The 56,312-nt window shown below is 67.8% G+C and carries 52 protein-coding genes and 1 tRNA gene (2 of these 53 running past the window's edge); 28 read left to right on the top strand and 25 right to left on the bottom strand.

The features are described 5' to 3' along the window. The 3 genes from ACIP5Y_RS02490 to ACIP5Y_RS02480 form a co-directional block, all read left to right on the top strand. On the top strand, positions 1-1,140 hold the 3' portion of the coding sequence (locus ACIP5Y_RS02490; RefSeq protein ID WP_400346904.1) for an MFS transporter. 69 nt of this gene lie to the left of the window's left edge; only the last 1,140 of its 1,209 coding nucleotides appear in the window; its start codon lies off the left edge, out of view; its stop codon occupies positions 1,138-1,140. Between the two features lie 279 nt (positions 1,141-1,419). Continuing rightward, entirely contained in the window at positions 1,420-2,847 is a 1,428-nt protein-coding gene (locus tag ACIP5Y_RS02485; protein ID WP_400346902.1) for a pentapeptide repeat-containing protein, read from the top strand. 121 nt (positions 2,848-2,968) lie between these two features. Beyond that, the gene (locus ACIP5Y_RS02480) at positions 2,969-3,607 is read left to right on the top strand and encodes a DUF1707 domain-containing protein (protein WP_400346900.1); all 639 of its coding nucleotides are present in this window, start codon (positions 2,969-2,971) and stop codon (positions 3,605-3,607) included. A gap of 42 nt (positions 3,608-3,649) precedes the next feature. Here the strand turns inward: ACIP5Y_RS02480 and ACIP5Y_RS02475 are convergent, their stop codons facing one another. From ACIP5Y_RS02475 to ACIP5Y_RS02460, 4 genes are all read right to left on the bottom strand, one after another. Beyond that, positions 3,650-4,429 (bottom strand): VOC family protein, encoded by a 780-nt coding sequence (locus ACIP5Y_RS02475; protein WP_400346898.1) that lies wholly within the window; start codon positions 4,427-4,429, stop codon positions 3,650-3,652. A 100-nt stretch (positions 4,430-4,529) separates the two neighbouring features. Further along, positions 4,530-5,054, bottom strand: a complete 525-nt coding sequence (locus ACIP5Y_RS02470; protein ID WP_400346896.1) for an SRPBCC family protein — start codon at positions 5,052-5,054, stop codon at positions 4,530-4,532. Positions 5,055-5,059: 5 nt separating this feature from the next. Next, positions 5,060-5,398: an ArsR/SmtB family transcription factor gene (locus ACIP5Y_RS02465; protein ID WP_400346894.1), complete on the bottom strand. Its 339-nt coding sequence runs from the start codon at positions 5,396-5,398 to the stop codon at positions 5,060-5,062. A 43-nt stretch (positions 5,399-5,441) separates the two neighbouring features. Further along, positions 5,442-5,831 (bottom strand): ArsR/SmtB family transcription factor, encoded by a 390-nt coding sequence (locus ACIP5Y_RS02460; RefSeq protein ID WP_400346892.1) that lies wholly within the window; start codon positions 5,829-5,831, stop codon positions 5,442-5,444. Positions 5,832-5,944: 113 nt separating this feature from the next. Here ACIP5Y_RS02460 and ACIP5Y_RS02455 point away from each other — a divergent pair, with 113 nt between their 5' ends. After that, on the top strand, positions 5,945-7,186 hold the full coding sequence (locus tag ACIP5Y_RS02455) for an MFS transporter (RefSeq protein WP_400346889.1): 1,242 nt from the start codon (positions 5,945-5,947) through the stop codon (positions 7,184-7,186). 28 nt (positions 7,187-7,214) lie between these two features. Further along, complete coding sequence (locus tag ACIP5Y_RS02450) at positions 7,215-8,009, top strand: hypothetical protein (RefSeq protein WP_400346887.1); 795 nt, start codon at positions 7,215-7,217, stop codon at positions 8,007-8,009. A gap of 47 nt (positions 8,010-8,056) precedes the next feature. Here ACIP5Y_RS02450 and ACIP5Y_RS02445 read toward each other — a convergent pair whose 3' ends face one another. Then, positions 8,057-8,710 carry a class I SAM-dependent methyltransferase gene (locus tag ACIP5Y_RS02445; protein ID WP_397010642.1) on the bottom strand — a complete coding sequence of 218 codons (654 nt, stop codon included), beginning with the start codon at positions 8,708-8,710 and terminating at the stop codon, positions 8,057-8,059. A gap of 100 nt (positions 8,711-8,810) precedes the next feature. Between ACIP5Y_RS02445 and ACIP5Y_RS02440 the strand changes: the two genes are divergently transcribed. The 4 genes from ACIP5Y_RS02440 (at position 8,811) to ACIP5Y_RS02425 (ending at position 12,005) form a co-directional block, all read left to right on the top strand. After that, positions 8,811-9,926 (top strand): alcohol dehydrogenase catalytic domain-containing protein, encoded by a 1,116-nt coding sequence (locus ACIP5Y_RS02440; RefSeq protein ID WP_400346885.1) that lies wholly within the window; start codon positions 8,811-8,813, stop codon positions 9,924-9,926. 149 nt (positions 9,927-10,075) lie between these two features. After that, positions 10,076-10,831, top strand: coding sequence for a 4-hydroxy-tetrahydrodipicolinate reductase (gene dapB, locus ACIP5Y_RS02435; protein ID WP_400346883.1), 756 nt, complete (start codon positions 10,076-10,078; stop codon positions 10,829-10,831). Positions 10,832-10,872: 41 nt separating this feature from the next. Beyond that, complete coding sequence (locus ACIP5Y_RS02430) at positions 10,873-11,319, top strand: hypothetical protein (protein WP_400349072.1); 447 nt, start codon at positions 10,873-10,875, stop codon at positions 11,317-11,319. 50 nt (positions 11,320-11,369) lie between these two features. Further along, positions 11,370-12,005 (top strand): hypothetical protein, encoded by a 636-nt coding sequence (locus ACIP5Y_RS02425; protein ID WP_400346881.1) that lies wholly within the window; start codon positions 11,370-11,372, stop codon positions 12,003-12,005. 195 nt (positions 12,006-12,200) lie between these two features. On the opposite strand, the gene puuE is transcribed toward ACIP5Y_RS02425, so the two are convergent. The 6 genes from puuE to ACIP5Y_RS02395 form a co-directional block, all read right to left on the bottom strand. Continuing rightward, complete coding sequence (gene puuE / locus ACIP5Y_RS02420) at positions 12,201-13,085, bottom strand: allantoinase PuuE (protein ID WP_400349070.1); 885 nt, start codon at positions 13,083-13,085, stop codon at positions 12,201-12,203. A 29-nt stretch (positions 13,086-13,114) separates the two neighbouring features. Further along, on the bottom strand, positions 13,115-14,143 hold the full coding sequence (gene alc / locus ACIP5Y_RS02415) for an allantoicase (protein ID WP_400346879.1): 1,029 nt from the start codon (positions 14,141-14,143) through the stop codon (positions 13,115-13,117). Next, positions 14,140-15,354, bottom strand: coding sequence for a DUF6986 family protein (locus tag ACIP5Y_RS02410; protein ID WP_400346877.1), 1,215 nt, complete (start codon positions 15,352-15,354; stop codon positions 14,140-14,142). Before ACIP5Y_RS02410 ends, alc begins: the two co-directional genes overlap by 4 nt. Further along, positions 15,351-16,094, bottom strand: coding sequence for an aspartate/glutamate racemase family protein (locus tag ACIP5Y_RS02405; protein WP_400346875.1), 744 nt, complete (start codon positions 16,092-16,094; stop codon positions 15,351-15,353). Before ACIP5Y_RS02405 ends, ACIP5Y_RS02410 begins: the two co-directional genes overlap by 4 nt. A 177-nt stretch (positions 16,095-16,271) precedes the next feature. Next, positions 16,272-17,006 (bottom strand): GntR family transcriptional regulator, encoded by a 735-nt coding sequence (locus ACIP5Y_RS02400; protein ID WP_400346873.1) that lies wholly within the window; start codon positions 17,004-17,006, stop codon positions 16,272-16,274. Between the two features lie 54 nt (positions 17,007-17,060). After that, a complete protein-coding gene (locus ACIP5Y_RS02395; RefSeq protein WP_400346871.1) occupies positions 17,061-17,495 on the bottom strand; it encodes a MarR family winged helix-turn-helix transcriptional regulator in 435 nt (144 codons plus the stop codon). 86 nt (positions 17,496-17,581) lie between these two features. Here ACIP5Y_RS02395 and ACIP5Y_RS02390 point away from each other — a divergent pair, with 86 nt between their 5' ends. Continuing rightward, a complete protein-coding gene (locus ACIP5Y_RS02390; RefSeq protein ID WP_400346869.1) occupies positions 17,582-19,078 on the top strand; it encodes a DHA2 family efflux MFS transporter permease subunit in 1,497 nt (498 codons plus the stop codon). Between the two features lie 180 nt (positions 19,079-19,258). Here the strand turns inward: ACIP5Y_RS02390 and ACIP5Y_RS02385 are convergent, their stop codons facing one another. Then, on the bottom strand, positions 19,259-19,735 hold the full coding sequence (locus ACIP5Y_RS02385; protein WP_400346867.1) for a hypothetical protein: 477 nt from the start codon (positions 19,733-19,735) through the stop codon (positions 19,259-19,261). 81 nt (positions 19,736-19,816) lie between these two features. Between ACIP5Y_RS02385 and ACIP5Y_RS02380 the strand changes: the two genes are divergently transcribed. Then, the gene (locus ACIP5Y_RS02380) at positions 19,817-20,521 is read left to right on the top strand and encodes a helix-turn-helix transcriptional regulator (protein ID WP_400346865.1); all 705 of its coding nucleotides are present in this window, start codon (positions 19,817-19,819) and stop codon (positions 20,519-20,521) included. Positions 20,522-20,621: 100 nt separating this feature from the next. Continuing rightward, positions 20,622-21,005, top strand: a complete 384-nt coding sequence (locus ACIP5Y_RS02375; protein WP_400346862.1) for a VOC family protein — start codon at positions 20,622-20,624, stop codon at positions 21,003-21,005. A 1-nt stretch (position 21,006) separates the two neighbouring features. Here ACIP5Y_RS02375 and ACIP5Y_RS02370 read toward each other — a convergent pair whose 3' ends face one another. From ACIP5Y_RS02370 to ACIP5Y_RS02360, 3 genes are all read right to left on the bottom strand, one after another. Further along, complete coding sequence (locus ACIP5Y_RS02370) at positions 21,007-22,449, bottom strand: CoA transferase (protein WP_400346860.1); 1,443 nt, start codon at positions 22,447-22,449, stop codon at positions 21,007-21,009. After that, the gene (locus ACIP5Y_RS02365) at positions 22,439-23,065 is read right to left on the bottom strand and encodes a TetR/AcrR family transcriptional regulator (RefSeq protein WP_400346858.1); all 627 of its coding nucleotides are present in this window, start codon (positions 23,063-23,065) and stop codon (positions 22,439-22,441) included. The genes ACIP5Y_RS02370 and ACIP5Y_RS02365 overlap by 11 nt, the downstream gene beginning before the upstream one ends. 79 nt (positions 23,066-23,144) lie before the next feature. Beyond that, positions 23,145-24,257 (bottom strand): alpha/beta hydrolase, encoded by a 1,113-nt coding sequence (locus tag ACIP5Y_RS02360; protein WP_400346856.1) that lies wholly within the window; start codon positions 24,255-24,257, stop codon positions 23,145-23,147. Positions 24,258-24,347: 90 nt separating this feature from the next. Here ACIP5Y_RS02360 and ACIP5Y_RS02355 point away from each other — a divergent pair, with 90 nt between their 5' ends. From ACIP5Y_RS02355 to ACIP5Y_RS02345, 3 genes are read left to right on the top strand one after another with little or no spacing between them, the layout of a single operon-like run. Beyond that, positions 24,348-25,532, top strand: a complete 1,185-nt coding sequence (locus ACIP5Y_RS02355; RefSeq protein ID WP_400346854.1) for a PucR family transcriptional regulator — start codon at positions 24,348-24,350, stop codon at positions 25,530-25,532. A gap of 32 nt (positions 25,533-25,564) precedes the next feature. Then, positions 25,565-27,112: a serine hydrolase domain-containing protein gene (locus tag ACIP5Y_RS02350; RefSeq protein ID WP_400346852.1), complete on the top strand. Its 1,548-nt coding sequence runs from the start codon at positions 25,565-25,567 to the stop codon at positions 27,110-27,112. 31 nt (positions 27,113-27,143) lie between these two features. Beyond that, positions 27,144-28,136 carry a squalene cyclase gene (locus ACIP5Y_RS02345; protein WP_400346850.1) on the top strand — a complete coding sequence of 331 codons (993 nt, stop codon included), beginning with the start codon at positions 27,144-27,146 and terminating at the stop codon, positions 28,134-28,136. Positions 28,137-28,143: 7 nt separating this feature from the next. Here the strand turns inward: ACIP5Y_RS02345 and ACIP5Y_RS02340 are convergent, their stop codons facing one another. Continuing rightward, positions 28,144-28,491: a hypothetical protein gene (locus ACIP5Y_RS02340; RefSeq protein WP_400346848.1), complete on the bottom strand. Its 348-nt coding sequence runs from the start codon at positions 28,489-28,491 to the stop codon at positions 28,144-28,146. A gap of 270 nt (positions 28,492-28,761) precedes the next feature. Between ACIP5Y_RS02340 and ACIP5Y_RS02335 the strand changes: the two genes are divergently transcribed. From ACIP5Y_RS02335 to ACIP5Y_RS02320, 4 genes are all read left to right on the top strand, one after another. Further along, a complete protein-coding gene (locus tag ACIP5Y_RS02335; RefSeq protein ID WP_400346846.1) occupies positions 28,762-29,214 on the top strand; it encodes a flavodoxin family protein in 453 nt (150 codons plus the stop codon). 97 nt (positions 29,215-29,311) lie between these two features. Further along, entirely contained in the window at positions 29,312-30,004 is a 693-nt protein-coding gene (locus ACIP5Y_RS02330; RefSeq protein ID WP_400346844.1) for a LuxR C-terminal-related transcriptional regulator, read from the top strand. Then, a complete protein-coding gene (locus tag ACIP5Y_RS02325; protein WP_400346842.1) occupies positions 30,001-31,293 on the top strand; it encodes a sensor histidine kinase in 1,293 nt (430 codons plus the stop codon). Before ACIP5Y_RS02330 ends, ACIP5Y_RS02325 begins: the two co-directional genes overlap by 4 nt. Further along, positions 31,280-32,323: a hypothetical protein gene (locus ACIP5Y_RS02320; protein WP_400346840.1), complete on the top strand. Its 1,044-nt coding sequence runs from the start codon at positions 31,280-31,282 to the stop codon at positions 32,321-32,323. Before ACIP5Y_RS02325 ends, ACIP5Y_RS02320 begins: the two co-directional genes overlap by 14 nt. A 119-nt stretch (positions 32,324-32,442) precedes the next feature. On the opposite strand, the gene ACIP5Y_RS02315 is transcribed toward ACIP5Y_RS02320, so the two are convergent. Next, a complete protein-coding gene (locus ACIP5Y_RS02315; protein ID WP_400346838.1) occupies positions 32,443-32,895 on the bottom strand; it encodes a hypothetical protein in 453 nt (150 codons plus the stop codon). 147 nt (positions 32,896-33,042) lie between these two features. On the opposite strand from ACIP5Y_RS02315, the gene dapA reads away from it, so the two are divergent. Together dapA and ACIP5Y_RS02305 are read left to right on the top strand one after the other, a co-directional pair. Further along, a complete protein-coding gene (gene dapA, locus ACIP5Y_RS02310; protein ID WP_400346836.1) occupies positions 33,043-33,951 on the top strand; it encodes a 4-hydroxy-tetrahydrodipicolinate synthase in 909 nt (302 codons plus the stop codon). Then, entirely contained in the window at positions 33,948-36,089 is a 2,142-nt protein-coding gene (locus tag ACIP5Y_RS02305) for a ribonuclease J (protein ID WP_400346834.1), read from the top strand. Before dapA ends, ACIP5Y_RS02305 begins: the two co-directional genes overlap by 4 nt. Positions 36,090-36,365: 276 nt before the next feature. On the opposite strand, the gene ACIP5Y_RS02300 is transcribed toward ACIP5Y_RS02305, so the two are convergent. Together ACIP5Y_RS02300 and ACIP5Y_RS02295 are read right to left on the bottom strand one after the other, a co-directional pair. Continuing rightward, positions 36,366-36,926 carry a hypothetical protein gene (locus ACIP5Y_RS02300; RefSeq protein ID WP_400346832.1) on the bottom strand — a complete coding sequence of 187 codons (561 nt, stop codon included), beginning with the start codon at positions 36,924-36,926 and terminating at the stop codon, positions 36,366-36,368. A 30-nt stretch (positions 36,927-36,956) separates the two neighbouring features. After that, positions 36,957-37,343 (bottom strand): DUF4189 domain-containing protein, encoded by a 387-nt coding sequence (locus tag ACIP5Y_RS02295; RefSeq protein WP_400346830.1) that lies wholly within the window; start codon positions 37,341-37,343, stop codon positions 36,957-36,959. A 282-nt stretch (positions 37,344-37,625) separates the two neighbouring features. Here ACIP5Y_RS02295 and ACIP5Y_RS02290 point away from each other — a divergent pair, with 282 nt between their 5' ends. From ACIP5Y_RS02290 to ACIP5Y_RS02270, 5 genes are all read left to right on the top strand, one after another. Beyond that, positions 37,626-38,243 carry a TIGR03085 family metal-binding protein gene (locus ACIP5Y_RS02290; RefSeq protein ID WP_400346828.1) on the top strand — a complete coding sequence of 206 codons (618 nt, stop codon included), beginning with the start codon at positions 37,626-37,628 and terminating at the stop codon, positions 38,241-38,243. Between the two features lie 117 nt (positions 38,244-38,360). Next, on the top strand, positions 38,361-41,438 hold the full coding sequence (locus ACIP5Y_RS02285; protein WP_400346827.1) for an AfsR/SARP family transcriptional regulator: 3,078 nt from the start codon (positions 38,361-38,363) through the stop codon (positions 41,436-41,438). 141 nt (positions 41,439-41,579) lie between these two features. Next, a complete protein-coding gene (locus ACIP5Y_RS02280) occupies positions 41,580-44,174 on the top strand; it encodes a DNA translocase FtsK (protein ID WP_400346825.1) in 2,595 nt (864 codons plus the stop codon). 57 nt (positions 44,175-44,231) lie between these two features. Beyond that, positions 44,232-45,452 carry an acyl-CoA dehydrogenase family protein gene (locus ACIP5Y_RS02275; RefSeq protein WP_400346823.1) on the top strand — a complete coding sequence of 407 codons (1,221 nt, stop codon included), beginning with the start codon at positions 44,232-44,234 and terminating at the stop codon, positions 45,450-45,452. A 61-nt stretch (positions 45,453-45,513) separates the two neighbouring features. After that, positions 45,514-45,999: a peptidylprolyl isomerase gene (locus ACIP5Y_RS02270; protein ID WP_400346821.1), complete on the top strand. Its 486-nt coding sequence runs from the start codon at positions 45,514-45,516 to the stop codon at positions 45,997-45,999. A gap of 83 nt (positions 46,000-46,082) precedes the next feature. Here ACIP5Y_RS02270 and ACIP5Y_RS02265 read toward each other — a convergent pair. Then, positions 46,083-46,159 (bottom strand) — tRNA-Arg (locus tag ACIP5Y_RS02265). A 404-nt stretch (positions 46,160-46,563) separates the two neighbouring features. Between ACIP5Y_RS02265 and ACIP5Y_RS02260 the strand changes: the two genes are divergently transcribed. Further along, on the top strand, positions 46,564-48,162 hold the full coding sequence (locus ACIP5Y_RS02260; RefSeq protein ID WP_400346819.1) for a GMC family oxidoreductase: 1,599 nt from the start codon (positions 46,564-46,566) through the stop codon (positions 48,160-48,162). On the opposite strand, the gene ACIP5Y_RS02255 is transcribed toward ACIP5Y_RS02260, so the two are convergent. From ACIP5Y_RS02255 to ACIP5Y_RS02235, 5 genes are read right to left on the bottom strand one after another with little or no spacing between them, the layout of a single operon-like run. Continuing rightward, positions 48,149-51,613 carry a thioester reductase domain-containing protein gene (locus tag ACIP5Y_RS02255; RefSeq protein WP_400346817.1) on the bottom strand — a complete coding sequence of 1,155 codons (3,465 nt, stop codon included), beginning with the start codon at positions 51,611-51,613 and terminating at the stop codon, positions 48,149-48,151. The genes ACIP5Y_RS02260 and ACIP5Y_RS02255 overlap by 14 nt on opposite strands. 11 nt (positions 51,614-51,624) lie before the next feature. After that, positions 51,625-52,773 carry an N-methyl-L-tryptophan oxidase gene (gene solA / locus ACIP5Y_RS02250; RefSeq protein ID WP_400346815.1) on the bottom strand — a complete coding sequence of 383 codons (1,149 nt, stop codon included), beginning with the start codon at positions 52,771-52,773 and terminating at the stop codon, positions 51,625-51,627. Beyond that, positions 52,770-53,831 (bottom strand): LLM class flavin-dependent oxidoreductase, encoded by a 1,062-nt coding sequence (locus ACIP5Y_RS02245; RefSeq protein WP_400346813.1) that lies wholly within the window; start codon positions 53,829-53,831, stop codon positions 52,770-52,772. Before ACIP5Y_RS02245 ends, solA begins: the two co-directional genes overlap by 4 nt. Positions 53,832-53,864: 33 nt before the next feature. Continuing rightward, positions 53,865-54,050, bottom strand: coding sequence for a 4-oxalocrotonate tautomerase family protein (locus tag ACIP5Y_RS02240; protein WP_397010583.1), 186 nt, complete (start codon positions 54,048-54,050; stop codon positions 53,865-53,867). Between the two features lie 12 nt (positions 54,051-54,062). Beyond that, positions 54,063-55,304 carry a DegT/DnrJ/EryC1/StrS family aminotransferase gene (locus ACIP5Y_RS02235; RefSeq protein WP_400346812.1) on the bottom strand — a complete coding sequence of 414 codons (1,242 nt, stop codon included), beginning with the start codon at positions 55,302-55,304 and terminating at the stop codon, positions 54,063-54,065. A gap of 146 nt (positions 55,305-55,450) precedes the next feature. On the opposite strand from ACIP5Y_RS02235, the gene ACIP5Y_RS02230 reads away from it, so the two are divergent. Then, positions 55,451-56,312, top strand: the 5' portion of a protein-coding gene (locus ACIP5Y_RS02230) for a ketoacyl-ACP synthase III family protein (RefSeq protein WP_400346810.1). The gene runs 209 nt beyond the window's last position; 862 of the gene's 1,071 nt are visible here — the first part of the coding sequence; the start codon lies at positions 55,451-55,453; its stop codon lies off the right edge, out of view.

Below are 56,312 nucleotides of genomic sequence, written 5' to 3'. Positions count from 1 at the left end.
CTGATCGCGAGTGGCGTGGCCCTCGGCGTGTCGGGAGCCCCGGCGCCGCTGTACGGGCTCTATCAGCAGAGCTGGCACTTCTCGTCCTTGACCACCACCTTCGTCTTCGCCACCTACGCGGTGGCCGCGCTGGGCGCGGTGCTGGTCTCGGGCCGCATCTCGGATGTGGTCGGGCGGAAGCCGGTGCTGCTGGGGGCCTTCGGGCTCATGATCGTCGGACTGGTGGTCTTCCTGTTCGCCGACAATGTCGCGATGCTGCTGCTCGCGCGGGCGCTGCACGGCGCCGCGGTCGGCGCGACCGTGGTGGCCGGCTCGGCGGCGCTGCTGGATCTGCGGCCCAAGGACGGCGCCCGCACGGGTCAGCTGTCCGGGGTGGCCTTCAATGTCGGTATGGCGGTGGCCATTCTGGGTTCGGCCGTGCTCGCGCAGTACGCACCGCACCCGCTGCGCACCCCGTACCTGGTGATCACGGTGCTGTGCGTGCTGATCGCGGTCGGCATGCTGGTGCTGGAGGAGCCGCACACGGCGCGCAAGGCCGGGCGCATCACCATTGCCAAGCCCGCTGTACCGCAGGAGATTCGCGCCGACTTCTGGTTCTCGGCGCTGGGCGTGATGGCGGCCTGGTCGGTGCTGGGCGTGCTGCTCTCGCTGTATCCGTCGCTGGCGCAGTCCAAGACCGGTATCCACAATCTGGTCTTCGGCGGCGCGGTGGTGGCCTCGACCGCGACGGCGGGCGCGCTGGCGCAGGCCATGGCGGGTGGCGTGACCGCCCGGCGTGCGGCCATCATCGGCGATATCGGTATGGCGGTGGCGCTGCTGGTGACCATTCCGGCGCTGAACACCCACAACTGGGTGCTGGTGCTGCTCGCCGGGGTCGCGCTCGGCGGCACCTTCGGTCTCGGCTTCGGTGGGTCGCTGCGGCACCTGTCCAATGTTGTGCCGCAGCACAAGCGGGGCGAGACCATGTCGGCCTACTACCTGCTGGCCTACTCGGCCATGGCGGTGCCGACCGTGATCGCCGGCTGGGCCGCCACCACCTGGAGCCTGAGCACCGTGTTCCCGTGGTTCGTCATCGTGGTGGCGCTGGCCTGCCTCGGTGCGGCGGGCATCGGCTTGCGCCGCAACGCCGAAGCGGCCTGACGCGGCGGGGCCTCGGTCTGACGGTGTAGGAATCGCAAGTCGGCATCCGCCCGGTGGGAGATCTCCCGCCGGGCGGATGCCGTATTTCGGGCGGGCCGCGATATTCCGGACAAATGCCTTGTGCCACTGGGTATCCGGCGCCGCATCGCGAATGAAATCCGTCCGCACGGTATGGCCTGGGGCTGTCCCGTGACGGCCGGTCGGCATCGAAAACGCGTGGCGTGGACCGGAATCCTCACATCCGGTGCGCCGTGCGGCCGCTGTCGCTAATCTTCTGCTATGCGACGGTGGAGGTTCGGGGGCACGCTGAACCGGACGATACATCGGTCGGCGCTCTTGTTGTCGGTACTGGCGGCGGTCGTGGGTGGGCTGGCCGTCGCGGCCCTCACCTGGTGGCTGCTCTGGTACCTGCTGGGCGCCAAGACCGAGACCCCGAATCAACTGGACCTCACCAAGATTGCGCTATCGGTCACCGCCGGCGTGGGTGGCGCGGTGGCGCTGGTGGTGGCGTACCGGCGGCAGCGGGACCTGGAACGCGGCCGCTTCTCCGAAGTGTTCGGCGCCGCCGCCCGCCAGCTCGGTGACGCCGATGTGGCGGTGCGTATCGCCGGCGTCTACGCCATGGCGGGCGTGGCCGACGAATTCTCGGCGCGCGGCCGCCGCCAGCAGTGCGTGGACGTGCTGTGCGGCTACCTGCGGCTGCCCTACATGCCGGATGAGGGCAACAGTCACCTGGTGTCCAAATCCCAGCGCATCGAGGACACCGGCACCGCGGTCGAGCGCATCTACAACTTCCGCCAGAACGACCGCCAGGTCCGCGACACCATCGTCCGGGTGATCGGTGAGCACCTCCGCGACTCCGCCGAAGTCTCCTGGTCCGCCTATGATTTCGACTTCACCGACGCGGTCTTCGAGGACGCCGACTTCCGCTACGCCATCTTCGCCGGGCGCAATACCCGCTTCACCGACGCCATGTTCATCGGCTCGCACGGCACCAGCTTCGAGAAGGCCCGGTTCCTGGGGAAGCGGATCACCTTCCGCGGCGCCATGTTCCGCAATACCACCACCTTCGATCACGCGGTGTTCGCGCCCACCGAGGTCACCAAACCGGATCGGGACGGCAGCGGAACCACCTTCGTCGACACCACCTTCGGCGGCACGGTGACCTTCGAGGGCACGGAATTCGCGGGCGCGCAGACCGACTTCACCCGGTCCACCTTCGCCGGTGATCGCACCAGCTTCGCCAACGCCACCTTCACCGGTGATCTGGTCACCTTCGAGCGCGCCATCTTCGACGGCGACCGCGTCACCTTCACCGGCAGCGAATTCACCGGCGCCCGAGCGCTTTTCACCGGCGTCCGCTTCTACGCCGAGTCGTGCGCCTTCGACTGCGCGCACCTGGGTGCGGGCAATCGCTGGCGGCGCAGCCAGGAAATCTCCTTCCTGCGCGCCGAACTGCACGGCAAGGTGTCCTTCGCCGATGCGGTGTTCGCGGGACGCAGCGTGTCCTTCACCGGCGCGGATTTCTTCGGCGCGATCTCCTTCCGCCGCGTGTCCTTCGACGCGCGCGAAGTCCTCTTCGAACGTCCGAAGGCCTGGGTCGGCGTTCATTTCGACTGGGACGGCACACCCTCCACCAAACCCGCGAACGTCAGCCCCGAGCCGTGGCCGCCCACCCCGGCCGAGAATCCGGAACTCACCGCCTGAACCCTGCCGGCAGCCGCCTACGCCGCCGGTCACCCGCGCGACTTACCGCGACCGGCAAGCATTCGGACGTGCACTGATCCACTATGTGATACAGCACTGCGGCGTGAGATCGGAGCGAACGGTGACCAATCCAGACGAGAGGGCCAAGCGCGCGAGCGATATCGATCGCTCGACGGTGTGCGCACGGCTGGACACCGCCTACGCGGACGGTGAACTCGACTTCGCCGAACACGACGAACGGACGCACGCGGCAATGTCGGCCAAGACCCGCGGCGAATTGTCGGCGCTCACCGCCGATCTGCAAGGCCCGCCACTCGATTTCGGGCCACCGCCCGCCGCGGCGACCCCTGTCCCGGCACCGAATCGGACCCGGCTCTGGATCCTCCTCGGCGCCGGCGCGATCGCGCTGATCGTGCTCGGCGCTGTCCTCGCCTGGGCTTCGAGCAGTACCGGCAAGCCCGGCGGCCGGACTTCGGTGCCCGCGCCGACGGCCTCGTCCGCGCCGACGACCAGCGTGTCGGACCAGGGCGATGTGGTGACGCGGAACGAGCTGGTCAACGCCATCGGCTCGGACTTCCGGAACGACGAGGGGCACAACGCGGATCGGATCACCTGCCCGAGCGACCTTCCCGCGCAGAACGGCGCGATCGTCGTGTGCACGATCACCGACCGCGGCAACCAGTACCCCGCGACGATCTCGGTCGTCTCGCTGCAAGGCAACAACATCACCTACAACGTGCGCATCGACGGGCTGCCGTGACCGGCGTGCCGGGAACCGCGTGGGTACCCGGCACGATGGCGATCAGGCCGACGGGGTCCCCTTCAGCAGGGCGAACTGCGCGGCCGCCGGATCGGCGAGAATGGCGAACCGGCCGACGCCCGGAATATCCATGGGCGGCACCAGCACCGAGCCGCCCGCCTCGGTGGCGGCCGCGACCCGGCCGTCGACGTCTTCGGCGCCGAAATACACCAGCCAGCGCGGGGTTTCGCTCTCCTCCATGAACGGCGCGATACCACCGAACGAGGACGCCTCCTGCTCGCCCTCGCCGGTGGACAGAATGGTGTACGGCATCCCCGGCATATCGTCCGTGGCCGTGCGCCAGTTGAAGAGCGTGCCGTAGAAGGTCGCCGCCGCGGCGGTGTCGGCGACGTGCAGTTCCACCCACACCAGCGTGTCCGCCTCATTGGCCAGGTCGACGCCCTTGATATCGCCCGGCTGCCAGATCGCGAACTCGGCGCCCTGCGGATCGGCGAGATCGGCCATCCGCCCGGCGGTCATGACGTCCATCGGCTGGCTCGCGATCGCGCCCCCGCCCTGCTCGACCGCCTTGGCGGTGGCGTCCGCGTCCGGGGTCGAGAAGTACACCTTCCACGCGGGGCTCGCCTCGGGGTTCATCACCGGTCCGAGGCCGGCGACGGTCTTGCCGTCCTTCTGCAGGAACCCGTACCCGCCGGCTTCCGGCGGACCCGCCATGAAACTCCATCCGAACACCGCCGCGTAGAAGGCGGCCGACGCCTGCGTGTCATTGCTGCCGAGGTCGAGCCAATTCGGAGATCCGGTTACGAATTCTGTTGTAAGCACTGTGAACTATCCAATCGTCAAGGTATGAAATCGCCGGGATTCCCGGTGGTTTCAAGAATGTCACCGTGCTCGGTACGACGATCGCGTGTCGGGCAAGAATTCACCTGCCGGGAATGACCGCGCCCGATGGCGTGCCGGCCGCGATATAGGCGGCATAGAGGTCCTCCCAGGCAGGCGTGTGACCGGCGTGCGGACCGCCGAAATCCCGGTCCGCGACATACGCGTCGAGGGCGCCGAGGCAGACGTCCCAGCCCGCGCCGTTACGGGCGGCGGTATCGGGAGCGGACAGGATATTGGTGAGGGTGAACCGGGTTCGATTGTCCCCCAATGACTCCAGGTCGAACCGGAGTTCGTCGGTGCTCCAGCTGAAGGCGAGATGGTGCGGTGGATTCACCGACAGCACCTGACCTTTCGTATCCTCCAGGTTGGGGTCGCCGCTGAAGCGGATGCTGCCGCCGGGGCGGAGGTCGATCTCCGCGCGGGACGGGAACCAGTGCGCCAGTTCGTCGGCATCGGTGACGAGGTGCCAGACACGGTCGATCGGATGGTCGTACTCGCGGCTGAGACGGACGGCGGGGCGGCCGTCGTCGAGGATGAGGTAGGCGCCGGTCGGGGTGGCGGTCATGGCGATCAGTCCTTTCGGGGTGTGGCTTCGCGTGCTGCGGTGGCATCGAGACGGCGGCCCAGCGCGTCCAGGCGTTCGCTCCAGAGCTGCCGGTAGGGCGCCAGCCAGGCATCGAGGGCTGCCATCGGGGCCGGGTCGAGGGCGTAGACGCGGCGCTGCGCGTCCACGCGCACCACCACCAGTCCCGCCTCGCGCAGCACCCGCAGATGTTTGGAAGTGCCGGGTTGGCTCAGCCCGCATGCCTCGGCGATCTCGGTGACGGGTCGCGGGCTCTCCAGCAGCAGCGCGAGTATCGCGCGGCGCTGCGGGTCGGCCAGTGCGGCCCAGAATGCGGCATCGGGCATGCGCTTAATATTCCCCAAAGGTTATATTACTGTCAAGGAATATTCACTGATCAACGAGTGGGACACCGTGCGGCGACCAGTCGGCGATGAGGTTCAGCAGGCCGGGAAAACGTTCCTCGAGATCCTCGACGCGGACGTGACTGCGGCGTTCCAGGCCGTATTGCCGCTGACGGATCAGGCCGGCCTCGCGCAGCGCCTTGAAGTGGTGGGTGAGCGAGGACTTCGGGCGGTCGATGCCGAACCAGCCGCAGGTGTGGTCGAAGGCCTCCCGGTCGAGCAGCAGTCGCTGGACGATGAACAAGCGCAGGGGGTCGCCGAGCACGCCGAGGACGGCTTCCAGGCGGAGTTCCTGAATCTCGGGTTCCGGCAGGGCATTCGGAAGGTTGGCGGGTTCGGGGTGCGCCTTGAACCGGTGGGTGGCGGTCGCTGACATGCCTGTTTCCTTCGGTCGAAACTTCTTGTACGACTTTTCTCGTACTGGTGCTAAGTTCGAATCCAGTCGAACTAGTTCGACTCGAATCGTACTACGGAGTTGGAGGCAGGGTCATGACGGTGACCGAGGCAAGGCCCGCGACTGTCGTTCGGGCGGAACAGGAAACGGCGGCACACCACCATGCGCCGAACCGGTGGGTGTGGCTGGCGGCCTGGCCGGTGACCGCGGTCTTCGTACTGTCGAACGCCGCGACCCCGCTGTACACGGTGTGGCAGCATGCCATCGGCTTCTCCAAGGGCACGCTGACGGTGATCTTCGCCTGCTACATCGCCGGTCTGCTCGGGTCGCTGCTGGTCTCGGGCCTCGCCTCGGATCGGCTGGGACGCAAGGCGGTACTGCTGCCCGCGCTGCTGCTCGCCGTCGTGGCCTGCGTGGTCTTCGCGACCGCGACCAGTGTCGCGGCGCTGATGATCGCGCGGCTGCTCACCGGGATCGCGGTGGGCGCGGCCGTCTCCGCCGGAATGGCGGCGGTGACCGATGTCGCGGGTGCGCACCGCAAGCCACTGGCCGCGCTGCTCGCCTCGTGCGCAATGGTTTTCGGCGCCGGCCTGGGCCCGCTCGCCTCGGGCGTACTGTCGGAAACCCTGCCAGGCCCGACGGTCACGGTGTTCGTCGTGGAGGCATTGCTGCTGGTGACGGCGATCGTCACGGTGCTGCGCATGCCGATCGCCCGCCCGGCCACCCGGGGCAGCGGGTCGTGGGTGCGGATTCCGGGCGTTCCGAAGGGCTACGGCCGCCACCCGATGCTCGGGATCGCCGTGTTCGCGCCCGGGATCACCGCGACCTCCTTCGTGCTGTCACTGGGCCCGGCCCTGCTGTCCGGCCTGCTCGGCTCCAGTAGCCGAATCATCGCGGGCGCCATGGCATTCGGGATGTTCCTCACCGCCACCGCGGTGCAGTTCGCGGTGCGTTCGATGAACCGGCGCACGATCATGCTCATGTCCGCGGCGGGCACGGTGCTCAGCATGATCGCGCTGGTGAGTGCGGTGCACCTGGCGTCGATTTCGCTGCTGATCGCCTCGGCCCTGCTGGCGGGCGCGGGTCAGGGGCTGGGTCAGCTGGGTGGCTTGTCGCTGTTGAACGCGCATATCCCGGCCGCTCGCCTGGCCGAGGCCAATGCGGCACTGAATGTCGGCGGTTACCTGCTCGCCGGTGTGCTGCCCGTCACCGCCGGGTACCTCAGCGATGCGGTCGGACTGCCGACCGGCACAACCCTGTTCGGTGTGGCGCTGATGGTTCTCGCCCTGCTGGGCGGCGTGATTGTCGGATTGCCCGCTTATCGTGCGGTGCGATAGCTTGCAAGCTTCGTCGAGGTAAGGGTCTGTGGTGGGGACGCACGGGGTGTGGGTGGCGGTCGGGATCGCGATGGCACTACTGATTCCGGCCGCCATGCTGGGCGGGTCGGCGATCGTGCAGCAGCGGCGCACCTCTCGCGCCGCACGCGGGGGTACGCCCTTGGTCGTCGGCGGGATGCTCAGGGCGACCACGGTACTGGCGGTCTTCGGGTGGGTGGTGCTGGTGTCCGCTTTGGTGTCGGGCTACGCCCCCGTCACCGCGGATACCCTCGCGGGCACTGCGATTCCCGCACCGCCGGAGCTGGTGCAGGCCGGCATACCCGCGACCTTCCCTACATCGGACGTGCCTCCCATGCCCGATCCGATAGCCCAGCTGAAGGTCGGCGACTGCGTCGAGGTTCCCATGGAACCTTCCACCGACAAGTCCGGCGCACCGACCTGGCAGCCCGGTGCTCCCGCTCCCGCCGACTGCACCACTCTCGACGCGAATTACCGTGTGGTGCAAACGGACCCGGGTCCCTGCACCGACCCGCTGTACCGGCTGGAGACCAGCCACCACGATCGCGCCGGCAAGCTCGCCTACCACCTGTGCCTGGCCTTCGATTGGCGGACCGGCGTCTGCTACGACACCACCCACCTGGACGAACCCAGCAAGGTCGACTGCGGCACCCGCGGCGACCACATAGTCCAGGCCACCGCCGTATTGGAGAACACTACCGACGGCAATGGTTGCCCCCGGGACGGCCGCGGCGCGGTCTGGGTCGTGTGGGACAAGATGCGGCTGACGGTCTGCTTCCGCGGCGCGGACACACCGGGCCGCTGAGCACCCTGCACCGGTGCGAGGTGCGCTTCGCACCGGTGCACAGTCCGCTACTTGCGGCGTCCCACCGTGATCACATCCGGGATCAGCCAGGACGGGAGCGGCCGGCTGATCTTGCGCTGATCCACCACTTCGAAACCGGCGTCCTGCAACAGCTTCCGGGTTTCCCGCGGCGACGGCGCGTGCGCCGGCCAGATCGGATTGCGGGTGAGCCGCTGGATGGGCCGGGCCGTAGGCGCCGACGGATGCATGGTGGCAATGGCCGCCAAGCCGCCGGGCACCAGCACGCGCTGGAATTCGCGCAGCGCCGCCGGATGGTCGAAGAAATGGAAAGCGCTGGTGGACACCACCGCATCGATCTCACCGTCGCCCAGCGGCAGATGCTCGGCCGCCGCGTGCCGCCACTCCACCTGTGCGGAGCGGGTGCGCGCCTGCGCCAGCATGCCGGTGGAGGCGTCGATGCCGTACACGATGTCGGGGTGCAGTTCGCGCTGGATGCGCGAGGTGAGAATGCCGGTGCCGCAGCCGATATCGGCGATGCGGCGGGAACCGGCCGCGCGCAGTTCGGCGATGACCTGATCCTGCGGCGGGCGATAGACGACGTGTTGCAGGGCGGCGGTGTCGTAGGCACGGGCGACATTGCCGAAGAACTGTGTCACCACGTGATTGAGGGCCCGGTTGCCCGTGGCGAGAGGTGTGCTCATGCGTGCTCCTATCCGCTGTCCATCGAAGCAGAGAACCGACTGTCTGGGAAGGTTCCGAACCGAACCGATGCCGTACTTGCGATGGAGTAGCGTCGGGCCCATGAGGATTCGTGGTGCTGTCCTGGAACGAATCGGAGCCGACGCCCCGTTCGCCAAGTCCGAACCGATCACCGTCAGCGAACTGGACCTGGGCGAACCCGGTACCGGTGAACTGCTGGTCCGCATCGAGGCGGCCGGACTCTGCCATTCGGATCTGTCCGTGGTGGACGGCAATCGGGTGCGCCCGGTCCCCATGCTGCTCGGCCACGAGGCCGCGGGCCGCATCGAAGCCGTCGGACCGGGGGAGAGCGATCTGCGGGTCGGACAGCGCGTGGTCATGACCTTCCTGCCGCGGTGCGGCGAATGCGCGGGCTGCGCCACCGACGGCCGCACCCCCTGCCTGCCCGGCAGCATGGCCAACAATGCGGGCGAACTGCTCAGCGGCGGGCGGCGACTGCTGCGCGACGGCGCGGAAGTGCATCACCACCTGGGCGTCTCGGCCTTCGCCACGCATGCCGTGGTGGACCGCCGCTCGGTGGTGCCGGTCGACGACGATGTCCCCGCCGACGTGGCGGCCGTGCTCGGCTGCGCGGTGCTGACCGGCGGTGGGGCCCTGCTGAATTCGGCGAAACCGGCCCCGGCCGACCGGATCATGGTGGTCGGTCTCGGCGGGGTCGGCATGGCCGCGGTGCTGGTCGCCGCCGCCCTGCGCGCGGGCACCGGGCGCGAGATCATCGCCGTCGACACCGTCGCGGAGAAGCTCAAGAGCGCCATGGAGCTGGGCGCCACCTCCTCCTATACGCCCGCCGAGATCGCCGAGCAGAACATTCAGGCCGAGGTCGTGATCGAGGCCGCGGGCAATGTCCGCGCCTTCGAAACCGCCGTCGGCGCCACCGCGCCCGGTGGTACCACCGTTACCGTCGGCCTGCCCGCCCCCGACGCCCGCGCCAGCATTTCCCCGCTCGGCCTGGTCGCCCAGGGGCGTTCCATCATCGGCAGTTACCTCGGCTCGGCCGTCCCCGCCCGCGATATTCCGGAGTACGTCCGCATGTGGCGCGAGGGCACCCTCCCGGTGGAGCGCCTGATCTCCTCGCGAATCCGCTTGGAGGACATCAACAAGGGCATGGACGAGCTGGCCGCGGGCCACGCGCTGCGTCAGGTGATCGTTTTCGACTGAGGTCAGAGGGGGTTTCGCGGGTCGATTCGGCCACCCGATAGGCTCGACGACAGACAACCCGTCCCATCGGGGTTTCAGGGGCCTGCCCCTGAGAGTTCCGGGAGTAGGGCTGTCGGTTGGGTGTCGACGAGAGTGAAGAGGGTGACCAGGTGACCACGAACCGGATCCGTGTGGGTGTGCTCGGGGCGCGCGGCAAGGTCGGGCAGGCGATCTGTGCGGGCGTCGAGGCCGCACCGGATCTCGAGCTGGTCGCCCAGGTCGACAAGGATGACGCGCTCGAGGCCTTCACCGCGGCCGGCACCGAGGTGGTCGTCGACTTCACTCACCCCGATGTGGTGATGCCGAACCTGAAGTGGCTGGTGGAGAACGGCATTCACGCCGTCGTCGGCACCACCGGCTTCGACGCGGACCGCCTCGACCAGGTGCGCGGCTGGCTGGCCGCGAAGCCCGAGGTCGGCGTGCTCATCGCCCCCAACTTCGCCATCGGCGCCGTGCTGTCCATGCGCTTCGCCGAGCAGGCCGCCCGCTGGTTCGACTCGGTCGAGGTCATCGAACTGCACCACCCGAACAAGGCCGACGCCCCCTCCGGCACCGCCTTCCGCACCGCGGGCATCATCGCCGCGGCCCGGGAGAAGGCCGGGGTCGGCCGCAGCCCCGACGCCACCAGCCAGGAGCTGGAGGGCGCGCGCGGCGCGGATGTGGAGGGCGTGCGCGTGCACTCGGTGCGCCTGGCCGGTCTGGTCGCGCATCAGGAAGTGCTGTTCGGCACCCAGGGCGAGACCCTCACCATCCGCCACGACTCCATGGACCGCACCTCCTTCGTCCCCGGCGTCCTGCTCGGTGTCCGCAAGACCCCGCTGCGCCCGGGTCTGACCGTGGGCATCGACCCGCTGCTCGAACTGTGAACGCGGCGGCCGAGAACAATAATCGCGAGGTCCTCAAGCGGATGGCGTTCCTCGCCGTCCTGGTGCTGATCCTGGCCTTCTACTTCATCCTGCTTGGCCGCATCGCGATCAGCCTGATGACCTCGCATTCGGTGCCGGGCGTGATCATCGGCGTCGGCGTGCTGATCCTCCCGCTGGTCGGCGTGTGGGTCGTGTACTCCAGTGTCCGTGCGGCTTTCGCGCATCAGCACCTGGCCCGCCGCGCCCATGACGAGGACTGCGAACTCGACGTCTCGGACCTCCCGCGCCGCGCCTCCGGCCGCATCGAACGCGCGGCCGCCGACCAGCTCTTCGAGCAGGTGAAGACCGAATGGGAAGCCGACCCGGACAACTGGCGCACCAGTTACCGCGTCGCCCGCGCCTACGATTACGCGGGTGACCGCAGCCGCGCCCGCGAAATCATGCGCCGCGCAGTCGATCTGGAGAAGGCGGAGCGCGCCAGTAAGTAAGCGCTCGCATTCCCCGAGCGGGCCGTGCGAGAACGGGTTACAGTTCGCCCGTGAAATTTGTAGTGGGGGGCTGCTTATCGGCCCTGGCCCTGGCCGCGATGGGTGCGCCGGTGTCGCATGCGGATACCGCGCCGGTCTGTACCGAAACCGGCAACTCGTACACGGCAGGCTGGCAGTCCGACTGGGCCGCATACGAAGCCGCCGAACAGAACCCGTCGGACACGCGATCCCGGCAGACCGTGGATCTCCCGATCACCATCGCCGCCCCCTTCGACAAGGTGTGGACGGTCTACTCGAACCTGCGCAACGACCTGGGCCGGCACCCCTTCATGAAGGATATGATCACCCACCGCACCTGCACCGACGCCGACTCCGAGACAATCGATTTCACGGCGCTCGACAACATCCCGGTAGGCCCCTTCAGCTACCCGGCCCTCACCCAGGCCGAACAGCGCATCTACCCCGCCGAGCACTACTACCTCTCCGACAGCTGGGACCAACCCGGCGTCACCACCCACCAGAAGATCACCTTCACCGACAACGGCGACGGCACCACCACGGTCAACGAACACATCACCTTCGTAGCCAACCCCCTCCTGATCGCCTTCACCGTCGACAACGGCTCCTCCTCCCACCGCGAATACCAAGCAGCCCTCAAACGCGACATCGAGAACGGCACCCTCTGAAACGGCGAATGCGGCCCGGAACCGGGAGGTTTCGGGCCGCATTCTGGTGCGTCCGGCCGAGGCGGATCCCGCGCACCTCGACGGGTAATCGGCCCTCACGCAGGGGAAGCCGGTGAGAGCTCGGGGCGCGGGCGTGGGCGGGCGCATCCGATCCGCCGGGACCGGATGACGGAACAGTCCCGGCGGCAATCGGTTTCAGGACGCCGGGTGCACCTTCAACCAGTGCTCGGCGATATCGATGCGGCGGGTGAGCCAGACCTTGTCGTGGGACTGCACGTAGTCGAGGAAGCGCTCCAGCGACTTGGCTCGCGAGGGGCGGCCGACCAGGCGGTTGTGCAGGCCGATCGACATCATCTTCGGCGCACCGGCCGCGCCCTCGGCGTAGAGCACGTCGAAGGCGTCCTTCAGGTGCGCGAAGAACTCGTCGCCATTGGCGAAGCCGGCGGGGGAGGAGAAGCGCATGTCATTGGTCTCGAGGGTGTACGGCAGCACCAGCTGGTCATGCTCGCCCACCTTCACGTAGAACGGCAGATCATCCGCGTACGAATCGGAGTCGTAGACGAAACCGCCGTGCTCGACCACCAATTGGCGGGTCAGCGGCGAATCCTTGCCCGTGTACCAGCCCTTCGGGGCCGCACCGAAGAGCTTGGTGAGGATCTGCACGGCCTCGGCCATGTGCGCGCGCTCGGTCTCGACATCGATCTCCTGGTAGGAGATCCAGCGCAGACCGTGGCAGGCGATCTCGTAGCCGAGGCGCTGGAAGGCCGCCACGACTTCGGGATTGCGTTCCAGCGCCCGCGCCACACCGAAGATGGTGAGCGGAATCGCGCGCTCCTCGAACAGCCGCAGGATGCGCCAGACACCGGCCCGCGAGCCGTACTCGTACATGGTCTCCATGCTCAGGTGCCGGTTCGGGAAGGCCGTCGCCGGAGTGATCTCCGAGAGCAGCACCTCCGATTCCCCGTCACCGTCGAGGACGCTCTTCTCGCCGCCCTCTTCGTAATTGAGCACGAAGCTGACCGCGATATTCGCCTCACCCGGCCAGTGCGGGTGCGGCGGGTTCGGCCCGTAGCCGACCATATCGCGGGGGTAATCCAGATCGAAGTCGCTCACGCGAGTTCCTCCTGCTCCTTGCGCAGCCGATCGCGCGCCGCCTCGGTCAGCGTGCCGAAGAGCCGCAGCCGGGCCATACCTCCGTCCGGGTAGGCGTCCAGCCGGGCCTGCACCACCGGCTCGTCCGAGTCGATGAAGAACCGGTGCCGGGTATCGGGCTGCAGCACCGTGCGGCCGAGCAGCTCGACCTCGGTGCCGTCGGCGCGAATTCCGGTGAGCGACACCGCACCCGGGCTGTTGAACAGGAAGTACGAGGTGTCGATCTCGACGGCGTTCAGCACGCCCTCCTCGACCAGCTGCACCTGCACCCAGTCATTGGCATTGCGGTCGCGGCCGCGCGCGGTCTCCCAGCCGTCACCCATGAGGCGGGCGCGGCCCGGCATCAGGATGTTCAGCGGGTGCGAGAAGAAGACATTGGAGCAGTCGGCGATCCGGCCGCCGTTCTCCAGCGCCGCCAGATCGAACGGGCCCGCCTCCAGCCAGCGCAGATCCGGCTTGGCCAGACCGTGCACGCGCAGCCGGGCGATGCCGCCGTCCGGGAACATGCGCAGGCGCACGTGGGTCCAGCGCTTGGCGGAGTCGACCGCGAACGGGTTGGGCGAATCGCCCTGCACCTTGGCGCGCTCGACGATGGTGGTCCAGCCCTCGGCCGCGACCAGTTCGTCGACGGACGGATAGCCTTCCAGCGCAATGGCTTCCACCGATACCTCCGGCGGGTAGTTGCCCTTGAACCAGGCGGTGTCCACCACCACGCCCTTGATCACACCGGGCACGCCGAGCCGCACGATGGCGGTATCGGCATCATCGCCCGCGGGATGCGCGCCCACGTCACCGCGCCGGCGGCGGGTTTCCCAGCCGTCGTAGACCTGGCCCTTGTGGCCGAAGGTCGCGGGGGAGTAGGTAGCCGCTTCCGGGCGGATCAAATTCTCCTTCTCCGCGAAGGATTCGTCGTTCGCCCACAGGACAGCGCCGCCCAGGGTACGGACGGCCAGATCCGGAAGTCGCGTGAAATCGTTGTCGCTCATAGAGCCGGGATCTTCCTTTCTCGCAATTGCTGCAGCACCTCGACGGTGGCAGCCGGAACCAGCGCGGTCACATCACCGGGACCAAAAGCGCCGCAAGACAATCCGCGCAGTACCACGGTCGCCAGCGCCTGCGCGGTGGCGGGCTCGTCGACGACCGAGCCGCCCTGGCGATCCAGGTAGCGGCCGATACGGGGCGCGGCCACGCTCAAGGCGTGGCGATAGAAGGCGAAAGTGGCCGCCCAGCGCGTCACCAGATGGCCCGGACCCATGTCCCAGCCCTGGTAGTAGCCGCGCTCCAGCGAACGCGTGACCAGGCGGTAGTGCCGGGCCACGGCCGCGGCGATCTCGTCGGGGGAGCCGAGCGGCAGTACCTGGGTGGAACCGTCGCACACCCACACGCCGGTCTGGGCGGCGGCGGCCTGCATGACCGCCTTGGCATGGTCGGCCACCGGATGCTCCAGCGACTGGAACTGCGGTGCGATACCGCAGGCCGCACTGTAATCGTAAGTGCCGTAATGCAATCCGGTACAGCGACCGGCGGAACGATGGATCGCCTCCGCCACGGGCGCGGTGCCGTCGGCGGCGATCACGGCCTGCGGTGACTCGATCTGCAGCTCGAACTTCAGTGCGCCGGAAGGCAATCCGTTCGACGACTCGAGCGACTCACACAGTTCCACGGTGATATCGACCTGCCGCAGCGAACGGATCTTCGGCACGGTGAACACGAACCCGTCCGGTACGCCGCCCGCGCCGTCCAGGACCTTCTCCAGGGTGCGCACGGCACGCGCCCACTCCAGCGAGGTCAGACCCTTCATCCGGATGCCGCGCGAGCTGATCTCCGGCGGCAGCTTGGCCAGCACCTGGCCCGCTCGCACCGCGTCCGCGTCCTCGACCGCATCCGGCCGGGTGCCGTAGCCGTCCTCGAAATCCAGGCGCAGATCCTGGATCGGCCGCCGCCGCAAGGTGATCAGGACCTGGTTGACCACGTCTTCGCCCGCGAGGTCGATCAGCAGCTCCCGCTGCCGCTCCGCGAGGTCGATCGCCACCGCGCCCCATTCGGCGGGCAGTGTCTCCGAGGCATCCGCCCCCGAGACATACGCGGTGTGGATCGGCTGCCCCGGGCGGTCACCCGGATACAGCCGCGCCAACTCCGCATCGACTGTGTGCAAACGCGATTCGATACCAGCCAGCACTTCGCGCGGCAGGCTCACGAACGGACCTCCTCGGTGATCGAGAAATCAGACAACAATCCGGTGTATTGCTTGGGCAGGGGGCGGGCGAACTCGCCGCGGCCGGACTTGCGGAGGCCCATGGTGATCAGCGACTGCACCTGCAGGGTGGCGGCGGCGACACCGTCGATCACCGGCACGCCGACCTCGGCGGTCAGGTACTCGCACAGGTCCGCCATGCCGGCGCAGCCGAGCACGATGGCATCGGAGTTGTCGCTGTGCACGGCATCGCGGCAGGCGTCGGCGATGACCCGGCGCGCCTTGGGGTCCTCCAGTTCCAGCACCGGGATCTCGCAGCCGTGAATGCCGAGGCAGAAGCGCTGCATGCCATAGCGTTCGGCGAGATCCGCGGCGCGTCCCGCGGTGCGCGAAAGCGTGGTCACCACACTGAATCCGCGGCCCAGATGACTCGCGAACTGCATGGCCGCCTCGGCGATGCCGATGACCGGCCCGCGCGCCAGCTCCCGCGCCGCGTCCAGGCCCGGATCGCCGAAGCAGGCGATCACGTAACCGTCGACGCCCTCGGCCTCGCCCTGTGCGATCTCGGCCAGTAGCCCCGGCACGGAAAGCGCCTCGTCATAGTGGCTTTCGATGGAAACCGGGCCCATGGCCGGGGTGATGCCCTCTACGATCGTCCCCGGTGCGGCGACGGCCTTCGCGGATTCCTCGATGACGGCCGTCATGGCCGCCGTGGTGTTCGGATTGATGACTCGAATGCGCATGACGCTCACCGCTTCTCGAAGCGGGAGGTGCCCCTCGTCTGCCGGTGCAGGGGGGCGCGGTCGTCGTCATCGACGGTTTCAGTCATGTCGCACATCCGATCTCTCAGGGTCCCCGCCATTGGGGAGCAGAGGTGTGCGAGACGCTACCGGGCGGCTATTTCCCGGTTGTTGCTGAAACTATATATCTTCCTGACCAGCGGGTTCGGCGAAAAGTCCGATGTCCGTAGGCAAATTCTCCAGCACCCCGTTCAGGCGCTGATGGTGCAGGTCGGTGGCTGCCAGCAACGCGTCCGCATCGCGGGCCAGGAACGCCGCGAGCTGCTTGCTGTGGTCCGCGTGCAGGACCACCCGGTCCATGGTGCTCACGTGCACCATGGGCTGCACCGGCTCGGTGATGTTCCAGGCGTACTCCAGCATGTGTACCACGCGCGGCATGCCCGAGGGGCGGACCAGGGCCAGATGGAAGTTCCTGGTTTCCCGGTGATAGGCCACCGCGTTCTCGGTGAGCACCGCGTGCTCCAGCCGGGCGTGGATCTCCTTGGCCAGTTCGTGGTCGGCGCGGGTGGCGCGGGCGGCGGCCGCGGCCAGCGCCGCCGACTCCAGCCGCTCCCGCACGACATACAGTTCGCGCAGCTCGGCCGAGGTCAGCATGGTCACCTGATAGCCGAAGTTGGGCCGGTGCTCGACCAGCCCCTCACCGATCAGCGTCTGCAGCGATTCGCGCACCGGGATGGCGCTCACGGTGAACTGCCGGGCCAGATCCCCGAGCGGGAGACCGGTGCCCGGCGGCAGGTTTCCCTCCAGCACGAGCCGGCGTAATTCCGCCAGGATCTCGTGTTGCGCGTAGCCGCGCCGGGCGTCCAGCGGCGGCGTGAGCTGGGGTAAACGGGGTAGCCGCGGTCGAGAAGGCACGGGACCACCGTATATGTTCCGCCACCGGCCTCGAGACGCAGGCCACAACGGGGATCAGAGTTCGCCCAGGTCCCAGCCGATCGCCTTGAGTGAAAGCCGATGCAGCTCAGTGCGTTCCGCCGGAGTGAGCCGGGACAGCTGGTACGCGGTCGCCTCGTGGATGAGGGCGTCGGTCTCCGCCCACCGGCGGCGGCCGGCGTCGGTGATGGTGACGGAGTTCTTGCGCCGGTCCTCGGCGCTGCGGGTCCGGGTGACCAGGCCCGCCTTCTCCATGGTGTCGATGAGCCGGACCACCTCGCTGCGGTCGATGGCCAGCGCGTGCGCCATTTCCTGCTGGGAGATGTCGCCGCCCTCGGCGAGGTAGGTCAGCACCCAGTGCTCACGCAGCGGGGTGCGCAGCTCGGTGTGCACGGCTTTGTGCAGCTTGCCGAACACGTAGGTCGGATAGCGCAGCAGGCCTCGGGGGTGGTACTCGCGGTCTTCGGGCACTCGCTGATTCTACCTATTGTTGAGTAACTCAATCATTGATAATCTCCACTATTGAGAAGCTCATCTACAACTGAAGGAGAGGTCCGATGACGCCGACGCGCACGGACGCCCCCGCCGGTCGACTCCGCGGCACGCCCGCCGCGGGCGCCGGCCTCGCCGCCCCGGATTCCGGGGCCACGACCGCCGGGCCCGCCGGCGCTGCCGCCGAACGTCCCGACAAGATCCCCGCCCATGTCTGGCGCACTGCCGGCGTCGTCGTCTTCGGCGCGGTCATGGGCATGCTCGACACCTCGCTGGTCAATATCGGCCTGCACACCATCGGCGCCGACCTGGGCGCGTCACTGTCCACGATTCAATGGGTCGCCAGCGCATACCTGCTGGCCCTGGGCGTCTCGCTCACCGTCTGCGGCTGGCTGGCCCGCCGCGTCGGCGTCGGCCGGCTCTGGCTGGGCGCGCTCGTCGCCTTCACCCTCACCTCGGCCCTGTGCGCGTTCGCGCCCACCGCGGGCTGGCTCATCGCGGCGCGCGTCCTGCAAGGCCTGGCCGCGGGCGTCATGATCCCCGCCGGGCAGACCATCCTCGGCCAGGCGGCCGGACCCGAGCGCATGGGCCGCGTCATGGGCGTGGTCGGCATCGCCGTGGTCGGCGCACCCGCCATCGGCCCGACCATCGGCGGTCTCATGCTCGCGCACTGGAGCTGGGAGTGGTTGTTCCTCATCAACATTCCACTCGGCCTCATCGGCCTGGCCCTGGGCCTGCGCTACCTCCCGCGCACCGCCGGAACGCCGGTGCACGGCCTCGATGTGATCGGCCTGGTACTCGCCGGCGGCGGCGTCTCGGCCGTCGTCTACGGCCTGTCCGAAATCGGCGCGAACGGTTCTCTCACAGCGGTTTCCGTCTGGCTGCCGTTCGTCGCAGGCGTCCTCGCCCTTACCGGTTTCCTCGCCCGCACCCTGCGCAGCGCTCGTCCCCTCATGGACATCCGCCTCTACGCCAACCGCACCTTCGCCGCCGCGAACGCCGCCCTCTGGTGCTCCGGCGCCGCCATGTTCGGCGTCATGGTCCTGCTACCCCTGTACTTCCAGGTCCTGCACCACGACGGCCTCATCCGCACCGGCCTCCTCCTCATCGCCTACGGCGCCGGTGGCATCCTCATGCTCCCCCTCGGCGGCCGCCTCACCGACCGCTTCGGCGGCGGCGCGGTCGCGGTAATCGGCAACCTCCTGGTAGCCGCCGCCTTCCTCCCCTTCGCCTTCCTCCCAACCCAGACGAACGCCGTCCTCACCGAATTCCTGCTCTTCGCAGCAGGTTCCGCCACCGCGGTAGCCTCCATGCCCCTCGTCTCAGCGGCCTACGCGTCGGTCCGCCGCGACCAACTCCCCGACGCCACCGCCTTCGTCAACATCGTCCAACGCATAGGCGGCGCCATAGGCGTAGCCATAATCGCCGTAATCCTCTCCCGCGCAACAACTTCCTCCGGCCACCCCGCCGCCGGCTACCACCTCGCCTTCGCCGCCATCACCACCCTCTCCCTCATGGCGGCAGCCACCGCCACCATCCTCCGCCGCCACCAACGCCGCTGACCCAACCAGCAACGACCCGCCGGGTACCCAGCCCAGCGGGTCGTTCGAAGGCGCGTCGGAGGTTGGCTGGTGCCTGTTCGGCAAGCTGCTCCATTCCGGTGGCGGCTTCCGTTGTGGCGAAACGGAGTTCGAACTCGGTATCGGTGGCGGGCGGCGCTGCTCGGTCGCCGCGCTTGGGGCTCACTCCTCGCCCCCTGATGGTTCGGGGACCGGACCTAGGTCTCCTTCCGGTTCGCGGGCGACCAGATTGAGCAGTGCGGGGTCTGCGTGGATCTCCGCGGTGTGCCGCCATTGGGTGAGCAGTGTGGCGAGTGGGGCGAGGTTTTCCAGGGCAGCTGCGCCTTGGGCGACGTCCACGAGTTCGCCGATGAACAGTTCGACATCATCGTCCGGAAGAAATGTGACCCAGGGGACTGCGTCCGGCAGCACTTCGCTCAATGCGGTTGTGCCGAAACGGCGGACCACGCTCGCGAGCAGCCGGGCCGTGAAGTCCACGACCGCGCCCTCGGCGTCGAGTTGCTCAACCCGCATCAGAGCCAGGTCCCCGGCATCCCGGCGGCGCAGCCGCAGAGCACGCACCTGGTCGAGGCGGCCCGCGGTGACGGCCGGTTTGTGTAGTAAATCGCTGAAAGGGACCACGTCATAGGCGGCGCTCATGACATCCACACTACCTCGGATGTCTGGCTGACACCCTGTTCGGCGGGCGATTCTGTCGGTACCCGCGCCTAAGGTGGGGCCGTGAATCGGACTGATCGGCTTTATGCCATCGTCGAGGAGTTGCGGGCGGTGGCGCCGCGGGTGCGGTCGGCGCGGGAGCTGGCTGGGCGGTATGAGGTCAGTGTGCGCACTATCGAGCGGGATATCAGTGCGTTGCAGCAGTCCGGGGTGCCGATTTATGCGGATGTGGGGCGGCGTGGGGGGTATGCGCTGGATAAGAGCATGTCGTTGCCGCCGTTGAATTTCACGGCGGCGGAGTCGGTGGCTCTGGCTGTCGCGTTGGAGCGGAGTTTGGATCAGCCGTTCGCGCATGCGGGGCGCAGTGCTCTGCGGAAGATACTTGCCGCCATGTCGGAGGCGGATGCGGTGGCGGCTCGGGAGCTGGCCAATCGGGTGGGGTTGATCGAGTCTGCTGAAACCGCGGTGTCGCACGGGATTCCGCCGCTCGTGGAGCAGGCCGTGCAGGCGCATCGGGTGCTGGAATTCGAGTATCGGGATCGGTTCGGGGCGGGGACGCGGCGGCGGGTCGAGCCGATGCTGTTGTTGAACGGGCCGAACGGGTGGTACCTGGTGAGCTGGTGCCGATTGCGGGATGCCGCACGGTGTTTCCGGCTGGACCGGATGGTGGATGTCATCCTCACCGATGAGCCGACCCTGCCGCGGCGGCTCGAGAGTTGTGATCTGGATATTCCGGATCGGAAGTTGCGGATCGTCGCGTTCGCTTGAACCGGCCGGGAAGCTCCGGAAACACCGACAGGGGGTTGTCGCCGGCGCGGGAGATCGTGAAGGAGCGAACACGCACCGACGAAATCTCGGGAGGACCCTCATGACCGCACCCGCCATCAATACCGTCGCCTGGTTCCAGATCGGCAGTGACACCCCGGAGGAGGCGAAGAGCTTCTACAACAACCTCTTCGGCTGGACCTTCGCCTCGGATCCGGACCTCGGCGGCACCTACGACCTCGCCACCTACGCCGGCGGTGACCATGCCGTCGGCGGTATCACGCACACCGATGACGCGGCCGCCAACCACGCCATCTTCTTCGTCCTGGTCGCCGATGTCGCCGCCACGGTGGCCGAAGCCGAACGCCTCGGCGCGAAGATCGACGTCCCCGTCGTCACCACGCCTTCGGGCCTGGTCTTCGCGCACCTGCTCGACACCTCCGGCAACCGCTTCGGCGTCTTCAATCCCGGCGCGCCGCAGCAATAACTCAGCGCCACACCGGATGGCTCGAACCCCGCGGCACCAGCGGCGGGTCGGGCCAGGCCGGCGGCGTGTGCGAGAACCGGACCGGCGGGGCGAGCATGTGGATATCGCCGAGCGGGCTGGGGGCGTCGTAGGCGTCCGGGTCTCGCAGTGAATGCTCGTCATCCGTGCCCGCGCCGGCCGGGTCGACCAGGCCCAGCGTCTGGTACCACATGGCGGTGCGCGTGAGATTCACTGTGACGTGCCAGGATCCGCCCTCGGTGGCGCGCTTGCCGAGCGCGGCGACCGCGCCGACCGCACCCATATAACCGGTGATGAAGTCGTTGATCATGCCCGTGACAGGCAGTTTCGGATCTTCCGGGCTGCCTTCGAGGGTCATCAGCCCGGAGGCGGCCGAACCGTTCATGTCGAAACCGCCGCGGGTGCGCCAAGGCCCTTCGGAGCCATAGCAAGTCACCGAAACGACGATGATGCCCGGGAACCGGGCCGCGAGCTCATCCGGGTCGAGACCCAACTGCTCGAGCTTGTCACTGCGATGGTTGTTGACCACGATATGCGTATCGGCCAGCAGTTGTTCGGCGCGTGCCCGACCGGCCTCGGTGGTGAGATCCAAATAGGCGCTGCGCGAACCGACATTCGCCTCGGCATAGATGAAGTCGTGCTCGTAATCATTGGGACGGGTCGCGCACAGCACATCCGCGCCCTGCTCGGCGAGCGTCCGACCGACGGTCGGCCCGGCAATGGCATGCGTGAACGACAGCACCCGTACACCGTCCAAAGGCCGTGCGGCCGTACCGAATTCGTGCACGGGAGCATCGCCGATCCGGCGCAGCCCGATCACCGGCTGCCCTGCCAGCAAGGCGCCCTGCGGATGCGCGAGCCATTCCTCGGGCGTGCGCGCGACACACAGCGGCAGCCCGGCCTCGTTCGCGGCCTCCTCCAGCTCGAACGCCTCCCGCTTCGCGAACGCGGCCGCCACCTTCGCGTAATCCGGTGGCACATCCAGGAATCGGCACCACTTCGCCGCCAGATGCGGATAAACCCCCGACGCCATGACGGTCCGCCCATCGCCGGTGCGATAGGGCGCGAGCAGGAAAGGATTGTCCGCGACCAGCGGGAACGGCGGCAGTTCACCGGCCAGGGTCGGATGCCAGAACGCATGCGGCGTAATCCCGTGCACGGCCTGCCGCAGATCCAGCCGCAGCTCCTGATCCGGCCCGCCACGCCGCCGATGGAATGCGACCGCCCCGACCGCCGCGCCCATGATCGGAATCCCGATGCAGGCCCCGAGCCGATGTTTGGCCGCCACGATCGGATCCTGCCCGGCGAAACTCACCCCGCCCCCGGCGTCAGCGGCCGACAGGTCCAGATTCGCCAGCAGCGCGTCCAAGGCCGCGACCGGGTCGAGATCGCCGGTGGCCGAACGGTATTGCGGTTCAATGGTCATGATCGTCTCCTGCGGTTTCGCGCGGTGCGGTCAGCCGGTGCAGCAAGGCGGCGACCGTCTCCCAGCGCGGCGTGGATTCGGTGGCCCGGCCGGCGGCCTGTTCGGTCAGTACGCGCAGGTTCTCGCCTTCGACGACGGTGACCACCAGTCGCGTCAGCTCCTCGATGGGCAGCAAGGGAACTCGTCCCGCCGCATCCAGCGATTCGGTGAGCAGCGCGGCCATGGCCGACCGCCCCCGCGCCTCGTGTTCGAGCAGTCGTACCGCCAGCGCCGGACGCCGAATCGCGTGCAGCGCGAACTCCGCCGACACCAGCAGCCAGCGCCGATCGGTGTCGGTCACCACCACCGGCAGCAGCGCGGCGGCCACATCGCGACCGGGCGGGAAGGTCTCCCGGAGCCGTTCCAGCCGGGTCGTCCACTCACGATCGAACAAGGCCAGGAAGAGCTCGTCCTTGTCGCCGTAGTTGGAGTAGAAAGCGCCTTTGGTCAGTCCGGCTCGCGCGCAGATCTCCGGGATGGACGTGGCGCCGAACCCCTGCTCGGCAAACAGTTCGAGCGCCGCATCCAGGAGGGCGGTCACCGTGATCGGCCTTCGTTTGGTCACACCTTTGGGCACGGCCACAGCATAACCGATACCGATCAGAATCCGATACTGTTAGGTATCCGATAGCACTCCGCGAGCCCTCGAGCGCAGGTCAGCCGAGGACCCGCTGTAGATAGGCAATGCGGGCAGCCGCCGCGAGCTGGGAGAGGGCGGCCTGCGGGGCCGCGGTGGAGAACCCGTGCCACGCACCCGGCCACATATGCAGCTCGACGGGCACCCCGGCCGCGGACAGCCGCATCGCGTACTCGAGCGCCTCATCGCGGAAGGTCTCCACCTGCCCGACATCGATGAACGCGGCCGGCAGACCCGAAAGATCCTCCGCGCGAGCCGGAGCCGCATACGGCGACACCTCCGGCCCACCCGGGGCATACCCCAGATAACTGGTCCACGAGGCGATATTGGCGCCCGCATCCCAGAACCCCTCGCGGTGCAGGGCCGTACTGGACGGCGTCCGGCTGCGGTCATCGAGCATGGGAGCCTGCAGGATCTGATGCGCGATCCGCGGCCCGCCCCGGTCCCTGGCCAGCAAGGCGAGCGCCGCCGCCAGGCCGGCACCGGCGCTACTGCCGAAGACGATCAGCCGCTCGGGGTCTACCTCGAGGTCGTGGGCATGCTCGGCCACCCAGGTCAGCCCCGCATACGAATCCTCGACCGGCACGGGGTACGGATGCTCCGGAGCGAGCCGGTAACCCACCGCCACCACGACGAGCCCGACCGTATCCACCCAGCGCGCAAGCGTATCCGCGAGCTCCCATTCGTCCCCCGACACCATGCCCCCGCCGTGTGTGTGGAATACGCAGGGCCACGGCCCTGCGCCCCGAGTCGGATGCATGATGACGACAGGCAGCTCCACTCCCGCCTCGGGGCCGGGGATCAGCCGCTGTGAAATGGCCACCGCCCCCTCGCGTTCGAGGGCGGCCAGATCCGGTGCGGAGGTGTTCATCTTCCGGTAGGCCGCCAATTCGTGCGGCCCGAGCCAGCCCAATTCCTGCTGATCCAGCGGATACGACAGCAGGATCGCTTCCAGTTCGGCATCGAACGGCGGACGAGTGCTCATCAGGCTCTTCTCCTCGAATGGGTCGACGTCATCCAGATTCGCAGCCTGCCCCCGTCCGGTCGACGTGCCGTCCGGCGGGCATTCCGGCAGGAATTCCGCCAATTGGCGGACACGGTCCGGCTGAGCGCCGGCATCGAAAGAAGGCACGACCAGTACACCAGCGCGGAATTTTGCCCGAGCCTCCGCGTTGCTGTACTGATCGCGCCCGTTCCACTTCTCGACTGCTTGGGGATCCGCATGGAAGAGCTGTTGCAACGCCTCGCCGCGCTGGATCCCGCCGCCGAGGACGCCGCCCGCGCCATCGTGTACTTCGACCGCCTCATGGAGCGGCGCGCGGGCCTCGATTCCTTCGTACGCGCCGCCGCCATCCTCTCGGGCTGCCCGGCCGGACTCCATGATCCGGACCGCCACATCACGGTCCGCATCCACCCGGACGGCCACCGATTGAACGCGGCGCCCTACTCGGATCCCTGGCCCGCGGCCGCACTCGGCGGCAGCAGCCGGGTCTGGCTGGAACGCGACGCCGCCACCCTGCCGACAGACCGAATCATCCTGGAGCGCTTGGCAGTCGGCGTCGGCGTGGTCCTCGACCGCACCCGCGGCAATACCCCCGGCCACGACCCCGCCAGCGTCGAGGCCCTGCTCTCCCCGGAAACCGGTGTCGCCGCCCGGCAGCAGGCGATGCGCCGCCTCTCCTTGCCGCCGGACCTCCGGATACGCGCTGTCGCCGCACTACCCGAGACGGCCACCACGTCCCCGAACATTTTCGGCCGCTGGCTCACTCGCATAGGCCGCGTTCACGCAGCGATCATCCCGGCCGATGCCATGCCGGCCGACGTCGCGCCCACTGATTCCATGGCGCATATCGGTTCCACACCTACTGGGTTCGCGTCCGCAGACTCCTGGCCCGCCGATGCCGGGTTCTCGCCCACTGGTTCCGTACTGACGGGCACGCCCGCAAGCCACGCGCCCGGGTCTGCCGGGCTGCCACCGGAATTGCGCGCCGGCATCGGCCCCGCGGTGACTGCCGCCGAGTTGCCGGTGTCCTGGGCGGGAGCGCTGGACGCACTGCGGCTGACCGCCGCCGCCGGCCCGCGCCTGCTACGGCACGACGACCTCGGTGGTTTGGCGCTTCTCGCAGAGCGGGTTTCGGCCGAGGAGGCGTTGATCGACGATGTCCGCGCGGTGCGGGCCGCGCGGGATCAAATGCCCGATGCTCTCGAAACACTTGCCGCGCTGGCCGATACCGACAGCTTGCGGCGGGCTGCCGCCGCCTTGTTCGTGCATCATTCGACCTTGCAGTCCCGGCTGCCGCGATTGACGGCGGTGCTCGGCTATCGGCCGGATACGCCCGCGGGACGTCAGCGCCTGCATCTCGCGCTCGCGCTGCACCGGATCAACCTCAACGGTCCGCTGCCGTGAGGTAGCCGGTCGCCGTCGATCGGCTTTCCGTCATGCCTGATTCCGTGCTTAGGTTTGCTGTGTGGAAACTGCGCCTGCGGGCCTTGTTCGGTGTTGTGGCGGTGTCCCTGCTGGTCGGGACGACAGCGTGTGGTTCCGGCCAGCACGCTGGTGAGAAGGCGCTCGACGCCGCGCTGGTGCAGCGCATCGATGGGATCGTCGCCGATCACCTGGCCGCCGGGTTGATTCCGGGAGCTGTTGTGGCCGTGGTCGATCCAGTGGCGGGCACCTATATCCACGCTTACGGCAAGGCCGATACCGCGACCGGGCGGCCGGCCGGGGTGCACGACCGGTTCCGCATCGGCAGCATTACCAAGACCTTCACCGCGACCGCCGTGCTACGGCTGGTGGACGACGGCAAGCTGCGGCTCGACGACCCACTCGAGCGGTATGTGCCCGGCGTGCCGAACGGCACCGTCATCACCATCGGGAACCTGCTCGGAATGCGCGGCGGTGTCTACGATCTGGCGGGCGAGAACGATTTCCTCACCCAGTCGCTGGCGCAGACGCCCGGCGCGCAGTGGCACGACGGTGATCGGTTGCGCGCGATCATCGCCCATCCGGAGAAGGCGAGCCAGCCGGATCAGCACACCGTGTACTCGAATTCGGAGTACTACCTGCTCGGCCTCGTGCTGGAGAAGGTTACCGGTAAGCCCGTCGGCGAGGTGCTGCAGGATCTCGCGCGGCAGTACGGACTGGACGAGACCACCTATCCGTCCGACGGCGCCGTTCCGGACCTGAGCGTGCACGGATACGCCTATGACGCAGACACATTGACCGATGTCACGCAGCGCGTCACCCCGGTGTTGTTCGGTGCGGCCGGTTCCATGATCTCCTCGGTCTCGGACCTGGCCCGCTATGGCAAGGCCCTGGGTACCGGGGAACTGCTGAAGCCCGAGACTTTCCAGGCCCGAACGCATTTCACGGATCTGGGCGATGGCACCGTCGGGTACGGGCTCGGCCTGAGCCGGATGAACAAATGGCTCGGCCACGACGGCGCGGTGCTCGGCTACAACAGTCAGCTCGGTTATCTCCCGGATCGGGGCGTGACCGTCGCGGTCGCGATCAACCAGTTCGGACCCGCGACCACGGGCGCTCTCCCGGTGAACGCCGGTCTGCTGTGGAACGACCTCGTGGACGCCCTGTACCCGGGCACCGGCCTCGTCGAGACCACCCCCGGAACCCCCGCGGATCCACCGATCCCCACCGCGGCCGATCTGAACAACACGCTCACCGAGGCGCTACGCACCGATATCCCCTCGGCCCGGAAAGCGTTGCGCATCACCGGCGACACCACCGGCGACCTCATGACGGCCTGGTCCGCGACCAATGCCGCGCAATCGGTCCGGGTGCAGGTCCAGCAGGTGCGCCTGCTGCGTCAAGGACTGTTGATGGCCACCGGCACCATGACTTCCACGGTGCCGGCCATGCCGCTCTCGATCCCCTTCGTGCCCGGTGACGGCGGATGGCAGTTGCCGACCTTCTGGGTCTGCGAATCCTTCGTACCCGGCCCCGATCGCCCGGCCGCCTGTTCCTCCTGACCGCCCGGCCGATTCCGGTTAGAGTCACCTCATGGTGGCCGAGCCCCTCACCGCATGGCTGCTGGATTCGGATCCGGCACTGCGCTGGCAGGTCGAACGCGACCTGCTGCGCGAATCACCCGAGGTGTGGGAGCCGACCCGGGCGAAGATCGCGACCGAAGGTTTCGGCGCGCGCCTGCTCGCCTGCCAGGACGCGGACGGTCAATGGGCCGGCGGCGCATTCTTCCCGGCGGACTTCGACTTTCACGGCCCCGAGGCCGCGGAGGGCGCGGGCCAGCCGTGGACGGCGACCACCTGGACGCTGAACTCGCTGCGGGAATGGGGTCTGAATGCCACCGTCCTGCGCGAGCGCCGCACCGCGGAACTGCTCGCGGAGAACAGTCGCTGGGAGTACGAGAATCTTCCTTACTGGGGCGGCGAAGTCGACTGCTGCATCAATGCCTGGACCCTCGCCAATGGTCTCTGGCTCGGAGCGGATATCGACGGAATCGTCGACTGGTTCCTGCAACATCGGCAGGAGGACGGCGGCTGGAACTGTGAATGGGTGGACGGTTCCACCCGTTCGTCCTTCCATTCGACCCTCAACGCGCTCAAGGGCTTACTGGCCTACGACACCGCGACCGGCGGCACCGGCGAAACCCGCGCCGCCCGCCGGGCCGGCGAGGAGTATCTCCTGGAACGCGGTCTGCTGCACCGTTTGTCGACCGGCGAACCGGTGGGCTCGTGGGTGTCCGAGGTCGCCTACCCCTTCCGCTGGTCCTTCAATATCCTCAATGCGGCCGAATACTTCCGCCGCGCAGCACAATTCGATGGCATCCCGCCCGACCCGCGCCTGGCCGCGGCGATCGAGCGCCTGCGGGCCACGCGCCGTCCGGACGGTACGTGGCCACAGGGCCGCCGGCATCCCGGTCGAGTCTGGTTCGAGGTGGACGTACCCGAGGGTGAGCCGTCGAAATGGCTTACCCTCTACGGAATTCGTGTACTCGAGTGGTGGGATGCCGCTCGTATCGGAGCGGCCGGATAGGGACCGCTCAGGGCAGCGCGGTGCCGATGGCGTCGCCCACGCCCGCGCCGACACTGGCGCCGACGACGGCCCCGGCGGCCCCGCCGAGGACGACGCCGAGCACCGCGGTGCCCGGGCAGATGGGTACGGTGACCGCGCAGAGCAGCGCGCCGCCGGCCAGGCCGCCGAGGACGCCCCCGGTGACCGCGTCGACGGTGGCGCCGATGGTGCCGCCCCCGAAGGCTTCGGGTCCGGCGGAAACGGGTTGTACGACGGGGGCGGGAGCGGGCGCAGGTGCGGCCGCCGAGGCGATTCCGGTGCCGGCGCCGGCCAGGGCGGCGGCGATGATGGTGGTGGCAGCGATCTTGCGAACCATGGTGCTTCTCCTGAATCTTCCTGAACCGACTGACGAACGCCCGCGGCGTTGCTCGACGGCCGCTGCGGCGCCGATCAGTTCGGTCGATCACTGAGAGTGCCAGGTCGGAGCCCAATGGTCATGCGGTCGAGGACTTTTCGTCAGGTCTGGCACGGATTGTCATGAATTCGATCTTTATGCCGCGTGCGCAGCGGGCAATCCCGGGCCCGCCGACAGGCCGGATGCGATGGCCGGCGCGCGCCGGAACGGCCGGGCGTTACGCTCGAATTCGTGCCGACGTTGCTGATCATTCATCACACGCCCTCACCGTTCATGCAGGAGATGTTCGAGGCGGTCGTCGCGGGTGCGACCGATCCGGAGATCGAGGGCGTGCAGGTGGTGCGCCGCGCGGCGCTGGCGGTCAGTGCCACCGATGTGCTCGAAGCGGACGGTTATCTGCTCGGGACGCCCGCGAATCTCGGCTACATGAGCGGCGCGCTCAAGCACGCGTTCGACACTTTCTACTACCCGTGCCTGGATTCCACCACGGGCCGCCCGTACGGCCTCTACATCCACGGCAATCAGGGCACCGAGGGCGCGGAACGCAGTGTGGCGAGCGTGACGACCGGCCTCGGCTGGGAGCAGGCCGCCGCCTCGGTGATCGTTTCCGGCCCACCGGCCAAGACGGATATCGAACGCTGCTGGGAGCTCGGCGCGACCGTGGCCGCCCAGCTCATGGCTTAATACCGGCCGGCTATGACGGGGCAGCGATACGCCCCCGAATTCTGGTGGCTGACACATCGGACCCCGAGCCCGTCATACTCGAGAAGACATTTCAGGAGTGTGGAGAGAGGTGAAGGCCGCCGTGGAGGCGCAAGAGTCGGGGATACGCCGGATCGGGCTGGTCGAGGATCATGAGTCGGTAGCGATCGGGCTGGCAGCAATGCTGGCGCCGGAGGCCGACCTGGAGTTGGTGATCACCGCGGGCACCGTGGCCGAATTACTGGTGGCGGGACCGCAATTGGATCTGGTGGTACTGGATCTGCGGCTCGCCGACGGATCACAACCGGAAGACAATGTGCGCGCGCTGCGCGAGCGCGGCATCGAGGTGCTGGTGTTCACCGGCGCCGACAATCCGTACATGGTGCGGTCGGCCGCGCGGGCCGGCGTACTGGGTGTGGTGCGCAAATCGGAGGATGTGCCGACCGTGGTGGCGGCGGTCCGCCGCGCCGCACAGGGCGAACAGGTGGTGACCACCGACTGGGCGGCCGCCATCGACGGCGACCCGCAACTGTCGAACGTCGGGTTGAGCCCGCGGCAGCAGCAGGTGCTGCAGCTGTACGCCTCGGGCGAGAAGGCGTCGCGGGTCGCCCGCATGACCGGCCTGTCCGAGCAGACCGTCAATGACTATCTGGGCCGCATCCGGCAGAAGTACTCGGACGCCGGCCGTCCCGCGCCCACCAAGACCGACCTCTACAAGCGGGCCGTCGAGGACGGGTGGTTGCCTGTCCCCGAACGGGATCCGCGCACATGACCGCAACGTCCGGCACGCTGGACGCCGCTCGGCCCGAGCGGTCGACACCCGCCGTCACCCAGCTCGTCCAGTGGCTGCGCGTCGGTTTGACCGTCGCCGAGGATCCCTCGACGGCGGCCTACGACCGCATCATGCGGCGGCTCGGCCTCTCGGCGGGTATCGCGGGCATCATCGTCGGCTGCGCCGAACTGCCCGAGATCGCGCAGCAGGGCCGGCCGCAGCCGGTGTGGTGGTCGGTGGTGGCCGTGGTGCTCTGCTTCGGCTGGTATCCGGTGCTGGTGGTGGTGTCGGCGGTCTCCGGGCCGCGGGCCATCCGCATCGTGTGCGGTTGTGCCGCCGTGAGTTTCCTGGTCGCGCTGGCCACCATTCCGCTGGCGGTGCGGCTGCACTCGATAGACGCCAACTCGGTGTGGCCCTTCCGGGTGACCGCGCTCGCGGTGTGCGCGGCCGTGCTGTCCTTTCCCACCCGGGTGACCGTCACCTATCTGCTGGCGGCCTCGACCTCGGCGGCGCTGGCCACCATCTACACGGTCAGTGCCGTCACACCGCAGAATCTCACCGAGAACTTCCTGCGCTCAGCGGGTTTGTCGGCGCTGTTCGTGTGGTGCGGCACCGCCGCCACCGGCGCCGCCGCCCGCGTGGACCGGGAGTCCTCCATCGCCAGCCGCCGCGCCGCCGCACAGGCCGCCGCGCAGGCGCGGGATCGGGAGCGGGCACGGTTCGCCGCGCTGATCCACGACGCCGTGCTGTCGACCCTGCTGGAAGCCGCACGCGCCGGCACGCATTCGGATGTGCTGCGCCGGCAGGCCGAACGCACCCTGGAACAACTCGACGAATGCCGCGGCGACGACCGCGATCCGGATCTGCTGGACGCCCGCTCGGCGGTGCTGTTCCTGAGATCCGCGGTGCAGGACGTGAATTCGGGCATCCGCTTCGCCACCCGCACCTGGCCGGGCTACGACGATCTACGCATGCCGGTGCAGGCCGCCGGCACCATCGCCGCCGCCCTCACCGAGGCGGCGCGGAACAGCCTGCGGCACGCCTCGATTCCCGGCCGCGAGGTGCGGCGCACCGTCACGGCCACCATCAGCGCGGGCAGTATCCGCATCGTGTTCACCGATGACGGAGCGGGTTTCGACCTCGCGGTGGTGCCCGCCGATCGGCTGGGCATCTCCATGAGCATTCTGGGCCGCATGCGGCAACTGGCCGGCGGTTCGGCGTTCGTGGAATCGGCGCCGGGGGAGGGCACCACGGTCACCCTGGTGTGGGGTGGCGATGGCTCCCATTGAAACCCGTGTGGTGGAACTGGATTCGCGGTTCGGCCTGCGGGATCTACTCGGCCTGCGCGGCCGCGCCGCCTGGCTGTTCCTGCTCATGCTGGAAGCGGTCATCGCGCTCTACATGATGCCGGCCTTCGCGGACACCCCGTTGTGGGCGGCGATAGTGAGTGCGTTGCTCATGCTGATCGCGGGCGGGCTGGTGACGGCCATCCCGGTGGATCCGCTGCCGCTGCCGGTGGCGTTCTTCGCGGTGGTCGCGGCGACCGCGGCCACCGGGCTCTCGGTGATGAACCCCGCGCCGTCCATGTCGCATCAGTCGGTGTGGTCGGCTTTCGCCTCGTCGTATGTGTTCAGTGTGCTGGTGCTGCGCGGGCGGATCCGTACCGCGTGGGCGGGTGCGCTGGCGGTGGCGAGCGCGGTCCTGCTGGCGGGGGTCGGCGAGCATCTGCCCGCGCCGACACTGGTCGGCTCGCTGGTGCCGATCGGAACCCTCACGGCCATCTCGTTCTTCACCGCGATCATGCGGCCTATGCAACGTTCGCTGCGCATGCTGCGTGAGGACGCCATGATGCGGGCCGCCGCCGAGGCGACCATGGCCGCCGCCGACAGCGAACGCAACCGCCAGCTGGCGCGCTTGGACCTGGTGGCCCGGCCCATCCTGGAACGCATAGCCGACGGCGCGGAACTGACCGCCGCCGAACAAGAGGAATGCCGCCTGCTGGAAGCCGAACTGCGCGACGGTCTTCGGGCCCCGCAGCTGGTGACCGAGGAACTCAGCGGCGCGGCGCGCGGCGCCCGCGGCCGCGGCGTCGAAGTGGTGCTGCTCGACGACGGCGGTTTCGCGGGCGTCCCCGAATGGGTGCGCAAACGCGTGATCGACGCCGCCACAAAAGAATTGGATGCGGCGAACCACGGTTCGGTCACCGTGCGCGTCCTCCCGCTGGGCCGCCACGTGCTGGGCACGGTCCTGGCCCACGCCCCCGACCACGACCGCCGCACGGAGATCGACACCGACGGGCGGGTCAGCGTAACCGACTGAGCCGCAGGGCTTTTGCCGGCCGGAGTCACGGGTTCGCCGCCGGGTATGCCGCCGCTCGAGGGAGCGACCGCGCCACCGGCCGGGGCGTGGGGGGAGTACCCGCCGCCGGGGTCTGGGCGTTACGGCGTATCGCAGCGGCCTGGGCCACCCTTCTTCATCTGGTCGCGCAGTGCGCCCTGCACGGCGGTGGACAGCCACGAGTTCAGGGATTGCCCGCTCTGCGCGGCGGCCTCCTCGGCGCGGGCCTTCATCTGTTCCACCAGGCGCAGGGTGACGCGGCTGATGTCGCCGGTCATTTCCTCGAAGGTGGGCTGGTGGGGCTCGTCGGATGCGGTCTTGCGCACATCCACGTGCGCGTCCGTACCGTCGACGGAGACGTGCACGGTGCGGTCGCCGAGCGTATTGCTGACTTCGGTGGCGAGTTCGGACAGCGCCGCGAGCAGCACCAGGCGGGCCGAGTTCTCGGTCGCGGCGGCCAGTGCGGCGGCAGTGGCCTGCGTCTTCTCATCGCCGAGTGCGGCGGCGGCAATGAGGTTCTCGCGCAGTTGCGCGGTGTACTTGTCGAGATCCATGACACCAGTGTGACGTCACCAGTGGCATCATTCAAGGAGACCTGTGACGCCACATCCGGCCGGGTGCCTCGAAATCCCCGCCCCGTACGAGACCGTTCGGGTATAACGGTGCAAACACCGTTTCGTTGACGCGTTACGCTTCTGACTATGACGAACGGTGAATCGACGCGAATCGAGCTGCACGCGTCCGGCACAGTAGGTGTCGCGATGGTGACCCCCTTTACCGTCGAAGGCAAGCTCGACGTCGATGCCGGTGTCGCCCTGGCCGCCCGTTTGATCGATGGCGGCGTCGATCTGCTCGCCATCTCCGGAACCACCGGCGAGTCGCCGACCACCACCGAATCCGAGAAGTTCGACCTGCTGCGGGCCGTCGTCGACGCCGTGGGCGACCGGGCCACCATCATCGCCGGCGCCGGCACCTACGACACCGCGCACAGCATCGAACTCGCCCGCAATGCCCAGCGCGCGGGCGCCCACGGTTTGCTGGTCGTCACCCCGTACTACTCGCGTCCCACCCAGGACGGCCTGTTCGCCCACTTCACCGCCGTCGCCGACGCGACCGACCTGCCGGTGACGCTCTACGACATTCCACCGCGCTCCGTCGTACCCATCGCCACCGACACCATCCGCCGGCTCGCCGAGCACCCGCGCATCGTCGCGGTGAAGGACGCCAAGGGCGATCTGAACGCCGGCGCCGAACTGATCGCCGAGACCGGACTGGCCTTCTACTCCGGCGACGACGCGCTGAACCTGCCGTGGCTGTCGCTCGGCGCGACCGGATTCATCAGTGTTATCGGCCATCTCGTGCCGGACCGCCTGCGCGCCCTGCGTGAGGCCTACCTCGCCGGAGATGTGCAGCGCGCCCGTGAGATCAATGTCGGCCTACTGCCGCTCAATCGGGCCATGGCCCGCCTGGGCGGCGTCGCCATGACCAAGGGAGCGCTGCGTTTGCTCGGCGTCGAAACAGGGGAGCCACGTTTGCCACAACTCATGCCCACCGCGGACCAGCTCGACGCGCTGGCCGTCGACCTCCGCGCCGCCGGGGTGCTTGCATGACGGGCCCGGTGGGACGCCGGCCGCGCCGTACCGCGAGCCGCGCCGCGGGAGCTCCCGCGCCGATACCCGATGCGCCGGAATACCAGCCGAAGGCAGCGGCTTCCGAGGACGCGAGCGCGCAAGCCGCTGCGACGTCCGCTGCGGCCGGGGCTGATTCGACCACATCCGCCGGTGCTGATTCGACCGCAGCGGCCGGCACGGGCCGGGCCACCGCGAAATCCGGCGCCGCCGCAGGCGCCGGGACCGGCGAATCCGCCGCTGCCGCAAGCGATTCCAACGGCCGCCCGGCCCGGGGTCGGGGCCGCAACGGCGCGTCGGCGGAGACGCAGGATGCGCCGGCCGCCGGCCGTCAGGACGATTCCGCTCGTGGCCGTCAGGACCGCTCGCGTCGTGGGGGCAGCCGTTCCCGCCAGTCGGGCCGCGGCGATCGGGCCGAGAACACCGCGCCGCCGCAGCGGGATCCGCACGCGATGGGCACCCCGCCCAAGGCGCCGAAGGGCGGCCTGCGGGTGTTCGCGCTCGGCGGTATCGGTGAAATCGGCCGCAACATGACCGTTTTCGAGTACGACGGCAAGCTGCTCATCGTCGACTGCGGCGTGCTGTTCCCCGAGGATCAGCAGCCGGGCGTGGATCTGATCCTGCCGGACTTCGGTCCCATCGAGGACCGCATGGACGATATCGCCGCGGTCATCCTCACCCACGGGCACGAGGATCACATCGGTGCGGTGCCGTTCCTGCTGCGCCTGCGGCGCGACATCCCGGTCATCGGTGCGAAGTTCACCCTCGCCCTGGTCGCGGCCAAGTGCCGGGAACATCGCTTGCAGCCCAACCTGACCGAGGTCACCGAGGGCCAGCGCACCCAGCACGGCCCGTTCGATTGCGAGTACTTCGCGGTCAATCACTCCATTCCGGATGCCATCGCGGTCGCGATCCGCACCCCCGCGGGTATCGCCCTGCACACCGGTGACATCAAGCTCGACCAGCTGCCGCTGGACGGCCGCCTCACCGACCTGGCCGGGTTCTCCCGCCTCGGCGACGAGGGCGTGGACCTGTTCCTGGTCGACTCCACCAATGCCGAGGTGCCGGGCTTCGTGACGCCCGAGCGCGAGATCGGCCCGGTGCTCGACAATGTGATCGGTAAGGCCAAGGGCCGGGTCATCGTGGCGTCCTTCGCCTCGCATGTGCACCGCATCCAGCAGGTGATCGATGTGGCGCAGCGCTACGACCGCCGCATCTGCTTCGTGGGCCGGTCCATGGTGCGCAATATGCAGATCGCGCAGGACCTCGGCTACCTCGATGTGCCGGACGGCCTGGTGGTGGATCTCGATCAGGCCGCGAATCTGCCGGTGCACAAGCTGGTGCTGATCTCGACCGGTTCGCAGGGCGAGCCGCTGTCGGCGCTGTCGCGCATGGCGCGCGGCGATCACCGCCAGATCAATATCCGCGCCGACGATCTCGTGGTGCTGGCCTCCTCACTGATCCCCGGCAATGAGAACGCCGTGTTCGCCGTCGTGAACGGCCTGGCTCGCCTCGGCGCGACCGTGGTGACCCAGCAGAACGCGAAAGTCCATGTCTCCGGCCATGCTTCGGCGGGCGAGCTGCTGTACCTCTACAACGCGGTCCGCCCCACCAATGCCATGCCGGTGCACGGCGAATGGCGGCACCTGCGCGCCAACGGCGCCCTGGCGGTCGCGACGGGCGTGCCCGAGGAGCGAGTCGTGCTGGCGGAGAACGGCGTAGTGGTCGACCTGGTCGACGGTATCGCCTCCATCACCGGCCGCGTCCCGGTCGGCCAGGTGTACGTCGACGGCCTCTCGGTCGGCGATGTCGGCGAATCCACCCTCTCGGACCGCCTGGTCCTCGGCGAGGGCGGCTTCATCTCCATCACGGTCGCCGTCGACTCCACCACCGGAAAGCCGGTCAGCGCACCGGAAGTCCACGGCCGCGGCTTCTCCGACGACCCGGACGCCCTCGACGACGCCCAGGAACTCGTCGAGGCCGAACTCCGCCGCCTCACCAACGAGGGCGTCACGGACACCCACCGCATCGCCCAGAGCGTCCGCCGCGTGGTCGGCCGCTGGGTGGCCGAGAAGTACCGCCGCCGTCCCATGATCGTCCCCACGGTCATCGGCGTCTGACGGAAAACTCCACGGGCACAACGGAAATGGCCCCCGCAGCTATTGCTGCGGGGGCCATTTCGGCGTATAAGGGCCAGCGGGCTCCACTGCGACATCGAGGCGCTGCGGTATCGACGGTCGAGGTGCCTTGTCCGATCGGCCGGTGCGCCGCAGCCGCGGTTTCGGCCACCGGAAAGGTTCGTTTCCGGTCGGCGGACTGTTCGCGGCCTTCCGCCGAATACACTGCCGCCCCGGTAGTTTCGACTACCGGGGCGGCGTGCGAGACGGGGTGCTGCCTTACTTGTCCTGGCAGGCGGCGGAGTCCAGCTTGGCGGCCTTCACGATGCTGCAGGCGTAGTTGTGGTCGATCTTCCATTCGGTGCCGTCGGCGACGAAGGAGACCGTGGCGTTGTTCACCGGGGAGCCGTCGATGGTGACGTCGGCGTCGGCCTTGACCTTGCCGTCGACCGGATCCTGCACGTTGGTGATCTTGATCTGGACGTTGTTCTTCTTCGCGGCGTCGACCAGCTTGGCGGCCAGCTCCGGATCCTGACCGGCGTCCTCGATCCAGCTGGTCTTCGTCTTGGAGTCGATGGACGGGTCGAACGCCTTGGTGACCTTGTCGTTCAGTTCGTCCACGGTCGGCTTCGGCAGGTTCGGCACCGCGGTGGTCGACGGGGCGGCGCCGGTGATCTTGGCGTCACCGTTGGTGTCGCCCTGGAAGTTTCCGGCGGGCGCGGCGGCGGAGGTGGTGGTGGACGATTTGGCCGAGTCATCGGACTTGCCGCAGGCGACCAGCCCGAAGGCCGAGGTGGCCAGCAAGACCGCGGCAGTGGCGCGGAAGATGGTGTGCTTCAACGAAGTTGCTCCCCTGTATCGGTATTGTGGCTAGAGCTGGTAGCCGGTGGTGCAGTTCCAGTGGATGATGGTGGCGTCGCTGTAGTTGCGGCCCAGCGCCTGACTCTTCGCCGCCGAGCGCGAGGACGCGGCGCCGAAGGTGTAGTAGCCCTCGTTGTTCGAGTAGGCGACCGCGCCACAGCCGTTCGCGAACCGCGCCACGACCTTGCAATCGTTGTAGGTGCACTGATCCACCGCAGCGCTCTGTGCCGACGCGCTGTCGGTGTAGTCGTACGAGTAACCGATCTTGCCGGTCGACACCGACAGGGCGATCGCGCCGAAGTTCAGCGACTGGGCAGAGGCCGGAGCCGCGGTGCCGACGAGCAGGGAACCGACGGCCGCGACCATCACGGCGGTGCCGGTGACGATCTTCTTCAAAATGTTGCCCTTCTTGTACTGGGATCCACGACCCTATGGACCGAGGAGTCAAGCTACCGACCCGAATTGGCGGACGCCAACCCGGCAGCGGCTCGAATCTGCAATGTTCACCGACATCGTCCCGATGTCCGCGACCGGATTCATGATCGACTGCGCCGCTTATCGAAGGCCGGGTGATCCGCTTAAGGCCCCGCTGAGAAGGCCGGAATCCGAACCGAGCAGGGCGAACCCCCGGAAAACGCGGCCGTGCGCGGCAGCCTGCGACCGGGATAGGGTTCAGCCATGAGTATGGCCCAGAGGGAACGACAGGCCCTGGTGCGGACGATGGCCGAAAAGGGCCCGGACGCACCGACCCTGTGCGGGGAGTGGACCGTTCGTGATCTGGCCGCACACCTGATCGTCCGGGAACGCCGCCCGGACGCCGCCCCCGGCATCATGCTGAAGCCCTTCGCGCCCTACCTGGAACGCGTGCAGGAAAAGGTTGTTCAGCGTCCTTTCCCGCAACTGCTCGACGAGGTACGCACCGGCCCGCCGTTCTACCTGCGCCCGGTGGATTCGCTCATGAACCTCACCGAGATGTTCGTACACCACGAGGATGTCCGCCGCGGCGCACCCGGCTGGGAACCCCGCCTGCTCTCCGCCGCCGACGAGGACGCGCTGTGGAAAGTGCTGACCCGCCTGGGCCGCATGGCCTATCGCAAGGCGACGCTCACCGTCGCGCTGGCGACGCCGGACGGCCGCCGCGTCGTCGCGCATCAGGCGGGCGACCGCAGCGTCGTATTGGCAGGCCCGCCGTCCGAACTGCTGCTGCACGCCTTCGGCCGCAATGAGGTCCGGCTCGAGGTCACCGGCGCGCCGGACGATGTGGCCGCGGTGCACGCACTCGACCGCAGCGTCTGAGGGACCACAGCGTCCGAGGGAACCACAGCCTCCGGTCGTCCGCCCCGGTCATGAAACGATCACGCGGTGCTCTATAGCGTCCGTGACAGTCAGTGGTTCGTGGGGAGGTAGTTCGCAATGACCTGGGAGCTCGCAGTGCTGGGACCGGTCGAGCTGAGGTCGGATGGCATGCCCACCCCGACCATGCCGCCCAAGCAGCAGGCCGCCCTCGTCATGCTGGCCTGCGCGCGCGGACGTGCGCTCTCGGTCGAAGAACTGGCGGGCGGCATCTGGGGCGTGACCCGCCCGCCCTCCGCGGTGGGCGCCCTGCGCAACTATGCCTGGGCCCTGCGCAAGCTCCTCGCTACCCCGGTAACAGTCACCGCGCCCGCGCAGCAGGTTGTGACCGCGAACGGCACAGTGATTCCGCAGGACACCGCGATCATGCCGGGTGCGGCCGCGTCGCCCGGCGCAGCAGCCTCGGTTGCGCCGGTAACAGCGCGAGGTGCTGTGACCGCCTTCGAACCGGTGAGCCTGTCCTCGGAATCGCGTGGATATCGGCTGTCCGGACCGCTGGCCATGGATGTGGACCGCGTCGAAGCGCATCGTGTCGCGGCCGATACGGCCCGGGCCGCCGGGGAATTCGATAAAGCGGACACCATCGTGCGTGCGGCGCTGCGGGAATGGCGGGGCGATCCGCTCAGCGGGGTGTCCGGTCCCTGGGCGGAGATCGAGCGGGCGCGGCTGCGCCGGCTGCAGCGCGCGCTCGAGGAGGACCTGGCCGACCTGACGGTGCAGCGCGGCGACTATCCGCGCGCCATCGCCGATCTGGAGGCGCTCATCACCGGTGATCCGCACAGTGAGCGACTGCGCGGGCTGATGATCACCGCCCTGTACCGGGCGGGCCGGCGCACCGAGGCCCTCGACGAATATCAGCGGATCCGCAAGCTGCTGGTCGCCGAGCAGGGCATCGAACCCGGGCCCGCGCTGCTGGAACTGCACCGGCAGATCCTCGCCGACGAACTGCCCGGCCCGGACACGGCGCCCGCGGCCGTCACAGTACGCACCCCCGAACCGGCGCAACTACCGCCCGACACCGCCGATTTCACCGGCCGCGAAGACCTGGCGCGGGAACTGTGCGGCGTGCTCGCCGACAGCATCCGGCCCATCGTCGCCGTCTCCGGCATGGGCGGCGTGGGCAAGACGGCACTGGCCTTGCATGTGGCGCACCGCATCCGGGACTGCTACCCGGACGGTCAGCTCTACGCCGATCTGCACGGCGCGGGCGCCGCACCCGCCGATCCCGAGCATGTGCTGGGCGCGTTCCTGCGCGCGCTGGGTGTACCGCAGCGCGCGATCCCGGCCGGCGTGGACGAGCGGGCCGCGCTGTTCCGGTCCGCGCTCAGCGGTCGCCGCATGCTGCTCGTGCTCGACAATGCCTGCGACGCGGCGCAAGTCGTGCCGCTGCTGCCCGGCGAACCCGGCTGCGCGGTGCTGACCACCGCGCGCCGTCCCCTCACCGCCCTGCCCGGCGTGCACTCGGCCGCGCTCCGGGTCTTCGAAACGGCCGAAGCCGTGCGGCTTTTCACCCGTATCGTCGGTGCGCGGCGGGCCGCCGCCGAACCGGACGCCGCCCGGCGCATCGTGGAACTGTGCGGTCTGCTGCCGATCGCGGTGCGCATCGTCGCCGCGCGCGTCGCGGCCCGGCCGCAGTGGACCATTGTCTCCGAGGCCGACCGGCTCGCCGCGGAACGCCATGACCTGGACCGTTTCCGAGCGGGGGAGCTCGCGCTGACGGCCGCGTTCCGGGCCGGCTACGAACAACTTCCGCCCGCCGCCGCCCGCGCCTTCCGATTGCTGGCCGCCGCCCAGCTGCCCGATCTGCCGCTGGCCGCCACCGCCGCGGTGCTCGACACCATCGAACCGCTCGCCGAGGACATCTGCGAGGAGCTGGTGGATCGCGGCATGCTCGAAACCGCGGGCCGCGGCCGCTACCACTATCACGACCTCATGCGCCTGTTCGCCCTCGGGCACGGCCGTGACCCGGATGCGGATGTGGTCGCCCGGCTGCTCGACTACTACCTGGCCACCATGAAAACTGTGCTGCGCGTCCGGCATCCGGGCCTGCGGCTGCGGCTCGCGCCGACCGGCCATCCCGGCACCCGCGTGGCGGAGCTGGACGCCACCCGCGTCTTCCTGCAGGTGGAACGCCGGAACCTGGTGCAGCTCTACCGCCTCGCCGTCGCGGGGACCGCCGCGCACCGCACGCTGGCCGCGGATCTCGCCCTGGCGGTGGCCGAAACCATGCTGGCCGGTGACGCGACGGTGGATATCGAGAAGGCGCTCGACGAACTCATCCGCGCCACCGAGGCGGACGGCAATCCGGTGGCGGCCGCCCGTGCCCGCCTCGCACTGGTCTTCGTCCAGTTCTCCGAATTCGCGGAACCGCAACGGGCCGCGGGTCACATCCGGTGGCTGCTGGCCGAGGTCGACGCCGACGCCGATCCCTGGGTCGCCGGTACCAGCAATGTGTATGCCGGCGCGCTCGCCCTCTACAGCGCGGATCCCGCGCGCGCCGCAAGGTATTTCGCCGAAGCGTTGCTCCACTACCGGGCGGGCGGCAGTCCCGAATGCGTCCGCGTCGCCTATTCCCTGCTGGCACAAGCCTATTCGGCCGCCGGCCGGAACCGTGACGCCTTGGCCGCCGCCGCCCGGGCCGTCATCGGTGACAGCCAGCTCGGCCCCCGCCGCAATGTCATGTGGGCGCTGACCGAAGCGGCCTGGGTGCTCAGCAGCGAAGGGGACGCCGAATTGGGCACCCGCCTCTTCGACGCCGCCCTGCGTGTCGCCCGCCGCGCCGGCTGCCCCCGCTTCGAATCCACCATCCACGCCCGCGCCGCCCTCGCGCACCTGGCGGGCGGTCGCCTCACCCAAGCCGTCGAACAGGCCGAACGCGCCGAAGCCACCCGCGACTCACCCCGCATCGGCATGGTCCACGTCAACACGATGCTCGTCCGCTACACGGCCCTCCGCCGCCTGGGCCGCACCATCGACGCCGCCGAGTACTACCGCACCGCCTGCACCCAGCTCCCCGACTTCGACGCCGCCCTGAACCACTGGACCGCCTACCCCCCGACCCCGACCTTCAAAATGCTGGACTCCACCACCCCGGGCCCGATCGCCGAGTGGCACTCGAGGGCCGCAACGGCCGAGTAACCGCGACCCTCATGTGCCACTCGGCGCCGGGTCGGCGGGGTGAAAAACGTGCGTCGACGTAGTGAGCGCCACATGTCTGAAATGGGTGGGTCGAGTGTTGCGGATGGTCCGGGTGGGGCCGTTGCGGCTAGCCTGGGGTGCATGGCAGGTAAGGCCCGCGGCACCGCATCCTCACGTTCGCGCGCGGGATCGACGCGGGGACAGTCTCCTGCGCGGTCCCAGGCACGTACTCCGCGTACCGGTACGCGGGCCCGGGGGGCGGCGCCGCGGCGAGCGCCGGCGCGGAAGGCGGCGCCGCGGCGGAGGTCGAATACCGCGCCTCTGGCCGTGGTGCAGCGGGGTGTCACCAGCGGGTGGAACGTGATGGCGCGCGGGCTGGGGGCGACCACGCGGGCCGTCAGCCGGGCGGGGGAGATCGAGCACGGGCATCGGCGTGACGGGATCGCGCTGGGGCTGGTGGCTTTCGCGTTCGTGATCGCGGCGGCCGTATGGTTCACGGCGGGTGGTCCGGTCGGGCATTGGGTGGATACCGCGGTGCGGATGGTGGCCGGATCCGCTTCGGCCGCATTGCCGTTCGTGACCATCGGTATCGCGGTGATTCTCATGCGCACCGAACCGCATCCGGAGATCCGGCCGCGGCTGGTGCTGGGTGGGCTGCTGGTCGGGTTGCCGCTGCTGGGTATCTGGCATCTCGCGGCGGGTGCGCCGGCCGATGCGCACGGGCGTGAGCATGCTGCCGGATTCGTCGGATATGTGGTCGGCGGTCCGCTGGCGGACGGGCTCAGCGCCTGGCTGGCCGTGCCGTTGTTGTTGCTGGCGGTCGGATTCGGCCTGCTGCTGCTCACCGGCACCACCGTGCGCGAGGTACCCGAGGCGTTGCGCGAGATCTTCGGCACCGGCAGTCACGGTGACGAATACGAGGGCTACTCCGACGAACCCGGCCTCTACGACCCGGACGGCTATGACGCCGACGGGTTCCCGCTGCATCGCCCCGAGGTACGCCGCCGGCGCGGCAAGACGCCCTCGGAGAACTACCCGCCCGACGAGTTCGGCGGCTCCGACGCGGCCACCGAGGTCATCGGCGAACCCCCGCTGCAGGACGCCAAGGAGATCGCGCCCGAGAAGCCGAAACCCAAGCCGCGCAAGGCCCCGAAGGTCGTCGACCAGACCCCGCCGCCGCCCGAACCGCAGCAGCTGGAGTTCGTCACCGAGCGCGAGGTCGAGGGCGACTACCAGTTGCCGCCGCTGACCCTGCTCACCGACGGTGATCCGCCCAAGAAGCGTTCGGCCGCCAATGAATCCATGATCGAGGCGATCACCGAAGTCCTGGTGCAGTTCAAGATCGACGCCGCCGTCACCGGTTTCGTGCGCGGCCCGACCGTCACCCGCTACGAGGTGGAGCTGGGCCCGGGCGTGAAGGTCGAGAAGATCACCGCCCTGGCCCGCAACCTCGCCTACGCGGTGGCCACCGAGAACGTGCGACTACTCGCGCCCATCCCCGGCAAGTCGGCCGTCGGCATCGAAGTCCCCAATGCCGACCGCGAATTGGTGCGCCTGGCGGACGTGCTCAAGGCCCCCTCGACCCGCAATGACCATCACCCGCTGGTGATCGGCCTGGGCAAGAACATCGAGGGCGAGTTCCTGTCCGCGAACCTGGCCAAGATGCCGCACTTACTGGTGGCCGGTTCCACCGGTTCCGGTAAGTCGAGTTTCGTGAACTCGATGCTGATCTCACTGCTGCACCGGGCCACTCCCGATGAGGTGCGCATGATCCTCATCGACCCGAAAATGGTGGAACTCACGCCCTACGAAGGCATTCCACACCTGATCACGCCCATCATCACCCAGCCCAAGAAGGCCGCCGCCGCGCTGGCCTGGCTGGTGGAGGAGATGGAACAGCGTTATCAGGACATGCAGGCCAACAAGGTCCGGCATATCGACGACTTCAACCGCAAGGTCAAGTCGGGGCAGATCACCGCGCCGCTGGGCAGTGAACGGGTGTACCGCCCTTACCCGTACATCCTCGCCATTGTCGACGAGCTCGCCGACCTCATGATGACGGCGCCCCGGGACGTGGAAGACGCGATCGTCCGGATCACCCAGAAGGCCCGTGCCGCAGGCATTCACCTGGTTCTGGCCACCCAGCGCCCTTCGGTGGACGTCGTCACCGGTCTGATCAAGACCAATGTCCCGTCCCGATTGGCCTTCGCGACTTCGTCTTTGACCGACTCCCGAGTCATCCTGGACCAGCCGGGCGCGGAGAAGCTCATCGGTATGGGTGACGGCCTGTTCCTCCCCATGGGTGCGAGCAAACCGACCCGTCTCCAGGGCGCCTTCATCTCCGACGAGGAAATCTCCGCCGTAGTCGATTTCGCCAAGAATCAGGCCGAACCCGACTACCAGGACGGCGTCACCGCCGCCAAGGCCGGTGAGAAGAAGGACGTCGACGCCGATATCGGCGACGACCTCGACCTGCTGCTGCAGGCCATCGAATTGGTCGTCACCTCCCAGTTCGGTTCCACCTCCATGCTGCAGCGCAAACTCCGCGTCGGCTTCGCCAAGGCCGGCCGCCTCATGGACCTCATGGAAACCCGAGGCGTCGTCGGGCCCTCGGAGGGTTCCAAGGCCCGCGACGTTCTCATCAAGCCGGACGAACTCGACGGCCTCCTCTGGACCATCCGAGGCGGCGACGGCGAACCCCCCGCCGCCGACGGGGACGACGAAGAGGCTTCCTGAGTAGAACGTGTTCTATATTCGGGGGACAGTTCCGGCTATCCCTCGGGAGTTCACGACATGTACCAGTGGTCCGACGAAGACCTGATGTTCCGCGACGCGGTGCGCGGCTTCATCGACAAGGAGATCAAGCCTCACGTCGACCAGCTGGAAAGTGGTGCGCTGCCGCCGTTCGGCATCATTCGCAAGCTGTACGCGACCTTCGGCCTCGACGAGATGGCCCGGGAGGGCGTGGAGAAGGCCATTGCCCGCGAAGAGGCCGGGACCGCGGGTAAGTCGGGCGGCGGGTTCAGTGGCGCGGGCAGCATGGGCGTCATTCTGAACAGCGAGCTCGCCGGGGTCAGTCTGGGTCTGGTGGCCTCGATGGGTGTAAGTCTCGGGCTCACCGCCGGCACCATCCGGAGCCGCGGCACGCTCGCGCAGAAGAAGCGCTGGCTGCCCGAACTGGTCACCATGGAGAAGGTCGGCGCGTGGGCGATCACCGAACCCGACTCGGGCTCGGACGCTTTCGGCGGCATGAAGTCCTATGTCCGCCGCGACGGCGCGGACTACCTCCTCAACGGCCGCAAGACCTTCATCACCAATGGCCCGTACGCGGATGTCACCATCGTCTACGCCAAGCTGGACGAGGAGGACGGCACCGACCGGCGCGATCGCAAGGTGCTGACCTTCGTGCTGGACAAGGACATGCCGGGCTTCGTGCAGAGCCCGCCGTTCAAGAAGATGGGCATGAACTCCTCGCCGACCGGCGAACTCTTCTTCGACAATGTCCGCATCACCCCGGACCGGCTGCTCGGCGAGACCGAGAATCCGGCGAAGGGCGACGGAAAGGACAGCGCCAAGGAGTCTTTCGCCGCCGAACGCATCGGCATCGCCTCACTGGCGCTGGGCATCATCAACGAATGTCACCGGCTCTGTGTGGATTACGCGAAGTCGCGCAAGCTGTGGGGCAAGGAGATCGCGCAGTTCCAGCTCATCCAGCTCAAGCTCGCCGAGATGGAGATCGCGCGGATCAATGTGCAGAACATGGTGTTCAATGCCATCGAGCGCACGGCCGCGGGCGAGAAGGTGTCCCTGGCGGAGGCGTCGGCGATGAAGCTGTACTCCTCGCGCGCCGCCACCGAGGTCGCCATGGAGGCGGTGCAGCTCTTCGGCGGCAACGGCTACATGGCCGAATACAAGGTGGAACAGCTCGCCCGCGACGCCAAGTCGCTGATGATCTACGCGGGCAGCAATGAAATCCAGGTCACCCACATCGCGAAGGGCCTGCTCGCCAGGTAGTCCGCCGCCGTCGGATACATTTGCGCGTCCGATACTTCCTTTTGCGAAAGGGCCCCGCACCATGGTGATCGACTCCGACAAGGTTGTCTCCATCGAGTACACCTTGACCGACGACGCCGACGAAGTGCTGGACACTTCGGTCGGCGACACCCCGCTCGTCTACCTGCACGGCGCGGACAATATCGTCCCCGGCCTGGAGCGCGCCCTGCACGGCAAAACCGTCGGCGACGAGGTGAACGTCGTCGTCGAGCCCGAGGACGCCTACGGCGAATTCGAGGCCGAACTGGTCAGCGTCGTCGACCGCAGCATGTTCGACCTCGACGAGCTCGAGGCGGGCATGCAGTTCGAGGCCGAGGCCCCGGACGGCGACACCCAGATCGTCACCATCGTCGACGTCGACGGCGATGACGTCACCATCGACGGCAACCACCCCCTCGCCGGCCAGCGCCTGCACTTCGCCGTCAAGGTCGTCGACGTCCGCGACGCCACAGAGGAAGAACTCACCCACGGTCACCCGCACGGCGAAGACGACGACCACGACCACTGAACCGCAGTCCCCCCGGGCGACCGGGGTTTGCATTCGGACGGAACGAACAGGGCCGCCCCCGGTAATGTCGGGAGCGGCCCTGATGGTGTGCCCGGAAGGATTCGAACCTCCGGCCTCCTGCTTCGTAGGCAGGCGCTCTGTCCGGCTGAGCTACGGACACGTGCCCCGCGCGGATGTCGCCATTGACACCTACTCGGCACTGAGGTGCGCGGGTTTGTTCTACGGGGAATGCGAAAAGGCCGCTCCTGGCGATCGTCCGGGAGCGGCCCTGAGAGGTCTGGGTGGTCAGACTTTCAGGTGTACCTCGGTACGCCGCCGGATACGCGAATGAGACGGCCGGAGCCGTTCCTGGTCGAACGCTGGATGAGCTTCGTCACGGTGCCGCCTTTCCTGTCATCGCCCGGCATGCCGGTAATCACCGTAGCAGCGGAGGATCGAAGCGGTAAAACGGTTTTCGGCCGATTCGGGCGCTGAAACCGTACCGCCCAGGACACTTCCGGGAGGAGAATCGTCCGTATTTCGTCGGCGGATCGCGGCGAAACCAGCGGGGCAGGAAGGCCGATCGTGGCGGTGACGGACTACATCATCATCGGTTCCGGGAGTGCCGGGGCAATCATCGCGCGCCGGCTGGCCGATTCCGGCGCCGCCGTCACGCTGATCGAGGCGGGGCGCCGGGACAACACCAGGCTGGTGCGCAAGCCCGGCATGATCGGGCCGCTGCACGCCGTGCCGCAATTGAAGAAGATGATCGACTGGGGGCACTACACCGTCGAGCAGAAACATGCGCTGGGCCGCACCATCCCGCAGACACACGGCAAGGTCATCGGCGGATCGAGCTCCGTCAACGGCATGGTGTTCGTGCGTGGCAACCGGCGCAACTTCGACGATTGGGCCGCCGCGGGCAACACCGGCTGGTCGTACGACGAGGTACTGCCGACATTCAAGAAGCTCGAGTCCTTCGAGGACGGCGCGAATCAGTTCCGCGGCGACTCGGGACCGATCAAGGTGATCCGCGCCCGCGATCTGACGCCCGCCTCCGAATCGTTCATGCGGGCGCTGACCGAAACCACCGGCGTCGCACGCAATCCCGACTACAACGGCGCCGAGCAGGAAGGCGTCTCGGTCTTCCAGCAGAGCAACAGCGACGGACTGCGCTTCAGCACCTCGGTCGGCTATCTCGACGATCGCCCGGAAAACCTTACGGTGCTGCCGAATACACAGGTCGTGCGCATACTCGTCGAAAACGGCCGGGCCGCCGGCGTGGAATTCCGGACCGCGCGCGGCAGCGAAATCCTGCGCGCCGAACGCGAGGTGATCGTCAGCGCCGGCACCTTCGGCTCCGCGCAGCTGCTCATGCTCTCCGGCATCGGACCGGCCGACCATCTCCGCGCCTTCGGCATCGACGTGGTCGCCGACCTCCCGGTGGGCGACAACCTGCACGATCACCTGTTCGTGCCGATGAGCTTCGCCATGCCGACCGCCGTGCACCGTTCGTCGCCGGGCTACTTCGCCCGCGCGATCGTGCGGGAGTCGTTGCGGAACAACAGCACCTGGCTCGCGCGCAGCGTCCTCGAAGCGGTCGCGTTCCTCCGCACCCCGTACACGGAGGGCATCCCCGACCTGCAACTGCACGTGCTGCCGTGGGGCTATCCCGGCCCCAACCAGGACGCTCCCATCCGCCACACCCCCGATCCGCGGCGGTCACTGAGCATCCTGGTGACGATGATCTACCCGCAGAGCCGGGGCACGCTACGACTGACCTCGGCCGACCCCACCGCCGCACCCGCCATCGACCCCAACTATCTCGCCGAACAGCGCGATCTGGACACCCTGGTGTACGGCATGGAACTGACCCGGGAGATCATGGCCGCGAAGTCGATCGGGCCGCTGGTGGACACCGAAATCGCCCCCGGCCCTGGGTATCCCGGGCACGCGGAGCTGGTGAGCGAGGTCCCGAACCGCGCGACCACCGTCTATCACCCCGTAGGCACCTGCCGCATGGGTGTGGACGAGCGGGCGGTGGTGGACCCGACGCTACGGGTCCGCGGAGTGCAGGGACTCCGCGTCGCCGACGCCTCCATCATGCCGAACATCGTCGGCGGCAATACGAATGCCGCCACCATGATGATCGGCGAACACGCAGCCTCGCTCATTCTGTCCTGAACAACAGCTTCTGCACCCGGAAGTCGTTGGCGTACTTCAGGATCAGATCCCGATCCAGATGGGGAATCGTTGTTCCCGAGCGCTCCGCCAAGGCCTGTTCGAAGTGCTTGGTGGAGACCGATGTCCCGGGCTCGGCTGCGGTGGTTGCCGTCAAGGAGTGCAGCAGCGGCAACATGGATTGTTGTCTCTGCCTCTCCGGCAATGCCCGCAGGGATTGTTCGAAGCGGGAGAGCCATTCCCGGTAATCCGGGATTCTCGTGATGGGATGGCCTGCGGCGCTGAGCCAGTTCACGAAGGAATCGAGATTCACACCGTCATCATGGGAATTGGCCACGTGGAAAGTCGTGTAACCCGAGTCCGTGATGAGCTCTGAAACCGCTTCGGCCACGAAATCTGCCGGCAAACCGTCGTAATGCGGCCGAGCCCCGGCGTCGGTGCTCACGTAGAAGCTCCGTGGGGCCAGTCCGGTGCGAAGGACGCTCGACAGCAGGCGACTGAAACTGTCGGCAGCATTGAACTGTCCCGAGTACCTTCGGTGCGCCAGGATCATGCCGGCGCGGAAAACCGTGACCGGCAATCCATATCGATCGTGCGCTTCACGTAGCAGCACCTCACCGGCCCATTTGGTATCCCCGTACCCGCTCGCATAGCCCTGCCCGCTTTCGCGCACCGGATCGATCTGCCGGAGATCGCTGTTCTCCAGGTAGTCCGAGATCGGTACTCCGCCACCGTGGATCACCCCCACCGAGGAGAGGAAGGCCACGGGGATACGCCGCGTCGTCAACGCCAGACGGATTACCTCTGCGGTACCGAATACATTGGGCCCGAAGAGTTCCGCATAGGGAAGCACATGGTTCACCAAGGCGCCGGCATGGATGATCAGATCCACGGATTCCGAGAGACCGCGGAAATCCTGTGTATTCAGTCCAAGATTGCGGGTGTCGAAGTCACCGGCGATCACCGTGAGCCGAGACCTGAGGGATCGGTACTCCGCCCGGAAATCCGGATCCCCGGCGTCGAATACCGCGTCCAGCCGGGCTTGTGCGGCGGCGTCATCCTGCCCGCGCACCAGGCAATGGAGAGTGCCGTCCACTTGCTCGAGCCGGTGCAACCACTTCAGGGCCAGGAACCGGCCCAGATATCCGGTAGCGCCGGTCAGCAGGACGCGTCGCGGCGGCCACGTTCCTTGCCGGGCATCGGGACTCAGGGATGCGGTATCGATGAACTTGTCGAGTACCAGATCACCGGCCTCGAGTCGTGGATATGCCGGATGCACGGCCGTTGCGGATAGTCCGGCAGTCTCATTGTCCTGCTGCGTCACAATGGATTGCACGATTCGATCGATATCCATGGCCGGGTTGGTGACCGTAGCGACAGTGATCCGCACGCCGTACATATCGTTGAGCAAACCAGCCAAGGTGACCGCGGAGATCGAATCGCCGCCCAGATCAGAGAATCTCATGGCCCCGGAGACCGTCTCGAGCTCGGAATCCAGCATGGCGGCGACAGCCATGCGCACCCCCTGCTCGGGCGGGATGGCCGACCCGGAACCCCGCAACGCCCGCATGAGTTCGGCGCCGGTGTCCTCCAGCTCCCGATACTTGTGCTCCAGTCGATCGCGGTAGAGCTCGATGACCTTGGGGCGCAGCACTTTGTGTGCATCCGACACCATGCCATCGGCTTGGGTGAAGGGTTCGTCGGCGATGAGTACCGCGCGGGGCGCCTCGTAAGGTTGCAGGTTCTCCTGTTTCGCATGGCGAGCGAGGTCGGCAGCGATGCGATCGGCCAGCTCTCGGGCGTCGGGGATCTCGTGCTGGGCCGCGGCCGTGGGAACCACCACCGCCAGGGGATAGGAGCGACTCGAGTTGGCGTACAAAACAATCTGGTGCACCCGCGCCGAGGTCAGATAAATTGCCTCCAGCTTGGACAGTGGCAGGAACTCACCCTGCGCCAGTTTCACCACATTGTTGCGCCGATCCAGATAGCTCAGGCGGTCGGTCTCGATCTTCGCGAAAATATCTCCCGTGCGGTAGAACCCGTCCGAGGTGAAAATCTCGTCATCGAGTTCGGGGCGGCCCAGATAGCCGGAGATGACAGTGCGGCATTTGATCTGCAACTCACCCCGCGGATACGGCCGATCGGTCGTGTAATACCCCAGCTCCGGAACGTCGACCAGCCGGTAGGCCTTGATCTTGTGGTGCATGACATAGCCATTGATGAGGAGGCCGCTGCCGGCTTCCGTGGAGCCGTATCCGTTCATCATCTCGAAGCCCAAGAGGGCTTTCATGAACTTCTCCAGCAGCGGTGTGGTGAGGGCGCTCCCCACCATGGCCGAGACCACCCGCCCGCCCAGCAGTTCGGCGCGCATACGCTCGAGCGTCGGCACATCGAACTCTTCCCCGGCCGGTGGCGCACCGCACTCCGAAAGGTAGATCTGCCACAGCATTTCGCAGATTCTGGGTACGAAGAAGATTTCCGTGGGCCGGATTCGCGCCAGGTCGGCGAAGAACGAGGTGTCGTTCTCGAATCCGGTGAAATAGGCTGTGCCTCCGCACGCCAGCGTCAAGAAGACCGACACGCGGCCCACCATGTGACTCATCGGGTAGAAGTTGACGGTCACCATGCCCGCCCCCGTGGCCATCCGGAGCTGGGGATCGAGATTCCAGATGATCCGCTGGTTCGAGATCGGCTGCAGGGCGCCCTTGGGAGTCCCGGTACTCCCGGAGGTGTAGATGACGAAACTCAGGTCATCATCTTGCGAGTCGGCCAATGCTGGTACCGGACAGGAGTTTCCGGCGGCAACAGCCGAATCGAGAGTCTCCACGGCGATATTGTCCAGCCGCTGCTTCGCCCGAGCTACCGCGGTGCGATGTTCGGGTAGTTCCTCGCGGTAGTCGAAAACCACTATTTGAGCGATGGTTTCGCTCGTCAGAGCGCCGTTGACCGCCTTGTCGAGATTTGCGGCACTGGTGGCCAGCACCCGGGGCTTGGTGTCGGCGAGCACCGTCCGCACGGCGTCGCCCGTGGCAATGGACTGCATCGGCACCGAGACCATGCCGAGCCATATTCCGGCGAGTTCCACGGTCAGATAGTCCACCCCGGTAATTCCGAGTGTGACAAGGAAATCCTGGGCGCCGAAATGATAGTGATCACTCCAGCGCGCGGCCAAAGCTCCTGCCCGGGACCATAATTCGCGGTAGCTGAGCGTCGTCATCTCTGGTTCGTGTGAGTGAGTGCGATACCCGACCGCCCGGCGGTCGCCGTAACCACGCATCAGGATGTCGACTTGTTCCGCGAAGGAGAGGCCGGGCCGTGCCGCAGCCGCATCGACAGCCGGATCGGACTGGGCGGCAGCGAGTTCCGAATCGGCTTCCACCAGTCCGGCCAGGCGCTCGAACACTCCCTTCAACCCCTGGCTGAGCGGTGTCTCAGCGCTCGTGGATTCCACCATTTCTTCCCGCCTCACCACAGACGCCGCACATCGGCGAAGGACAGATCGATTCGTGGCCGCTCATCGCAGGCGAGATCGGCAAGGTATTCGCCGATGCCCGCGGCATGTTTGAAGCCGTGGGCATTGTCGCCACCGCCCACCAGCACCTGGGCGGCCGTGGGCAGCGGTCCCAGCAAGAACTGACCATCCGGGGTGATAGTCAGCATGCCGAGATCGATGCGCTCCGGATTCGGTTGCAGGCCAGGCAGATACCTGGGCAGCAGCGCGGAAAGCTCCGCCCAGTCGGTCGCGCCGATGGACCGATCCATGGTCTCCAGGTCCAATCCCACTCCGTGCGCGCCGAACTGCTCCAGACCGAGTTTCACGTCGTGGTCGCCTTCCGCCCCGCACCCCCACAGCACGGTTTCGGCGTCGAGCTGCCGCATGAAGACCGGGAAATCGGCGAGCCGGTAGGAGGGGGCTGTCCCGGCCGGGCGAAACCAGGTGACCGGCATCCGCAGCACCCTGGTTCCGGGCAGGTCGACCAGCGAGGGTAGCCAGGAGCCTGCGGTGACCACCGCTCGACGCACCCGCAGGGAGCTCATCGGGGTGTGGATTCGTACCGAGTCCCCGGACTGTTCGACACCGAGAACCTGAACCCCCGAATGGATCTGCGCGCCGGCCTTCTCCGCACAAGTCAATGCGGCCGCCACCGCCTCCTCCGGCCGGATCAGTTGTGCCGAGGGTTCCCAGACCCCGATGTCGTCCACTCCGGTATCGCTGTGCTGTGGATACCGGGCGAGCAGTGCTGCGCGATCCAGTTTTTCGATGTGGATGTCGTGCTGTGCGGCCGCGGCCAGCGTGCCCGAGACAACCTGACTGTCAGGCGATCCGATGAGCAGCCCACCGGATCCGAAGAGCAACTCCCGCCCACTGTCGTGTTCCAGCTCGCGCCACAGGTCCAGCGAGCGGCGCGCCAGTGGCACCAGGCCCGGGTGCTCCAGGCAGGTGATCCGGAACATCCGGCTGCCCCCGTGGGAGGCCCCGAACCGGTGGGCTCTGCCGAATCTGTCGAGGCCCACCGCGCGCACCCCGCGGCGGGCCAGTTGCCAGAGGGTGCAGGCGCCCCAGGCGCCCAGCCCGATCACCGCGACCTCGGCGTCGAGAGCCGATTCGGTCACGCCTGGTTTCCACTGTCGAACAGCGGCATTACCTCATCGGCGAACAGTCGCAGCGTGCGCTCGGAGGTCTCGTAGTCGAGATAGCCGGGGTTGATCTGAATACTGACCGAGAGATCCTCGCCGTACCAGTCGCGAATCGAGGCCAGTTGCTGGGCAACATCTCCCGGCGTGCCCGCGAGCACCTTGCAGTCGGTGAGCGACTTGCCGAAGTCGTAGCGGCGCACCTTGTCGATCAGCTTCTCGTAGCCGGCGTACTGATCCGAGCGCGTCTGCGCCCAGGACGCCACCGCCTGCGACATCAGCGCGACGTAGTTGTTCTCGAGCTCCTCGCCCCGCAGCAGCGCCTCGTCCCGATCCTCGGACAAGTAACAGGTGTACTTGATCTGGATTCGGCCGCTGGAGTTTTCGGGCCGCGCGCCACGGTAGGCGGCGAGCATTTCCAGCAGTTCATCGTGGCTGACGATGGAGGGAACCACCTGCAGGTGATAGCCCGCCGCCCCCGCCGCGGCGCAGGATTCCGCGCTCGATGCCGACGCCAGAAAGATCGGCGGGGCAGGTTGCTGAATCGGCCTGGGCAGCAGGGTAACCGGCCCGAACGAGGAGAACTCCCCGTCGAACACCACGTCGGTCTCACTCCACAATCGACGGCAGGCTTCGACGCCCTCGGCGAACCGGCGGCGGCTCTCGTCCATCGGGATGCCGAACCATTCGAACTCCTCGGGCAGGAAACCCCGGCCGAAACCGACGTCGAGCCGCCCATCCGACAGGTTGTCGAGCATCGCGAGCTTTCCCGCCAGCTTCAGCGGGTGCGTGAAAGCGGGGATCACGGCACCGGTGGTGATCCGGATCCGCTCGGTGACCGCGGCGATGGCGGCCAGCAGGGTCACCGGGTCCGGGCTGTAGCCGCCGTACGGTGTGCCGTAGTGCTCGACGGTCTGCACATGCTCGAATCCGAAGGCATCCGCCGACTTCGACAGCTCCAGCACCTCTCGAAAGTACTGAGCTCCCGTTTTTCGGTCCGGCGCGAAGACGGGGAAGAAGTTCAGACCGAATTTCATAGTTCTCTCCTGGTACAGAATTTCGCGGCGTGATCAGGACACGGGTTTTCCGCCGATGCCCCACCGCTCCGCGGGAATTGGCTCCAGCACGATCCACACGTGATCGCGAATCTCTTCGCCGTAGGTCTCCACCACGGCATCGGTCAGCTTTGCTATGAGCAGATCCTTGTGCTGCGGGTCGATTCGCTTTTCCAGGATCTTGACATTGATGAAAGGCATTGAACTTCCTCGTTATCGAAGTTGACTCAAAGAATGCTCCAGCGCAGCACACATCAGCTCCACCTGATCGTCCGAAAGCGACGGATGGCAGGGGAGATTCATATGCTCGGAGAACCACAATCGTTCCGCCATAGGACATTCACCCGGGCGGTGGCCACGCGATTGCCACTCCGGGGTCAGATGCAAGGGGAAATACCGCAACTGGACCTCGACACCCTGCTCGTCCAACGCTCGAATCAGCCGATAGCGAGCTTCCTCGCCGGCCCGCACGAAGAAGGTGTACAGGTGGTAGGCGTGCTCGTCACGGGGGTCGACGGCCGGCAGCCGGACCAGCCCGGGATGCGCGGTGAGCACCTCGTCGAGGCGGGCCGCGATCATGCGACGCCGTGCGAGAAAGCCATCGAGCTTGTCCAATTGGACGATGCCCGCGACGCAGGCCGGCTCACAGAGCACCGCATTGGTGCCCGAGCCGAGAATCTGGGTGTAGGAATGCCGGTACGCCGCATCGGCGAACTTCATCCAGGGCAGTGCGGACGGCGGCAGGCCCAGTGCGGTTCCCGGCGGGCCGAGTACGGCATCCACCTCGTTCGAGCGGATGCGGTCGGCGCGTTCCGCCCACTCGTCCCGGTCGAAGGTGATCATGCCGCCTTCCCCGAGCGTGGTGATGTTCTTCGAGGTATGGAAGCTGAAACAGCCGATATCCCCGAGCGAGCCCGGTTTCCGGCCCCGATAGGAGGCTCCTATCGCATGTGCGCAGTCCTCCAGCACCAGCAGTCCGTGCTGATGGGCAATAGTGCAGATCTGGTCCATATCAGCGGGATTGCCGCCGTAATGAACGAGAATCAGGGCCTTGGTGTCGGGGGTGATCAGACCGGCAATGGCATCGGGGTCGATATTCGCCGTCTCGGCGTCGATATCGCAGAACCGGACCCGGACTCCGAGGTCGAGCAACGGCTGTATCGAAGCTTGAAACGTCTGGCAGGTGGCGATCACCTCGTCGCCGGGTCGAAGATCGAGCAGCCGAATCCCTATCTCCAGCGCGGTGGTTCCGCTCGTCACCGAAAGTGCATACCGGCTGCCGATATGCTGCCGGAACTTCTCCTCGAATCTGTCCCGCCACTCGCCCGCGGACAAAGGCGCGTTGTCGGCGAGCAGATCGCAGACGGCGTTCAGCTCGTTCGCGTCGAGTATCGATCCCCGGCGGGGAAACGCCACCGCGTACTTCTCCGTGCGCACCATAGACGTCTGATTCATCCGAGACCCCACTCCTTCAGCGCTTCGTGTTCATGATTGCGGCGGCGTGCGGCTCCGGCCAGACGCCCGACTACTCAAGTTCGGGTCCCGGCTACTCAAATCCGCGGAAAGTTCTCGAACGCAAGGAAATTGAGTAGCTACTACTCATGAGATCGGGCCGCGAAGATGATCTCATCGAGCTCATGCGGACGCACGACCTCTTCCTGGCGGGCATCGGAAGCCAGGTACCGGAACTGATCGCGACGGAGTCGGCGGTGGCCGCGGGCCGGTTCGACGAGGCGGCGCGAGACTCCCTGGGCTACCGGTCGATCGCCGTGAGCGCGGGCACCTCGGCCCCGGATCTGGCGATCGAGGCGGGCCGCAAGGCCCTGGCGGCCAGCGGACATCAGGCCGACGACATCGGCGCGCTGCTGCACGCGTACACCCACCATCAAGGACCGGACGGCTGGTCGGCGTCGCACTACATTCTGCGCCACACCGTCGATCGACCGGTCTCCGCCGTGGAGCTCAAACAGGGTTGTCTCGGTATGCTTTCCAGCCTCGAGATCGCCGCGCATCGGCTGGCCGCGGATCCCGCGCACGATGCGGTGTTGATCACCACGGGTGACAACTACTCGACCCCCACGGTCGATCGGTGGCGTGGTTCGAGACTCTTCCTCATGGCCGACGCCGGTGCGGCGGTGGTGGTTTCACGGCGTGCCGGATTCGCGAAGGTGCTCGCGGTCGGCTCACGCTCCGATTCCTCGATGGAGGTGCTGCACCGCGCCGGAGAAGAGATCTTCCCACCGGGCATCACCCGCGGCATCGGCCTGAACTTCGACGACCGTGAGACGAAGGTCGTCGAACTGTGGGCCACCGGTCAGGCGCCGCCGATCCACAACCTCGGAACCCTGGTGGCCGCGACCGCCCGGCAGGTCCTCGACGAGGCGGGCGTGAGCATGAACAAGATCACCAAGGTCTGCCATATCGGCTTCGGCCGCGACTCGGTGGAGGCCACGGTCGTACTGC

Source organism: Nocardia sp. NPDC088792 (assembly GCF_044750615.1).
GTDB lineage: Bacteria > Actinomycetota > Actinomycetes > Mycobacteriales > Mycobacteriaceae > Nocardia.
Note: the sequence above shows the minus strand (reverse complement) of the source record. Positions and strands in the feature narration are given on the sequence as shown.

Excerpts from the sequence above, each read along its gene's own strand:
- ACIP5Y_RS02275 (WP_400346823.1), top strand. The coding sequence starts at position 44,232 with ATGTACCAGTGGTCCGACGAAGACCTGATGTTCCGCGACGCGGTGCGC.
- ACIP5Y_RS02255 (WP_400346817.1), bottom strand. The coding sequence starts at position 51,613 with ATGGTGGAATCCACGAGCGCTGAGACACCGCTCAGCCAGGGGTTGAAG.
- ACIP5Y_RS02245 (WP_400346813.1), bottom strand. The coding sequence starts at position 53,831 with ATGAAATTCGGTCTGAACTTCTTCCCCGTCTTCGCGCCGGACCGAAAA.
- ACIP5Y_RS02345 (WP_400346850.1), top strand. The coding sequence starts at position 27,144 with ATGGTGGCCGAGCCCCTCACCGCATGGCTGCTGGATTCGGATCCGGCA.
- alc (WP_400346879.1), bottom strand. The coding sequence starts at position 14,143 with ATGAGCGACAACGATTTCACGCGACTTCCGGATCTGGCCGTCCGTACC.
- ACIP5Y_RS02315 (WP_400346838.1), bottom strand. The coding sequence starts at position 32,895 with ATGGATCTCGACAAGTACACCGCGCAACTGCGCGAGAACCTCATTGCC.
- ACIP5Y_RS02305 (WP_400346834.1), top strand. The coding sequence starts at position 33,948 with ATGACGGGCCCGGTGGGACGCCGGCCGCGCCGTACCGCGAGCCGCGCC.
- ACIP5Y_RS02465 (WP_400346894.1), bottom strand. The coding sequence starts at position 5,398 with ATGCCCGATGCCGCATTCTGGGCCGCACTGGCCGACCCGCAGCGCCGC.
- ACIP5Y_RS02235 (WP_400346812.1), bottom strand. The coding sequence starts at position 55,304 with ATGAATCAGACGTCTATGGTGCGCACGGAGAAGTACGCGGTGGCGTTT.
- ACIP5Y_RS02405 (WP_400346875.1), bottom strand. The coding sequence starts at position 16,094 with ATGCGCATTCGAGTCATCAATCCGAACACCACGGCGGCCATGACGGCC.
- ACIP5Y_RS02240 (WP_397010583.1), bottom strand. The coding sequence starts at position 54,050 with ATGCCTTTCATCAATGTCAAGATCCTGGAAAAGCGAATCGACCCGCAG.
- ACIP5Y_RS02440 (WP_400346885.1), top strand. The coding sequence starts at position 8,811 with ATGAGGATTCGTGGTGCTGTCCTGGAACGAATCGGAGCCGACGCCCCG.
- ACIP5Y_RS02325 (WP_400346842.1), top strand. The coding sequence starts at position 30,001 with ATGACCGCAACGTCCGGCACGCTGGACGCCGCTCGGCCCGAGCGGTCG.
- ACIP5Y_RS02470 (WP_400346896.1), bottom strand. The coding sequence starts at position 5,054 with ATGACCGCCACCCCGACCGGCGCCTACCTCATCCTCGACGACGGCCGC.
- ACIP5Y_RS02385 (WP_400346867.1), bottom strand. The coding sequence starts at position 19,735 with ATGAGCGCCGCCTATGACGTGGTCCCTTTCAGCGATTTACTACACAAA.
- ACIP5Y_RS02280 (WP_400346825.1), top strand. The coding sequence starts at position 41,580 with ATGGCAGGTAAGGCCCGCGGCACCGCATCCTCACGTTCGCGCGCGGGA.
- ACIP5Y_RS02485 (WP_400346902.1), top strand. The coding sequence starts at position 1,420 with ATGCGACGGTGGAGGTTCGGGGGCACGCTGAACCGGACGATACATCGG.
- ACIP5Y_RS02270 (WP_400346821.1), top strand. The coding sequence starts at position 45,514 with ATGGTGATCGACTCCGACAAGGTTGTCTCCATCGAGTACACCTTGACC.
- ACIP5Y_RS02430 (WP_400349072.1), top strand. The coding sequence starts at position 10,873 with ATGGCGTTCCTCGCCGTCCTGGTGCTGATCCTGGCCTTCTACTTCATC.
- ACIP5Y_RS02340 (WP_400346848.1), bottom strand. The coding sequence starts at position 28,491 with ATGGTTCGCAAGATCGCTGCCACCACCATCATCGCCGCCGCCCTGGCC.
- ACIP5Y_RS02460 (WP_400346892.1), bottom strand. The coding sequence starts at position 5,831 with ATGTCAGCGACCGCCACCCACCGGTTCAAGGCGCACCCCGAACCCGCC.
- ACIP5Y_RS02390 (WP_400346869.1), top strand. The coding sequence starts at position 17,582 with ATGACGCCGACGCGCACGGACGCCCCCGCCGGTCGACTCCGCGGCACG.
- ACIP5Y_RS02355 (WP_400346854.1), top strand. The coding sequence starts at position 24,348 with ATGGAAGAGCTGTTGCAACGCCTCGCCGCGCTGGATCCCGCCGCCGAG.
- ACIP5Y_RS02350 (WP_400346852.1), top strand. The coding sequence starts at position 25,565 with ATGCCTGATTCCGTGCTTAGGTTTGCTGTGTGGAAACTGCGCCTGCGG.
- ACIP5Y_RS02445 (WP_397010642.1), bottom strand. The coding sequence starts at position 8,710 with ATGAGCACACCTCTCGCCACGGGCAACCGGGCCCTCAATCACGTGGTG.
- ACIP5Y_RS02375 (WP_400346862.1), top strand. The coding sequence starts at position 20,622 with ATGACCGCACCCGCCATCAATACCGTCGCCTGGTTCCAGATCGGCAGT.
- puuE (WP_400349070.1), bottom strand. The coding sequence starts at position 13,085 with ATGGTCGGCTACGGGCCGAACCCGCCGCACCCGCACTGGCCGGGTGAG.
- ACIP5Y_RS02290 (WP_400346828.1), top strand. The coding sequence starts at position 37,626 with ATGAGTATGGCCCAGAGGGAACGACAGGCCCTGGTGCGGACGATGGCC.
- ACIP5Y_RS02370 (WP_400346860.1), bottom strand. The coding sequence starts at position 22,449 with ATGACCATTGAACCGCAATACCGTTCGGCCACCGGCGATCTCGACCCG.
- ACIP5Y_RS02455 (WP_400346889.1), top strand. The coding sequence starts at position 5,945 with ATGACGGTGACCGAGGCAAGGCCCGCGACTGTCGTTCGGGCGGAACAG.
- ACIP5Y_RS02320 (WP_400346840.1), top strand. The coding sequence starts at position 31,280 with ATGGCTCCCATTGAAACCCGTGTGGTGGAACTGGATTCGCGGTTCGGC.
- dapA (WP_400346836.1), top strand. The coding sequence starts at position 33,043 with ATGACGAACGGTGAATCGACGCGAATCGAGCTGCACGCGTCCGGCACA.
- ACIP5Y_RS02285 (WP_400346827.1), top strand. The coding sequence starts at position 38,361 with ATGACCTGGGAGCTCGCAGTGCTGGGACCGGTCGAGCTGAGGTCGGAT.